The sequence below is a fragment of the Bhargavaea sp. CC-171006 genome (assembly GCF_009761675.1).
Lineage (GTDB): Bacteria > Bacillota > Bacilli > Bacillales_A > Planococcaceae > Bhargavaea > Bhargavaea changchunensis.
On sequence record NZ_QUZH01000026.1, the window covers coordinates 1 to 57,671 of the forward strand.

Below are 57,671 nucleotides of genomic sequence, written 5' to 3' on the forward strand. Positions count from 1 at the left end.
ATTTTCAGGAATAGAAAAAACTGCAGACCAAGGAGTAGTTCACTCACTTTGTCTACAGTCTGACCCGACAGGCTACTGCCTGTCGGGTCTTTGCATGGGGGCGAGTTGTTAGGCTTGAATGATCACGTGGCATTAATAGAGAGTCGGAATCGGACTGCAGGAAACCGTCTCAACTAGTCGCTCATCGAAACCATAAAACGTCCAGGTCCGTCCAGTCCACCGATAACCTGCAACTTCCCCGTATTGAAGGTAGGTGGGGTAAAACCAGAAGTTCTCCCCGGTCACCAGCCAAACATACGTGTAATTGTATAAACAGTCGACGAGATAGTGTGAAGGAAACGGTCTAGGTGGAGCGTATGGTGGTGGGGGAGAGGAGGGTTGCTGGTTCATGTAAAATGTCACTGGATGATCACTCCCTTATTGATGGGTCCTGACATCATATGCTAAGGCGTACTGAAGGGGGATTGCAGTCGCGCCGAACGGTCCATTGGCTGTGGTGTTTCATTTGTGGGTTCTTGATAAAATGACTTTACCGGTAGCATTTAAAGAGGCTGGTTTAAACGGGGATTAAAAGCGAGGGGGCTTAGTGTTTGATTAACACAAGGTACTATGATGGTTTCGAAGGCGAACCAGAACTTATAGTTAGAGATGAAAGTAGAGAAATGATTATATGGAATGGCTATTTCGTCACCATCCTTAATTCCATTCTAAAAACAGAAGTTGAAAAGGGAGGAATGCCCGAAGTGTATTCCAGACAGGAAGGCTGGTACGACGAACGTTGCCTATTGAGGATATCCCGTTAACCATTAATCAACTTAGGGCATTTGATTTGGATAAAGCTGAAGGGACGGAAACTTTAATAGAAGTCTTACCTCAACTCATTGAGGACATGATCAAATTCCTTGAGAATGCAGAAGGACAGGTATTCATCGAGTATGATTGACTTGTTTTGGGCTAAAGGGGGACTTACATGATCAACACAAAGTATTACGATGGCTTCGAAGGCGAGCATGAAGTCGTCTTAAGTGACGGAGAAAATAGGATGAGTATCTGGGATGGCTACTTTGATACGATCATGGATGCTCTCCTAAAAGGAAATCCTGAAAAGAAGGGGATTATACGAGAGTATTTTTATCGTGAGGGCTGGTATGACGATCCTTGGAGAATCGAAGATATTCCGCTAACCATCAAACAGTTGAAGGCATTCGATATCAACCATGCTGAAGGAACCGAAAACATGAAAAAAGTAGCTCCTGAACTGCTTCAGGGCATCATCCTGTTTCTCAAGAGTGCAGAAGGACAAGTATACATCGAGTACGATTGACTTGTTGCAGGTTGAGGGGGACTGACGTGATCAACACAATATATTACGATGGCTTCGAAGGCGAACAAGAGATCAATTTAATTAACGGAGAAGACTGTATGATCATTTGGGACGGTTATTTTGATACCATCATGGATGTCCTCTTTGACAGCGGAATCGAAAAGGAAGGCATCGTTAAGGATTACTTTTATCTGGAGGGCTGGTACGATGAACCCCAACCGATTGAGGACATCCCATTAACCATTCAGCAGTTAAAGGCATTCGACGTAGAGAAATCTGATCGGATGGAAAGTTTAAAACAAGTGGCGTTTGAATTGGTTGAGGAAATGATCAAGTTTCTGGAGCAGGCTGATGGTGAGGTAATTATTGAGCGGGTTTAACTCGAATATTAAAAAGAAAAGCAGCCATTCCGGCTGCTTTTCCTCATTCCTCAATCATTCAACTGTTGCTCCCCGAAGGTGTCAGCTTCAGTTCAGGTTCTTCAAGATCCCCAAGTTCCGCATGCTCCTCATACTGGGTGAATGTGCGTGTATCCGGCGAGAAGATGGAAAGCACCAGGGAGATTAGGAGTCCGCCAATCATGAAGCCGCCGAACAGGTACGGAGCGGCGCCGTAATGGTCGCCCATCGTGGCCCAGAGCATCGGGCCGAAGCCGACGATGGCTGCGGCCACCTGGTAGCCGAGTGACAGACCGGTGTAGCGGACATTTGCCGGGAACAGTTCGGAGAAGAACGTTCCCTGTGTGGCGAAAATCGATGCCCAGATGACGCCGAGCATCAGGATCTGCATCGTAAAGAACCAGCCGGTGCCTGCAGGGACTGCCAGGAAGTACGGGATGGCCAGGGCGATCATGGCGACAAGTCCTGCGATGTAGATCGTCTTGCGGCCGATAAAGTCGGAGATGTAGCCGACAATCGGGATCGTGATGATCATCGTAGCACAGCTGAGTGTCAGTGCCATGAGTGCCTGGTCACGGGTATACCCAACGTAGGTAGTCGCGTAGACGAGGATGAATGACATGAGGAAGACGTTGAAGAATCCGTCGCCCAGCTTCAGCCCCATGATGCGGAACAGGTCTTTTTTGTTATTGCGGAACAAGTCGGCAACCGGTATTTTTGCAATCTGGCCGGATTCTTTTTTCTTCTGGAATTCCGGTGTTTCTTCAATTGTGCTCCGGATCCAGATGGCGAGAACAATCAGCACTGCACTAAAGAGGAACGGAATGCGCCAGCCCCAGGCCATGAATTGTGCTTCAGTCGTGAAGGCGCTGATGGCGGTGAAGCTGAACGTTCCGAGGACGAGTCCGATCGGCACGCCCAATTGCGGGATGGAACCGAATAGGCCGCGGAGCCCTTTGCGTGCGGATTCTGTTGCCAGAAGGACCGCTCCGCCCCATTCTCCGCCGAGTGCTATGCCCTGGATAAGGCGCAGGAGGACGAGGAGGGCAGGGGCGAGCACACCGACCTGTGCATAGGTGGGAAGCAACCCAATCAGGAAGGAGCTGCCGCCCATCCCGATCAGGGTCAGCATGAGCGAAGCTTTTCGCCCGATTCTGTCCCCGATATGTCCGAAGATGATGCTACCGATCGGCCGTGCCGCATACCCGGCACCGAATGTCGCAAAGGCGATTAGAATGGAGATGGCTGGGTCATGGTTGGGGAAGAACAGGGTCGAGAACACCAGGGCGGTCGCCGTCCCGTACAGATAGAAGTCGTACCATTCAATGACAGAACCCGAGAGGCTTGCCAGCAGGACTTTTCCTTTTTTCATATGGATGCCTTCTTCCTATTTATAGTGTGTATCCTCACGCAAGGACGGATTGGCGGATCAGGTGCTTCTGAATCTTTCCGACGGCGGTTCTCGGGAAGTCTTCTACAACATCAATGGTGTCCGGCACCTTGAAGTTGGCGAGACGTTCACGGCAGTAGGCCAGCAGTTCTTCCGAAGAAGCCTGAGCTCCGTCGTGCATGATGACAAATGCCTTGATCGCCTCGTCTTTGATCGGATCCGGTACGCCGATGACTGCGGCTTCATATACCGCTTCATGATCGGTCAGCACGCTTTCCACTTCGCCGGCTGCGACGTTCTCGCCGGAGCGCTTGATCATGTCTTTCAGGCGGTCCACAAAGAAGAATCGGCCGTCTTCGCCGAGCCTTGCGTTGTCGCCCGTCATCAGCCAGCCGTCCTGGACGGTGGCAGCAGTGGCCTCGGGATTCTTGAAATAGCCTTTCATGATCGTCCTGCCCGGAACGCCCTTTACGACGATTTGCCCGGTCTGTCCTGCCGGAACCGCGTTGCCTTCCTCGTCAATCAGCTTCACTTTATACCCGAGGGTCGGCCGTCCGATGCTCAGGTTATTGGGCGTTCCGTACGGCTGGTTCATGAGCGGAATCCCGACGGTTTCAGTCATGCCGTATAGCTGATAGAGGCGGGTATCGAACTGATCTTCGAACTGGTCGAGTTCCTGCTGCCCGACCGATTGGGCGAACAGGATGAGCCGGAGCGGGTTGTCCCGGTCTGCCGGGTCGTACTCCTTTGAAAGAATCATGCGTATCGGAGCAGCGAACAGCGAACCGACCGTCCCGCCGAGCGCCTTGGCCTGCTTGAAGTAGCGGGTAGCACTGAACCGTTCGGTAAGAGCGATGCTTCCGCCCGCTATCAGTGCCGGCATGCAGGTGTAGTACTGCCCGTTGCCGTGGAAGAGGGGAAGTACCGTGAATGTCCGGTCTTCTGGCGTAAGTCCGATTGTCTTGGACATCAGCTCACCGGTAAAAATATAATTTGCATTCGTCACCTGAACGCCTTTCGGCTTGGAGGTCGTGCCGGAAGTGTAGAGCATTCCGACGACATCTTCCGGGTGGACTTCAGGAAGTTCGATATCGAGTTGTTTTCCTTCTTCGACAAGCTGGTCGAAAGAATGGGCTCCCTCATGAGCTTCGGAGCGTGTCAGTATGGTATGCCGGATGTTTGGAATCTCGTCTTTGATGCTGGCGAACTTATCCAGGTAGTCTTCCTCGGTGATCAGCAAAACCGAATCCGAGTGGTTGATCAGATAGTTCATCTCATCTGCGGTTGACAGGACGTTGGTCGGCACCATGACCGCACCGATCTCCGCTGCCGCAAACCAAATGGTCAGGAACTCCGTGTTGTTCGGCAGATGGACGGTGAAGTGGTCGCCTTTTTTGATGCCAAGGTGGAGAAGCGAACGGCTGAATGCCAGCACTTCCTCGTGAAACTCTCTGTACGTCTTTCGAGTCTGGTTGCCATTCGCGTCTTCGAATGCAATCAATTCCTTGTCCCCGTACTGTTCCGCCTTTTCTTTTAGTACCGTGCGCAGTGTCCGGTTTCCGATGATGTCCATGATGTACCCTCCCTTTTTAAAGCGCTTACAACTTTCATAGACCGCAGTCTTAGACTATAGTCTATAATATAAGCAATAGAGGATTGTTATGTCAATAATATTTAGAATAATTAATATGAACATTGAAAGGGGAGAAACATGACGACAACAAACCGGCAAACCCAGGCAGAACAGACCAAGCAAAGGCTGTTCGACACCGCATTGGAACTATTTAAAAAGAAAGGCTTCGATAATGTCAGCGTCGATGAAATCGTCCAAAAGAGCAACAGCTCCAAAGGCGCCTTCTACGGCCACTTCAAATCCAAATACGGCATCTTCATCGAGAAATTTAAAGAAATTGACTCCTTCTATGAAGAATTCGTCCTTACCATTCCTGAAGAGGCTGCTTTTAAAGAAAAGATCCTCCTCCTGTTTGAAGGGCAGATGGACCACCTCGAAAACGTCCTCGGCAAAGACCTCATGCGGACCGTCTACATGAGCGGCCTCAACGACACCGACGAAAACTTCTTCGCCAACTCCGACCGAAGCTTGTACCGGATCATCAGGGGATTGATCGGAGAAGCGATTGAGCGGGGGGAACTGCAGGGAGACATCGACATCCAGAAGCTCACCTGGCAAATTACCCGATGCATGCGCGGGACTTTGTACGACTGGCATGCGTTCGGGGAGACGTTTGATCTGCAGAAAGAGAGCAGGGAATATATTGAGGTGTTTATGGATGGGGTGATGGGTAGGTATGGGCTGTATAAGAAAGTTGAATGATTACCCAACTTGCATGAATCATTACCTGTTACGCTTGAACGACTACCAATTAAGCCTGAGTCATTACGGATACTAGCTGAATTAAACAAAACCAAAAAGCCGACCCCTCCCCCCGCGAAGGTTTGCCGATAGTCCTGGAATACAGCAAGGATGCCTGCACTAGAGCGGTTGACGGACATCGGCAGGATCAACTCCGCGGATGAAGACAAGACCATTGAAGAAACCGCAGAACGCACCTTCCAATCGGTAAAAGTACTCTGCGATTCGCTAAAAATCCCGAACCTAAAAGAATGGGACATCGATGAGCAGGCATTATGAACGCCAGTGTAAAAATGGCGAAAGAGCCTTGGACAGCGGCAACCCGACAAACAATGCGAAGGTGCCGACAAACAATGCGAAGGTGCCGACAAGTGAGGAGAGTATTGGCTTTATCAAACAGTCTACGCTTATCAAGCGGTTAAGCGTATAAATTATTTAGAAAAGAGATGAAGAAACCCGACAGGCAGTTGCCTGTCGGGTCTTTATATGAAAGGGCGAGTTGTTACATAGGAAGGGAATTACAGGAAACGTGCTCACTTATTCGTTAATGGAAACCGTCAAACGTTCAGTTCCATCCATCCAACGATAACCTAACGCTAAATTAAACAGAATTTATAAAAAAATTGAAATTATCGGTTGACTTTCTGATATAAGTACCTTATTGTTACATGTGAAAAGAGTTTTCTTATTTGAAAAGAAGGCTCTTGTAGTGAAAGGGGGAAATCAGCCAACGTGGATGTTACAACACCAGAAAAGAAGACCTATTTATCACCGGCTGTTAAAAGCGCAACAGAAATTATTACTTTTTTAAGTAAGTATAAGAACAAAAAATCCACTTTGACCGAAATCAGTAAAGGAGTCGGAATTAATAGTTCTACCTGTTATAGAATCTTAAAGACTCTCGTAGATCAAAAAGTATTAAATTACAAGGAAGAAACTAAACAATTTTCGCTTGGGTCCTACCTGATTGTTTTGGGTAAAAGGGCATCGGAGTTTATAGACTACTTAGAAATAGCAAGAGAGTACCTTGCTGAAGTTTCTAAGCTAACGAACTCTACTACTGGAATTGTTCAGAGAATTGGGGATGAGTGGCTCTATATCGATAAAGCAATTCCTGACTCACCCTATAGTATTGCTATTAAAGAGGGACAACGGTTTAAGATGAATGCAGGAGCTACTGCAAAACTTTTTATGGCCTATTTATCAAGTGAGGAAAGAGAAGAAATCTTAGATCGAATTGGCATCGAAAGATACACAAATTCAACAAAATTTAATCGAGAAGAGTTTTTGAGTGAAATGCCTGCAATAAAAGAACAGGGATTTTCAATAAGTATTGAAGAGCATATAGAAGGAATTTCGGGTATCTCTCTACCTGTATTCAGCAAATCCGGGGAAATTGAATTCGCTATAACAGTTGTAATGCTAAGTAACGGAAAAACCAGTGAAGAATTGAAAGCGATTGCAAATGAATTGAAATCAGTAACAGATGAGTTATCAAAACTCATTTAAAAAATAATTTGGGGGTGTTCCGTTTGAAACGAGCTAAAAGTCGTCTAATTGCATTGGGAATTTTGGTGCTATCACTAATTTTCGTGGCGGCGTGTAACAACACGGAGGGAGCAGATTCAGAACCGAGTTCCGGGAAAAGGTTAATGGGAGCCTTTTCGACAGGAAGCTCGGGAGGCTTATATGATTTGCTAGGTGGGGGAATGGCGAATATCATCAATCAGAACACTGAAAATATCAATTTAAATACTACTGTTCCGCCATCTATTAGTGAGGTTCCAAGAATGCTCGATTCTAAGCAAGCAGTTGTCGGTATTGGAATGGCTGATATGATGGAACGTGCCGAAGAGGGAACTGGAGAATTTGATCAAGCATACGAGAACATACAACCAATTCTCGCGATGTACGACAACGTTATGGCTATGGTAACAACTGCAGACTCTAGTATTGAAAGTATTACCGATGTAAAAGGAAAGAAAGTAGGCGTTTCTTCACAAACGACAAAAGATATTATTACAGAATATCTCGATTTTGCAGGTATAGCTGAAAATGAAGTTGAATGGATGTTCCTATCATATGCAGAGCAGGCTGAGGCGCTAAAAGAAGGAAGTATAGATGTAGGTAACTTTACTTCTTATCCTAAAGCTGGATTACTAGAGGATTTGTCCACCTCTAGAAAGGGCTTAAAATTTATCAAAATAGACGAGGAAATCCGTGAAGCATGGGATAAAGAATATCCACTTTGGGCTAACGGCACCACTCCAAGTGGTACTTATAAAGGATTGGATGAAGATGCGCATTACTATACTCAATTTACTGTGCTATATGCAAATTCTGACCTTACAGAGGAACAAGTTTATGAAATAACTAAAGCAATTCTTGATAACCACGAAGAGATTTCTGCAATCCATCCAGCCGGAGAGTCTATAACTCCAGAAATGACAAAAAACTATATCGATAGAAGTATTATCAACCCCGATGATCTACATCCAGGAGCTATTAGATACTTTAAAGAAGTTGGAGTTTTGGAATAGGAATAAAATAGAGCCTTCTGACCGCATACGTTAGAAGGCTCCATTATTTAGAATAAAAATAAGGTAGGTGATTATATGGAAACAAAAAATGAGAAAGGACTATTCCCTTTTTCTATAATGTTTATTGGTATAGCCTGGTGTTTATTTCAGTTGTACACGGCTGCTTTTGGTGTCTTGCCAGCATTACAACAAAGATCTATTCACTTGCTCTTTGCGCTTGTGATGATATTTCTACTGTTCCCTTTCTCAGTTAGTAACCCAATTAATAAAGATAGATTTACTGTAGAAAAGACTTTGATGGTTGTTCTATCGTTATTTGCAACAGGATACATTGCTATAAACCATGTTGAAATCTGGTCGTTGACTGGTAATCTCTCTATAATGCAAGAAATTATCAGTTTCCTGATTATTCTTCTTGTTCTCGAAGCAACGAGGAGAGTTGTGGGGTGGTCACTTCCAATTATTGCAATGATATTTATTGCATATTCTTATTTTGGAAGTTACCTTCCAGCCCTCTTCCAGCATCAAGGTTATACACTGTCGGAACTGTTTAGACATGAGGTAATGGGATTAGAGGGTATATTCGGTGTCGCGTTGGGTGTAGCTGCCACATTCGTATTTCTCTTTATTTTGTACGCGGCAATTCTGCAGGTTTCCGGCGGTGGACAAATCTTCATAGATCTGTCGACTGCTGTAGTCGGAAAAATTCGTGGGGGTCCTGCCAAAATATCGGTGATTGCAAGTTGTTTATTCGGCTCTATTTCCGGCAGTGCAGTAGCAAATACTGCAGGAACAGGTGCTTTCACCATTCCATTGATGAAAAAGACAGGTTATTCTAAGCGTTTTGCTGCTTCCGTGGAAGCCGTATCTTCTACAGGGGGGCAATTTATGCCGCCGGTTATGGGATCTGCAGCGTTCTTAATTGCGGAGGTACTCTCAATCCCATTTTGGCAAGTAGCCCTTGGAGCATTGATTCCTGGCGTTCTCTACTATGTAGCAGTATTCATTATGGTGGATATTGAAGCTGTGAAGAATGGAATAAAAGGAATGGAGCCGAAGGATATCCCAAGTCTCCGGGAAACTTTTAGAAAAGGATGGCATTTAATGCTGTCTCCTTTGACGCTAGTTTTCTTGCTCCTATATCTGCAATGGTCACCAATGAAAGCAGCCTTCTGGGCGATTGTTATTACGATTATATCTACATTTGTAAATAAAAATAATCGGATGACAATCTCTCAATTATTCTCAAGTATGAAGAAAGGCGCAGTTGGTTCGCTTGAAACTACAATTGCATGCGCATGTGTTGGAATTGTTATTGGGGTGATTAACCAGACTGGACTCGGTTTCTCTATTTCTTCCATTCTGATTACTCTTGCAGGGGAAAATCTTTTCCTTCTTCTATTGCTGACTATGGTAGTCTCACTAATTCTTGGCATGGGTCTCCCGACAGTTGCAGCCTATTTAGTTCTAAGTGTAATGGTCGCACCGGCTTTAGTTAATTTGGGTGTAAACCCGCTCGCTGCACATTTGTTTATCTTCTATTTTGGTATTATCTCCGCAATCACACCTCCAGTTGCCCTTGCATCAATAGTTGCAGCCGGGATTGCGGAAGAGAAGCCTTTGGTAACGAGCCTAACTTCTTTAAAACTTGGTATTCCTGGATTCTTGTTGCCGTTTATGTTCGTTTTAGGTCCAGAGCTGATTCTCGAAGGGACTGCTATTAATATCATCATCAGTGTGATCACTGCCCTATTTGGAATATACTCACTGGCAGTTGCAATTCAAAAGTATCACATTCGTCCGATGAGACTATGGGAGAGCTTAATTTTCGGTATTTCTGCAGTCGGTCTCCTTTACCCAGGATGGCTTACAGACTTGGTAGGGATATCTGTAATCGTATTCATGTCATTGTATCTTTGGAAAACTAAGAACAAAGTTGTTAGTAGCATAAACAAATCATTGGCAGTTTAGATGAAAATTGAAGGGTGAGGGGAATAAATTATGACTATGAAAGTTACGAGTCCAGTCGAAAAAGAGAATGATTTTAGTAGCTTTTTGAAACCCGAGAGTATTGCAATAATCGGAGCTTCAAATGACCCAGGCAAAATTAGTGGAAGACCGATTGAATATCTGTTGCGGTATGGGTATGAAGGTAAGATTTATCCTGTAAATCCTAAGTATGATTCCATCCAAGGACTGAAGTCATACCGGTCTATACAAGAGCTTCCGATGGGAGTTGATCTTGCAATTATAGCGATTGGTGCAAAGTACGTAGTACAAAATTTAAAGGCGTGCATTGAAAAACAAGTCAAGTCATGTATGATCTTCAGTTCCGGCTTTGCAGAGATGGGAGAAGAAGGACGGAAACTACAAGAAGAAATTTCGGTAATTGCAGCACAATCAGGTCTATTCATTATTGGCCCTAATTGCCAAGGATTGGCGAATTTAAAACAGCGAAGCATTACTTCTTTTTCAACTGCCTTTGTAGAGGGAGATTTGGTGAATGGTTCTTCAGCAATATTGAGTCAAAGTGGTGCGGTAGCAGCAATGGTTTATAACATGCAAAAAGAAGAAGGCACAGGCATTAAATACTGGGCATCAACAGGAAATGAATCTGACATCAATATTCCACGAATTGCAACTTATATACTAGAAGATGATGATATTAATATGATTCAAATTTACATGGAATCGATTAAAGATGGTGAAGAATTGATTGATTTAGGAAAAAAATCAGTTGAACTTGATAAGCCAGTTCTTGTCTTAAAGCCCGGTAAAAGCGAGGAAGCTCAAAAAGCCGCAAGTTCTCATACGGGAGCGCTAGCGGCAGAAGACGCGGTAATAAATAAAGCATTCGATCAATTCGGCCTTGTTCGTGTTGATGACGTAAATGAATTAAGTTCGTTCTCGAAGGTCTTTCGACTTGATAAAAGAGTTAAGGGAAAGAACGTAGCTATCCTCAGTAATTCTGGCGGACTCGGTGTTATGATGGTAGATAAATGTAAAGAGTTCGGCCTTAATCTTGCGGAATTTGAAGAAGAAACCATTAAACGTTTAGAAGGAATTTTGCCAATCTTCGCATCTTTTGAGAACCCTATTGATGTTACTGCACAATTACTAAACGACAAAGAGCTTCTTTCAAATGCATTACCAATTCTAATGGATGATCCAAACGTAGATATTATTTTATTTGGGCTCGGCATCATCGGTAAAGGATATGATATCGATACCATTATGGGGGATATCATAGAAGCCCAATCAGTTGGGGAGAAATTGATTGGTGTCGCTTGGGTAGGAAGTCAAAAAGGTAAAGTAGAAATCTTTAATAAGAATGATGTACCAGCTTTCGAGGATCCTTCGCTTTGTGTGAAGGCTTTCGCCAAGTATGCCCAGTATTGCATTGAAGCAAAAGGAAATTCTACTATAAATGATTCCATAACTTTATTTGATATGACCGAATTGCTAGTAAGTGCAGAAACACATAACGGGTTTATGTCTGAATATGACAGTAAACGAGTACTTAAAGATAACTTCCCAATTGGAAAAGGGTTCGTGTGTGGAAGTTCAAGTGAACTATTAGAACTAAGTGAACAACTGAATTTTCCTGTAGTACTCAAGGTGAATTCCCCGAAAATCCAGCATAAATCTGATATTGGTGGAGTGAAACTCAATATTAAAAATAAGCAAGAGTTGTTGAGTGTTTATTCTAATATGAAGTCCAATGAATTGTTAGTTGATGGAAACGGAAATTTAGAAACTATTGTAGAAGAGATGGCAGATAGCGGTTTTGAAATTAGCCTCGGTATGAAAAAAGATCCAGTCTTTGGTCCAGTCATAATGGTAGCTTCAGGAGGGGTATTCATTGAAGTTTTGAAAGACTTCCAATTACTAATTCCTCCAATTTCGAATGAGCAAGCAAAGGCTGCGATTGAAAATTTGATGATGTTTCCTGTAATGAAGGGAGCTCGCGGGAGTACACCTAAAGATATTGATTCATTAGTAGATGTGGTAGTAAAGTTCTCGCAATTTGTAGTGCAAAACGAAGCGTTTTTGGAAGAGATTGATCTTAATCCAGTTATTGTCCACGAAGAAGGAAAAGGTGTCACAATTGTCGACGCTTTAATTAAAAATGTAAGGAGTAGTGAGCATATTGACTAATAACTTTATCGATTTGGAAGATCAAAAGGGCGTAAGATTTATCACGATAAATCGTCCGGATTCTTTAAATGCTTTAAACTATGACGTAATTCAACAACTCGAGGATGTTTTGAGAGAAAGTCAATATAACGAGTCGGTTCGTACCATTGTTATAAAAGGAAATGGAAAAGCTTTTTGTGCAGGTGATGACCTGAGGGGAATGGGCACTGAACAGCAACCTGTTCCTAAGGGAAATAGAAAACGAGCAGAATTGGGTTATGGGCGTGTTATTACCGCTATAAGAAGTATTGATAAGCCTGTAATTGCCCAAGTCCACGGATATGCACTTGGGGCAGGGTGCGACATCGCCCTTGCTTGTGATTTGGTCTATGCAGCAGAGGATACGCGGTTTGGGCTAGTTTTTGCTAAACGTGGACTTGTTGCCGGAACAGTTTTACTCCCTAAATTGGTTGGATACCAAAAGGCGTGTGAGTATTTATTCCTAGGTGAGCAATTTAGTGTTACAGAGGCAAAACGTATTGGCCTTGTTAATGAGATTTGCAGCAACGATGAATTGACTGGTGCAGTGAAAGACCTTGCTGAACGTCTGGCGACTGCTCCAACCGCTGCAATTGGATTAATTAAGAGGGCAATTAACGAGAGCATTGGTGCATCTATTGAGGAATCAGTTCGACACCAAAACAATGCAATAGCTTCTTCCTATACAACTCATGATTACGAGGAAGGGAAAAAGGCATTTCAAGAGAAACGTGAACCAGTTTACCTTGGACGATAACACATGCTTAGGAGGATACTATGGCATCGTTTAATTACAGAACAACTGTCATTGGAAAGGAATATAAAACTGAGTATGAAATTACCGATCGCTTAGCTAAGAAGTTTTTGCAGTCTCTATATATCGAAGACGAAGAGTCTTGGCAATCGGAACTACCCTATTCAATCTTTTTAACTTATCACGTTTGGAACAATACAATTGGAAATCCAGTACCAGGTACAATTCATTTAAAGCAAAAAAATGAAAACTTTAAAAGAGCTAAAATAGGTGATCGATTTGAAGTCACGGTTAAAGTCAAAGACAAGTATCAGAGTAAAGGAAGAGACTACTTGATTCTTGAAACCTCATTTAATAAAGAAGGAACACTATATTGCATTGAAAACACAACTTATCTGTGGGGCTTTGCTAATGGCTAATAAAAGTTTATCCGAAAAAGAGCGAACCAGTAGAGTGATCAGAGTATCTCAAGAGCAAGTTAACGCATTTGCAGAAGCCACTGGCGGTACAGGAGCAATTCATACTGATCCTGTTTATGCGGCTAACACTCCTTTTGGTAAACCTCTTGTACATGGGCTATTATTGTTGGTTTTGATTGAGCAAGAAGTTGAAGCTTTATTTGAAAGAGAAGCAGTGGTATATCAAGTGACGTTTATAAAACCTATTGTTATAAACCAAGAATTCACTATCCATATAACCAATCTAATGAATAAGGAATTAAAAGTTAGTATTGAAGCTGACGGGGAAACAATGGTAATCGGAAAAGTACAAAGAAATGTTATCTAAGTAGGTGAGAGCGATGCAACGGTTTAGCAACAAGGTAGTTGTAGTGACAGGAGGGGCCCAAGGCATTGGAGAAGCAACAGTAAAGCGTTTTGTAAAAGAGGGGGCCCAAGTTGCTATTATTGACTACCAAGATGAAATGGCCCAAAACCTTGCCAATAAGCTTCGTAAAGAGGGCAAAGTTACAGAAAGTTATCAGTGTGACGTTACAAACAGTGAAGAAGTAGTTCAGTGTTTTAAGGAAATTCACTATAAATTCGGCAGAATTGATGTATTGGTGAATAATGCAGGAGTAACTCGAGATAACTTGTTATTTAAGATGAATGAAAATGAATGGGAAATTGTTATAGATACACATTTAAAAGGAAGTTTCTTATGTTCTCGGGAAGCACAAAAATATATGGTGAAACAGAAATCAGGAAAAATAGTAATGCTCTCCTCAAGGTCTGCCCTTGGCAAGAGAGGCCAAACTAATTACGCAGCTGCCAAGGCTGGAATCCAGGGGATGACCAAGACTATGGCTATTGAATTGGGGCCCTATGGCATCAATGTAAATGCCGTTGCACCTGGCTTTATTGAAACTGAAATGACGAAATCGATTGCAGAAAGAACTGGAGTTTCTTATGAAGACATAAAAGAAAACGTAATAAAGAGCAATGCAATCAAACGCGTCGGTGAACCGCAAGACGTTGCAAGCATTATTGCATTTCTTGCATCAGAGGAGGCTTCGTATGTTACGGGGCAAGTAATTTATGTAGCAGGTAATGTTACCAATTAAAAATTGATAGGAGCGGATGTAGATGGTAAACACAGGTGGTAGTGTAACTATGGATTACAAAAATATTAAAGTCGATAGGGAAGGTAACTTAGCGTTCCTAATTATCAATCGGGAAGAGTCTAGAAATGCTCTCAACCAAGAAACGTTAGATGAAATGAAAGACTATATGAATTCGGTAAAAAACGATCCAAGCATTGGAGCTATTGCTATTACAGGTGCCGGGGAAAAATCTTTTGCTGCCGGAGCGGATATTAAGCAACTTCATGATCGCTCAATGTTAGAGATTCTGCAATCTGGCGGAATGAAAGAGTTCTATAACTATATCGAGAGCTATGAAAAACCAACTATTGCAATGATTAATGGGTTTGCATTAGGTGGGGGATTTGAACTGGCACTTGCATGTGATATCCGTATCGCTTCCGAGAATGCAAAGGTAGGTCTTCCTGAGCTAAACCTCGGTATCATTCCGGGGGCGGGTGGCACACAGCGTCTCGCTAGACTTATCGGAAAGGGGAAAGCTATTGAACTTATTTTGACAGGAAAAATCCTAACCGCAAACCAGGCTAAAGACAAGGATATTATTTCGGAAGTTGTTCCTATTGAAGATTTACGTCAAACTGCTACTGATTTAGCAGAGACGATTCTTAATAAAGGTCCATTGGCAGTCAGGTTAGCCAAGTTAGCGATTCAGTACGGAACAGAAACAGATCAAAATACCGGGTTGATGATTGAAAAGCTTGCACAGGCAGTACTGTTCGCTACCGATGACAAAAATGAAGGCACTGCTGCATTTGTAGAGAAACGAAAACCGCAGTTCAGTGGAAACTAAAGAGAGGGGGGATTGAAGTGAACGATCGATATGTAATCGTTAGTGGGGTAAGGACGCCAATTGGTAGATTTGGCGGTTCACTCCGAAATATTGATTCTGGAAAACTGGCAAGTATCGCAATTAAGGAAGCGGTTAATAGAGCAGGCATAGAACCTTACCAAGTTGATGAAGTAGTAATGGGCGAAGTCAGACAAACATCTGAATCATCAAATGTTGCAAGAGTCGCAGCTTTGCGGTCTGGCATTCCGATAGATAAGCCGGCATTTACCGTAAACCGCCTGTGTGCTTCAGGCATGCAGGCAATAGTGTCTGCTATTCAGCAAATCGCCTTTAATCAAGCAGATATTGTTGTGGCTGGAGGGACTGAAAACTTAAGCAGGGCTCCGTTTTACATATTTAACGCCCGCTTTGGAGAGGGACCCCCAAAAATGATTGATTCAAATCTTTTGAATGGTCAACAGCCTATGGAGATGTATGGAGAAAACCTAGGGATGGGTATTACTGCTGAGAATTTGGCTGAGAAGTATGGGGTTAGTAGGGAGGAACAAGATGAATTCGCAGTACTCAGCCAGCAGAAAGCAGCCAGAGCGATTGAGAAGGGAGTTTTTAATGATGAAATTATTCCCGTTGAAGTAAAGAGTAAAAAAGAAACAGTGATTTTTGATACAGATGAACACCCTAGGCCCAGCACAACGATTGAGAAACTGGCCAAATTACGACCTGCATTTAAGGAAGCAGGCTCAGTTACAGCCGGGAATGCTTGCGGTAGAAATGACGGGGCGGCAGCTTTAGTCATTATGAAGGAAGAAAAAGCGAACGAACTCGGACTAAGGCCTTTAGTTCGGATAGTAGACTGGGCAACCTCAGGAGTAGGCCCAGAAATTATGGGTATTGGTCCAGTCCCGGCAGTTCAAGCCTTATTTGAGCGGACAGGACTCACTAAAGAAGATATTGATTTGTTTGAACTTAATGAAGCTTTCGCTGCTCAAGCACTATCTGTTATTAAGGAACTTGAACTTGATATCAATAAAGTGAATGTTAATGGTGGTGCAATTTCTTTAGGCCATCCGCTAGGAGCAACAGGGGCGAGAATAACAATTACGTTAATGCATGAGCTCATAAGACGTCAAGAGAGATATGGAGTTGCTACACTTTGTATCGGTGGTGGACAAGGCATGGCATTGCTAATTGAAAGAATTGCATAATTCACAAGAGGGGGATTTAATATGACGGTAAACACAATAATGGTTGTAGGATCAGGAACAATGGGCAGTGGCATCGCATATGTTGCTGCTGTTGGTGGGTATAATGTCATAGTTAACGATATTAATAAGGAAGCTCTGGACAGGGCTGAAGATAAAATAAACTCATCCTTCGAAACTGGAATTAAAAGGGGGAAAATTTCGACAGAGGATGCGGAGAAAGCTAAGTCATCTATTCAATACATTACGGATCTAAAATCGGGAGCAGCAAGGGCAGATTTCGTTATAGAGGCAGTTCCCGAAATTATTAGTATAAAGAAAGAGACGTTTGAAAAGCTCGATCAATACACTAACCCTGAGGCGATTTTAGCAACAAACACTTCTACAATGAGTCCGACGGAAATTGGATCATTTACAAAACGACCTGATAAAGTAATAGCCATGCACTTCTTTAATCCCGTTCCTAAAATGAAGTTAATAGAAGTAATAAAGGGACTCGAAACATCTAAGGAGACAACGACAATTGTCAAAGAAGTGGCTGAGAAGATGGGGAAAGAAACTGTATTTGTAAATGAATACCCAGGCTTTGTAACAAGCAGAATTAGTGCACTAGTTGGAAACGAAGCATTTAATATGCTTATGGAAGGAGTCGGTACTGCGGAAGAAATAGATAAGGCGATTGAATTGGGGTTGAATTATCCTATGGGGCCGTTTAAACTAGGTGATTTGGTCGGTCTTGATGTAAGGCTTAGAAATCTACAATATTTGCATGAAACTTTGGGAGAGACATATCGGCCAAGCCCCTTGCTCGTAAAGTATGTTAAAGCGGGGAGATTAGGGGTTAAAACTGGAAAAGGTGTTTATGATTATGAGGATACAGAAATTGAGAAAAAAGTGGACAGGACTCATCAATTAACTACTTGAACAAGGGTGTTCTTAAATGCCAATTAAACATATACCAAAAATAAAGCCGGCAACCCTCCGCAAAGGGTTGCCGGCTTCTTTCATACATTCGCCAGATCGACTTCGAATTCGGTTCCCCAGGCGCTGAGTCCGTCCCATACTCGTGGCTTAAGCGGGAGGAATTCGTGCCATGGGCGGGGTTCGTAGATTCCGAGTTCCGGGACGTAGACATCCATATCCGTAAACAGTTCGACGACGTTGCCGTCCGGGTCATAGTGATAGGTGGCGATGTTATGGCCGGAGGTGTGACGGGACGGTCCCCAGATGACCGGGTGGCCGTGCTTGGCCAGTAGGTCGCTGCTGATGGTGTGATGGCTGGCGTCTTTCAGCTGGAAGGCGATGTGATGCAGTGTCTGGCTTTTGGTTTCGGATGCGACGATGTTGATGACGTGGTGGTCGGTGTTGCAGGTGAGGAAGTTGGCGAAGTCTTCGCCAATCTGGTCGCTGAACATGAATCCGAGTGCTTCCTCGTAGAACTTGATGACGTTCTTGAAATCTTTGGCGTAGAAGGCGAGGTGGCCGAGTTTCTGCGGGACGATGCCGGATTGGCCGAAGCCTGGCGCAGGATGCTCGATCTCATTGAAGATGTGGACGGTGTTGCCGTCCGGGTCATGGAGTTCGACCAGTTCGGAAACCCCGGGAATGGCATCCGTCTTCAGGACGGAGGAGATTCCGATGTCTTTGAGTTGTGCCTGGACTTCTTGATGCGACAGCTTTCCGTCCAGCTGGTAGCCGTAGCTCAGCACTTTTTTCTCCAGGGCGGGGGTGATGACGATGTTGTGATGGTCGAAGCCGTTGCTCAGATAAATGACGCCGCTTTCTTCCTTTGTCAGGACGTATCCCATCGTGCGGATATAGTAATCCTTCAGCTTTTCAGCGTTGGGGGAAGCAAAATTCACGTACACCAACCGGAATGCTTTTACGTTTGTCATTGTCATCTACCTCCTGATTTATCGGGCATTCGCCAAGTTTGTCTGTTGGGTAAGCTGTTCGGAAAGGCCTTGGATCAATGTTGGCAGTTCTTCTTTCTGTCCTCGGACACCGTAAATGTAGAAATCCGGACGGAATAGGGCGACTTCGATGCCGTTTGTGCGGAAGAACGCTTCATACGTACCATCTGTATCGATGACGGCAGCCGGTTCAGGCTGAGCTTTTGGGACAACTTTGGCAAAAACGGCTCCGATGTCCTCAAGCATCTGAATCTGCTGTTCAGTCAGTCCCTCTTTCGGGTCATGGTTCCATCCCATGAGCACCCATCCCTGGCCGACGACGTTATCGAACAATCCGCTTTGGCCGTTATGTTCGACTATTCCTTGAGGGGAAAGATGCCCGGTCAATCCGGCTTCTTTTTCGCTTCCGCTCCTGTCGAACACGCCTTCAGTAAGGGTTGGGAAAGCGGGGAAAGGAGGGAAGTTTCCGCTCAGGAACTGTTCATCCCGCTGTTTTGCGCGTTCCACGTCCGTGGTGCAAATGATTTTTCCGAGGTAAATGGCAGCTTCGATCAGCTTTTCCATATGGGGCTTACGCTCTTCCGTGTAGGTATCCAGGATTGAGTCATCAGTGACGCCTTTCAGCAGAAGATCCATCTTCCAGGCCAGATTGGCGGCGTCCCGGATGCCGGATGACATGCCCTGTCCCATGAAAGGCGGGGTGAGGTGAGCGGCGTCCCCGGCCAAAAACAACCGGTTTTTTCGCCATTGGTCGACCCACTTGGCCTTGAATGTATAGACCGCATGGCGTTCCATCTTTGCATTTCCGGGATGGATGCCCCATGACTTCAGGAGATCCCATGCGACCTCCTCGCTTTTAAACTCTTCCTTGGTTTCGCCGGGAAGAAGCATGAACTCCCAGCGCCTCCTGCCGGGCCCGCCGGACACACAGGTGGTCGGCCGCTTCGGATCGCAGACCTGCAGGTTCATCGGCTTGAATTCCATATCTTCAGTCGGGATGATGTCCACAATGAGGAAATCATTGTAGAAGCCGAGGTCAGTTATGGTGTGCTCCATGTTGTCCCGGACAAAGCTGTTCGCGCCATCACAGCCGATGACATATTTGGCTGCCGTGTTGATCACTTCACCGTTGATGGACTTGAACAAGACGTTGACCTGATCTTCGTGCTCATTGAGATGGATCGCGTTGTAGCCGAGATTGATGTCAACTGAAGGGAGGCTTTCACAGGCTTCATTCATGATCGTTTCCAGTTCGGCTTGGTTAAACAGCATGTCAGCCGGCCAGCCGGATATGCCGTCCTGCGACCAATCGATTTCAAGGAGGGGGACCCGGTCAGCATTGCACCAGACGTAGTTGTCGGGCACCTTTACTGAGATTCTTTGAATGTCCTCGACAGGGCAGATTTTCTGAAGCAATCGAGTAATTTCGTGGTCATATTTCACCGCGCGGGGTAGCCCATACGGACGGTCATACCGTTCGAAGACGCCCACGTTCCAACCTTTCTGTCCGAGCAGGGCGGAAACCATTTTGCCGACTGGACCATAGCCGATCACGATCACGTCATAAGCGTGTGTATTCGTCATGTCTGACCTCCAGTTTTTATGAGTGTAAGCGCATACAATTTAGCCTTGGGTGCAGGGCACCCGATTGGTTTATGCCTTGGAAGAGACGAGAGCAGGTGCCTGTACCTTGTTTTTCTGTTCGCCGAGATCGATTTTCCCGTCGGGGCTCTTGATGCTTGCGCGGATAACGTCGCCGTCTTTCAGGTAGCGGCCGCTTTTGCTTTGGGCTTCAACGAGCACTTCCAATCGGTGGTTGGCATCGATGGTCGGATTGGAGACGGTTGCCAGCAGCTCAGGAGTCAGGTTAAGCGCCACGCCGCCTGTTGTACCGGAAAGGATCATGTCGCCTGTATCAAAATCCATGACGCCGGACAGTTCAGCGATCGTTTCGGCCGGTTTGAACAGAAGCTGTTCCGTGTTGGCTTCCTGGCGGATCTCGTCATTCACCCAAAGTTTGAGCTCCAGGTTGTGGATGTTCGGAATGTCTTCTTTGTCCAACAGGTACAGGTACGGGCCGGTAGGGCAGAAGGTGCGGTAGCTTTTGCCTTTTAGCCACTGGCCCTGGACTAGTTGGACGTCCCGCGCGGAAACATCATTGGCAATCACGATTCCTGCCAGATATTCATGCAGGTTGTCGTCGGTGACAGCTGTTTCTTCAGTGATATCCTTGCCGATCACGAGACCGAGCTCGATTTCATAATCGAGGAGTTTGACGTGCTCAGGGCTCACGACTGTGTCATAGGCACCGGCGAGGGAGCTGTTCGCCTTGTCGAAGATCATATTGAACGGTGGCCGTTTCGCTTCCATGCCCGCTTCCTCACGGTGCGTGGAATAGTTGGCGCCCTGGCAGATGATTTTCGCCGGCTTCGTTACCGGGCTTAGAAGGGTGATTTCCGAAAATGCCACTGTTTGGAGGGTATCGTTACCGACGGCCTCTCTAGCTTCTGCTTGTCCATTCTCAAGGAATTCGGCCAGCGTTTTTGAGCTGTTGTTCAGGACCTTTACGTTCTCCCCGTCAACGACGCCCCATTTGTTTGTCCCCTGATCTTCAAAACGTACCAGTTTGATCCCCATCTTCAAAACTCCCTTCAGAATTGTTGTTGTTGTGATGCTTCAATCAGCTGCCGCACCCTCAGAATCATGTCGGTCATGACGGCTTTTGCCCGGTCGGCATCGCCTGAGATCACCGCTTCATAAAGGTTTCGGTGCCTGTTCAGGATCTCGGTTGTCGGATTTTCCTGCTGCAGTTCGGTGTGCTCGTTCAAGGAGGTGACCGTTTTTTCACGGCTCAGGATCAGGCCTTTGTGCAACAGTTTCAGCAAGCCCGCCATCAGCTGATTGTGGGTCGCCTCGATGATGCTCAAGTGAAAGTCGAAGTCCGCCGCTGCCCATGCCTTAGGATCGTCCAGTGTCTGTTCAAGACGTTCAAAGCAGGCCGTGATGCGGGCCTTTTCTTCTTCTGTCGCATGTTTGGCTGCCAGTGCTGCGGCATCGGGTTCCAGCCCGAGTCGAACTTCCGTCAGGTCGAGGAGAAACTTGTCTTTCCGCTGTTCGGACTCGCTGATCCACGACATGACACTCAGATCCCATAGCTGCCACTCGTCGCGCGGAAGCACGACCGTGCCGGAGCGCTGATTGGCGCGGATGATCTTCCGGGCCGCCAAACCTTGCAGCGCCTCCCGCATCACCGTCCGGCTCACGCCGTAATCCTCACTGAGTTCCTCTACCTTGGGAAGGCGCTCCCCCGGGGAGATGACGCCGTTCACGATATCTTTTCCGATCGCATTGACGACTTCCTCGCTGCGACTCTTAACCCGCATATCCATCACCTACAGTCTGAATTAATCGGTACCAGTATATCGCCTCCAAGAAGCAATCATGAATAAAATAATATTTACTATGTTTTCAGATAAATATTATTTAATCGAATAATAAACGAACGGGAGTGGGGGGATCAAGAGGGGAAATGAATTTTTCGGTTCTGGTCACTAATGAATCCATTTTACTAGTAACAGAAAGTGATTTGTTTGATTTATTATTATTTTCTGTATAATAAAAGATAAAGCAAACATGGAATTAGGAGAGATTCTATGGAACATGCATTAAATGATTGGTCACTTGAAGTTAGTCAGATGGAACTAGAGGATAATGGAACACTCACAGTCACTTTTGAGGATAATTCACTCGATAGTCAGCAAAAATATACTAATCCACTGTCCCTTCACTTTGACTCCGATAGACTACAAGAGTTTATTACTACAACCAATGTCTATCGGTCACTGGAGAGTGAATTCAAATCGGTGATGGAGTTGAGCGGCGAACTTGTAACCATTGTGAATAAAGAAGGCACTGTTGAACGGGTAAGCTCAAATTGCAAAAAAATAATGGGGTTGGCTGTAGACGAGTTCGTTGGTCGTTCTATCTATGATATGGAGCGGCTCGGAGTGATTACATTATCCTCCTCAAAAAAAGTACTTGAGACCTTAAAAGAAGTTCAGATGACTCAGCGCACTAGGGGGGACAGGCGGCTTTTCGTCCGTGGCATTCCACTTTTTAATGAATCTGGGTCGCTGGAGAAGGTAATCAACTTTTCACGTGATATTACGGAGGAATCAAATCTCCAGGAACGCTTAAGAGAACGTGAATTTGAAATCAACGTGTTGCTGCAGGAAGTCCAACGAAGTCATTCAGGGAAGAACTTGCTGGTGTCAAAGGCGGCGGAGATTGAAAAGGTGACTCATCTATTAAACAAGGTGGCACAGACAGATGCGACGGTCCTTTTCCTTGGGGAGACAGGTGTAGGGAAAAGCGCATTTGCAAAACACCTCCATGAGTTGAGTCCCAGGAGAGCGGCACCATTCATTCAATTGAATTGCGCTGTTTTACCCGATCAACTTGTTGAATCTGAATTGTTCGGATATGCGAAAGGCTCCTTTACCGGTGCAAACCAACAGGGCAAGAAAGGGCTAATCGAGGCAGCTGCTGGTGGAACTTTGTTTCTGGACGAAATTGGAGAGTTGAATTTACAGACACAGACAAAGCTGCTCCAGGTCTTGCAGGAGAAGACCTTCACCCCGATTGGGAAAACAGAACCCGTCAAAGTTGATGTTCGGTTTGTTGCGGCGACGAACCGTGACTTGGAGGAAATGGTCGAGACCGGTGCGTTCAGACGAGATCTTTATTATCGAATCAATGTTGTCCCTGTTCTTATTCCGTCGCTAAGGGAGAGAACTGAAGATATTCCGATGTTGATTCATCATTTTACAGACAAGTTTAACGGGGAGTACAAGCGGACATGCAGCTTCTCAAGGGATGCTATCGATCGGCTGATCAACTATAGGTGGCCTGGTAATGTGCGGGAGTTAGAAAACATGATTGAGCAACTTGTTATCACAGCCCCTGCTGAGGTGATTAAGGTAAGCGACTTGCCACAAAAGGTACAGCGATGCAAGGAACAAATCAATTTGTTCAAAGGCTCATTCAAGGAACAAATGCAGACACATGAACGGGAAATTCTCCAAGATGCGTTGAAAGAAGCGAAAAATTTAAATGAAATCGCAGAAAAGTTGAAAATCGATGTTTCCACAATCAGCAGAAAGCTTAAGAAACATGGTTTGAAATTGCAATAATGCAATTTCATTGCGATTATGCAAAACTACTGAAACCATGCAATTATTGTATTCAGAAGATTTTATATATAAAGTTAACTTTCTGTTGTGCAAATAAACTCTCCAAAAATTCCTGATAACCGTGCCGTTATCAGTTTTTTTATTTGGCATGAATCTTGCTACTAGTTAAGGCAGAAACATAAAAAGGAGGAAATTATTAATGAAGCTGTTTGGCGTTGATGTTGGAGGAACATTTACAGACGTCTTCTTCAATGACACAGAAAAAAAGCATACCCATATTCATAAGTTGCCCACCACACTGGAGGATCCATCCATCGGGGTAATCAATGGCATTTTGGAGTTGGCTGACCAGTTCAATATTGATGTCAGTGAAGTTGACCATGTTTTTCATGGCACAACAATAGGAACAAATGCAATTTTAGAATTTGATGGTGCAAAGACTGGCATGCTGACAACCAAAAATTATAAAGATATCCTGCACATTGGTCGTCACCAACGCCCAGAGAACTATTCGATCATGCAGGATATTCCGTGGCAGGACAGGGCACTAGTGAAGCGTCGCCACCGAAAAACAGTCACCGAACGGATGGGTCCGGAGAAAGGTCAGGTTATTGAAGAACTGAATGAAACTGAAGTCCGGACAGCAGTCAAGGAATTGAAGGATGAGGGTGTAGATTCCATTATCATTGGTTTTCTGTTCTCTTACATTAATCCTGAGCATGAACAGCGTGTAGTTGAGATTGTAAAGGAAGAATATCCGGAAGCCTTCATTACAAGTTCATCAGATGTCTCGCCTCAATTCAGGGAGTTTGAACGATTTACAACTGCTTCGTTAAATGGTTTCATCGGCCCTAAAGTGAAAAACTATATCAATAATCTTTCCAATGGATTGGAAAATGCCAATATAACTGCTGATCTTCATATCATGTGCTCAAACGGTGGGGTTGCGACTCCAGAGACAATCTCTCAAAAGCCGGTCAATACTCTCTTGTCGGGACCTGCTGCGGGTGTACTTGGCGGTGCTTATGCGGGAGGACTGTCCAATCTGAACAAATTGATTACATTCGATATCGGTGGGACGAGTGCAGATATCGGCATCATCACCGAGCAGGGTTTTGCCGAGGCGTCGGCGAGGGATACGTGGATTGCAGGTTTCCCTGTAACGGTACCGATGATTGACATCCAGACAATTGGCGCCGGCGGCGGAAGTATCGCATATGTGGATGAAGGCGGCCTCTTTAAGGTCGGCCCGAAAAGTGCAGGTTCGGTCCCGGGACCTGCGTGCTATGGGCATGGAGGGAACTTGCCTACTGTAAGTGATGCCAATGTCGTTTTGGGCCGACTGGATGAAGAGAACTTCCTTGCAGGCGAGATGGTACTCCATGTATCCGAAGCCCACCGAGTCATCGGCGAACTTGCGGAGCAACTTGGGATGTCGAAAGAAGAGGCGGCAGAAGGTATTCTTCGAATCCTCAACAACAATATGGCGAATGCAATCCGTGAAAAGACAATTCAAAGAGGGGCAGACCCGCGCGAGTTCTCCCTTGTCGCTTTCGGCGGTGCCGGTCCGCTCCATGCCGTTGATGTTGCCCGGGAGCTGAAGATTCCGGAGATTATTATTCCGCTATATCCGGGCATCAACTCGGCAAGCGGTCTGCTGACGACGGACTTGAAATATGACGTAATCAAAACCGAATTCATGCTGAGTACGTTCCTGAATATTCCGGAGCTGAACCAAGATCTGCGGGCCCTTGAAGAAGACCTCACCCGTCAACTCAAGGAAGATCAGATTTCTGAAGAAAAAATCTCCATGCAACGATTTGCGGAATGCCGCTACATCGGCCAAGGTTATGAACTCAGGGTTCCAATGCCGTCTGAAGATCTTGATGCGAAGAGCATCGCGAAAACATTCGACCTGTTCCACGAAATGCACGAAAGTGAGTATGGTCATTCCTTTAAAGAGACGCCGATTGAGATTGTCAACATCCGCGTAACAGGCTCTGGAGAAATGCCAAAGCTGGAGAAGGAAATGATTGATCAGGATTCAACCGTTGAAAAGGCGATTGTGAAAACTGAGAATGTTATCTTCCGTCACGAAGGTGAGCTTAAGCCAATACCGACTCATCACTATCAGCGGGAACTGCTGCCGATAGATGTGAAGATCGAAGGTCCGGCAATTATATTCCAGAAGGACACGACTACTGTCATCCCGCCTGGAAATACATTCTACCTCGAGGAATACGGAAATCTGATTGTAAAGGTTGGTGAACAGGAATGACCATGCAAATTAAAAGTGTCATTGATCCAGTTACCATGCAGGTTGTACTGGGCGCATTGGAGAATGCAGCAATTGAAATGGGTCATAAACTTGCCCGGATGTCGTACTCCAGCATCATCAGGGAATCCGAAGACTTCGGTTGTGCTCTTGTCGATCTGGAGGGTCAGCAGCTTTGTGAGTCTTCGCATAGCACGCCACTTCAGTCAGGGCCGATTCCGGGCTATGTCGAAGGGATCCGTCAGATCATGGAGGAACGGGGAGATCGTTTTGAGCCAGGGGATGTCATTCTCCACAATTCAACCTACCACGGCGCTTCCCACGGACCGGACTTCGGAATCTGTGTGCCGGTATTCCTTGACAAGAAACTGATTGGTTTTTCCGTTACGACTGCTCACCATCTCGATGTCGGCGCATCTACACCGGGCAGCTGCGGCATTGTCGACGCGGTGGATGCCTATGCGGAGGGTCTTCAGTTCAAAGCGATCAAAGTCTATGAGAAGGGGAAGAAAAACGAGTTTATCTGGAATGTTCTGCGGGACAATATTAGAAGCTCTGACATCGTCGTAGGGGATATTGAAGCTCAAATTGCCGCAGCACGGATTGGTGCAGAACGCTACCTTGAAATTGTTAATAAATACGGACTGGAAACTGTACAGGCAACAGCCGAAGGTCTCACGAATTACTCGGAAAATATGATGAGAAGCTCTATCAGCAAATTGCCGGACGGGGAGTATTATGCTGAAGGATTTATGGACGGCTATCTGGATAGTGAGTTGGCTAGCGAAAAAGACTTGAAAGTAGCGGTTACACTCAAAGTAAAAGGTGATGAGCTGACTGTCGACTTGACGGGCACAGCTCCTCAAGCGGATAACAAACCTATCAACATGCCGCTTAAGGGAACCGTTGATATCGCCATATATCTGACATTGCGTTCCATCTTGCTGGATTCTACAGAGTTCGGTAACTTCCCGCAGAATACCGGACTGACTCGACCAGTCCAGATTATCGCACCGGAAGGGACGATCTGTAATCCAGTGTTCCCGGCGCCTACCATTGCGCGCTTCTGTTCGGGCAATATGATTGCAGATACCTTGATGAGAGCTTTGGCGCAAGTCGTGCCAAAGCAAGTAAGTGCCGGAGTCGGCAACCTGCATGTACTGGCCATGAGCGGAAAACGGGGCAAGGACTACTGGGTGTATATGGATATCTTTGAAGGCAGTTATGGCGGACGCTATGGGAAAGATGCGATGGATGCAGTTGACACGTTATATGCCAATACACGGAACAATCCGATCGAGGATATTGAATCCCACTATCCACTTCGCGTTTCCAAGTATGAACTAAGAAACCATGCATGTGCGCCCGGAAAATGGCGGGGCGGCATTGGCTCTATCCGTGAAATCACTTTCCTTGAAGAAGGTAGCTTCTCCGTTGAAGGAGATGGCCATAAATACGAGCCTTGGGGATTTGCAGGTGGTAGGGATGGTAAAGTTGGTGAACTAACCATTCGTTATCCGGACGGATCAGAGAGAGAACTCCCATCAAAAATTCCGAATACGAGGGTCACGAAGGACAGTGCGCTCAGAATGACCGGACCATGCGGAGGAGGCTATGGTAACCCGATTGAACGCTCCCCAGAACAAGTGCTGAACGATGTGCTCGATGACTATATCACGAGGGAACAGGCGAAAACCGAGTACGGAGTAATTATCAATGAACAATTCTGCATAGACGAAGAAGCGACCTTGCAACTTAGAAAATCGCTTGTTGTAAATCGGGGGACGGGGCATGAAACTATCACAGGGAATTAATGTAGAGCGTCTGCAAAAGCGCATCATGGACTTAGGGGAAATCGGAAAAACCCCGTCCGGCGGGGTCACCCGCCGGGCACTGAGTCCAGAAGATAAGCAAGGACATCAGCTCGTCATTGGGTGGATGAAGGAACTCGGTATGAACGTCCGATACGATCATTTCGGTAACCTGATAGGACGGCTTGAAGGGAACCATCCTGAAATCCCCCCAGTCGTCATCGGTTCGCATATTGATACCGTTAAAAACGGAGGGAAATTCGATGGAGTAATTGGGGTGCTGGGCGGCATAGAAGTCGCCCAAACCCTTCGGGAGGAAGGGTTTTCACATGCACGCCCATTGGAAATTATCGCATTTTGTGAAGAAGAGGGTTCCAGATTTAATGACGGGCTATTTGGAAGTCGTGGAGTGGCCGGTAAGCTAAATGAATCGGACTTGATAAAACTAGATGAAAAAGGCATCACCCGTCTTGAGGCTCTCAAAAACTTCTCTGATCAGATCCAGCCGGAAAACATGGCTCACTCAGTACTGAAGCAGGGTGAAGTTCATGCTTATCTGGAAATGCATATCGAGCAGGGCCCTTATCTTGAAGCGGAGGAACTTCCGATTGCAGTCGTCACCGATATCGCAGGACCTCATTGGATGACTATCACTTTGGAAGGAGAAGCAGGTCATGCAGGTACCGTTCCCATGCATCTGAGGAGAGACCCGGTCCCTGCGGCTTCTGAAATCATTCTGTATATAGAAAAACTGTGCAACATGCCGGAGGCAAAAGAAACTGTGGGAACAGTGGGGATACTGGAATCCATTCCGGGAGGGAGTAATATTATTCCCGCCAAGGTGAGATTTACGCTGGACTTGCGTGACATTGACCTGGATCGGAGAGAAGGCCTGTTTAAAAGTATCGTCAACAAAATACAGGAAGTGTGCAAAGAAAGAGCAATCGACTGGAACATCGAAGAAGGAATGCGTGTTCCCCCGGTTTCATGCAGTCCAAGACTCACTTCTTATTTATTGGAAGCTATGAAAGATATGGGGCTCCCTCCTAAAAAGATGGTAAGCGGTGCAGGACATGATGCCATGCTGATGACCGAACTGACTGATGTTGGAATGATTTTTGTCCGTTGCAAAAAAGGCGTCAGCCATCAACCGGAGGAATGGGCGGATGCTGAGGATATAGCCAAAGGTACAGAAACCCTTCTGGCCGTTGCCAAAGTTTTGTTGAATGAAAGAGAAGACGCTGGTATAGCTTGAATATGGTGGATGGGAGCTGATTTAAAATCTAAAACCTTGATATTGATATGTTTGGCTGGATGTAGAGGGTTACCGTGAACCTTACTAAGTCATGGTTTCAGGAGCAGGAGTATGATTTGCTTTCATTGTCGTCTCAAGACAGAAAGATCGGGGGGTCTGTATTGGATAAGAAAGGAAAAGGAATCAGTTTAACAGGTAAGGATATAATGCCTTCAAAACCCAGCGAAAGAAATATCACTTCTCTTGGTTTCTTAATGTTATGGATTGGTATCGCTGTTCAACTAGTTACATTCGTTTCAGCAGCCCAACTCTACCCAGCACTGTCACCAACTAGTATTATACTTGCTTGTCTTTTGGGTAACTTGATTGTTGCTGGTCTGCTAACCCTAATGGGAGACATTGGAACAAAGTATGGAATCTCATATGCAGTTTATATAAGAGCGTGCTTTGGATACTTGGGAACCCATATCCCTGCGGTTATCAGAGCACTTCCAGCTATCTTCTGGTTTGGTTTTCAAACTTGGATGGGAGCATACGCTCTAAACGTAATCATGGAGATGCTAACGGGATATTCTAATTTGATGCTATTAATAATACTGTTTGGGGCCCTTCAAATAATAAATACTGCAATGGGGATCGAGGCAATTACAAAATTTGAATGGTTGGCATCTCCGAGTATTTTAATAATAGGAATTGTTATGCAGGTAACCATAATGAAACAGCATGATATGACTCTCACAAGTCTGTTTTCACTAACGGGAGAAGGCGGAGTATCGTTTGGATTTGCGACTGTCGTCATGATGGGAATGTACATCACTATGACATTGAATGCTCCTGATTTTACGAGGTTTTTGAAAACCAATACTTCTCCAAATGAAACAAACTGGTGGAAGTTAAACAAATCAAGCTTTTTCGGGCATACATTCGGGTTGGTTGGTTCCATGCTTTTGTTCACGCTTATCGGCATGACAAGCGGAGTTGCAACTGGTAACTGGAACCCGATTGACGTCATGGTTGAGACCGTAGGGAAAGAAAGTCCGTTCTTACTCATTGTTTGTCTGGCTTTCATTGTTTTGGCCCAATGGTCTACTAATATAAGCGCAAATCTATTGCCACCAGGGTATATTATTGTAAATTTCTTTCCAAAGAAAATTTCTTTTGCTGGAGGAGCCATTACAACTGGTGTGATTGGGTTGCTAATTCAACCATGGAACTATGGGGATTATGTACCGCAAATTCTTATGGTTATCACTGCAACTCTTTCCCCTATTGTTGGAATCATGGTTGCCGACTATTATCTTTTAAGGAAAAGGAAACTAAATTTAGAAGAATTATATACAGTGAACGGACAATACAAGTATTGGAAAAACATAAACCCTGCAGCCGTTATAGCATATATACCGGCCGGCCTATCAGTCATGTTTTTTCCGGATTATGGGTTTGTCTCAGCTTTAGTAATATCCATAGCTCTATATTACCCGCTCATGAAGTATTGGATCTGTAGGATTTACATTCAGCCAGAGATAACTGGAAAAGAACTAGTTCCAAAACCAGCGGTTCAAGATGTTAATTAAAAATATCAAGGAGGGTGTGAGTTTTATGAAAATTAAAGTGATAAACCCAAACACCACATTAGCTATGACGAAAGGTATTGAACACGCTGCTAAGTCAAAAGCGCGGCCTGATACTGAAATACTAGCGGTAAGTCCTAAAATGGGGCCTATCTCTATTGAGTCGTACTACGATGAATATTTAAGCATTGTAGGTGTTTTGGATGAAGTCAAAAATGATGACGGTGCTGACGCGTTCGTAATAGCGTGCTATGGTGATCCAGGTTTACAAGCAGCAAGAGAAGTAACGGATAAACCTGTAATAGGAATTGCAGAAGCGTCACTTTATTTGGCAGCTACTTTGTCAGCCAGATTCTCAGTCGTGACTGTTTTGCCACGCATCAAGACTATGATCGAGGAACTGGTCGATTCATATGGAATGGCTAAGCGGGTTGTTAACGTAAGAACAACTCCCATGTGTGTAATTGACTTTGAACGAGATCCCGAGCAAGGAATGAAACTCCTACGAGAAGAAGGAAAAAGAGCAGTGGAAGAGGACGATGCAGAAGCTATCCTGTTGGGGTGCGCCGGAATGGCTGAATTTGCAGATAGCCTTGAAAAGGAACTAGGGGTTCCAGTAATTGATGGTGTAGTTGCAGCTGTAAAGATGGCAGAATCTATTGTAGATATGGGCAAAAAAACAAGTAAGACCAAGACTTACAAGTATCCTGAGAAGAAAGAGTATGTGGGCGAATTGAAAAAGTTTGGGAGCACTACTGTTCCAAACTAAAAGCACTGTAGTTTAGTTGTATAAACTTTTTCATTTCAATAAACCAGCCTAAACACCAACCGTCTTTCCTGTATGGGAAGGCGGTTGTTTTTTGTGATAAAGGATGGTTACTCTGCACTCAACCCATCCAATAAAGCCCCGAACATCATCCGCTGCTCATCCGCCAGCGAAATCCTCCCGCGGTTCAGGCTCCAGTTGTACAGCACTCCGCGCATTCCATGAATCAGTACGGTCACGATATCATGCGCACTATAACCCTCCTTGAATTCTCCTTTATCAATGCCTTCCTGGCACAAAGTGAACAAAATATCGTAGAGCGGCCGGTCCGGGTCGAGGAAGTATGAGGATCGCTCTGTACTGAGCTCCTGCTCGTAAATCGTGCGTGTGACGTCCCACCCAAGTTCATCCTGAAGATAATTCATCTGCAGCTCGAGGAAGCGGGTGAGCCGTTCGATGACCGATTGGTCGGCATCGAGCTGGGGGACCAGGTGCTCGACGTAGAACTGGTCGATCTGCTTGAACTGTTCGGCGAAGACTTCATGTTTGCTGGTGAAATGATTGTAGAAGGCGCCTTTTGAGGTGTTGGTGACGGCGACGATCTCATCGACCGTGACATTATTGAAGCCACGCTCATGGAAGAGGGCGATGGCTGCTTCTATGATTTTCTTTTTTGTTTTTTGCCCCTGTCTTTGTCTGACATTCATTTAATCAAACCTTTCGGAATATTTATTAAAATGTTATTGACATGCAGACCGTAGTCTGTCAATTTAATAGATACAGACCGTAGTCTCTTCATTATTTCGGAACGGAGGATGATTGTAAAGGTTTGTGAAAGCGCATTCAAAGTGAGACGGCATGCAAGCTGTCGTTAGCCATTCAGATTTTATCCAAGGAGGGGAACCTGCATGAACCAGGCGGAAATCAAGGAAATTGAGAAAAGCACCATTGCCAAAACGATGAAACGAATCTTGCCATTTATTCTGATCCTCTATGTCATCGCTTATCTGGACCGGGTCAACCTGGGCTATGCGGCGCTGGAGATGAACGCCGACCTTGCCCTGACGGCTGAAGTGTTCGGGCTTCTGTCGGGTATCTTCTTTATCGGTTATTTCTTCTTTGAAGTCCCAAGCAACATGATCATGAGCAAGGTAGGCGCGAAGCTGTGGATTGCGCGGATCATGCTCACATGGGGGATTGTGGTCGTCCTGACCGGTTTCGCCCAGTCCGCAACACACCTGTACATTCTCCGCTTCCTGCTCGGGGTGGCGGAAGCCGGATTCTTCCCGGGGGTCATCCTTTACCTGACATACTGGTTCCGCGCATCGGAGCGGGGAAGGGCGACGGCTGTGCTGCTCTTGGCGCTGCCGATCGGCGGCATCATCGGTGCGCCGGTGTCCACGTGGATCATTGACAATATCTCTTGGGCCGGAATGCAGGGCTGGCGCTGGATGTTCATCCTTGAAGGGATTCCGGCTCTGATTTTGGGTGTGGCCGTCCTCTTCTGGATGACCAACCGGCCGAAGGATGCCAAGTGGCTCACTGACGCTGAAAAAACGTGGCTGGAAAGCGAGTTGGAAGAAGAGCGGAACATCTCGTCCTCCATCAATAAAGTATCGAAGCTCGACATGATCAAGGACTCGCGGGTCTGGAAACTGTCCCTGCTTTACTTCACGGGATACAGCGCGATCTACGGCCTGTCGTTCTGGCTGCCGACAATCATCAAATCGCTTTCTGTGAGCACGACGACGAATATGGAGATTGGCTGGCTCGCGATGATTCCGTCTTTGGTCGGTATCCCGGCAATCTTGCTGATGGGATGGAGCGCGGACCGCACCGGAGCGCATAAGACCCACCTATTGGTCTGCTTCCTCGTAGCCATTGTCGGATTCATCGGCTGCGGACTTTCCACTTCGGTCATCCCGGTCGTCCTGATGCTGACGATCACATCGTTCGGCCTTTACGGATTCACCGGCTGCTTCTTTGCCTACATGACGTTCTTCTTCACGGAAAACACAGCGCCTGTCGGCATTGCGCTCGTCAACTCGTTTGCAGCACTGGGCGGCTTTGTCGGACCGATGATTCTCGGCCTGGTCACGCTGCAGCAGGGCATGTTCATCCTTTCCGGCATGCTCACGGTCGGAATCATCACGCTGATGAGGCTCAAGCTCCAGAAGAACATCGCGAAAAAAGATGCACTCGAAGAAGTTGAGACAGAACTTGCAATTGAGGGGGAAATGAAATGACAGCTGCCACACAGGGAGAGGTGATTTGGACACCTTCCACACAGAGGGTTGAACAGTCGGTCATGTGGGATTACATGGCCTGGCTCAAGAAAGAAAAGGGTGTGGAAGTCAGGGATTATCCGGAACTTTGGAAGTGGTCGGTGGAACAGGTGGAGGCGTTCTGGGAGAGCGTCTGGGAATACTCCGGCGTGGTCGGGGACCCATCGTATACGACCGTACTGGAAGGCGACTCCATGATGGAGGCCAAATGGTTCCAGGGAGCATCGCTGAATTTCACGGAGAATGTATTCTCGAACCGGGAAGCAAATCGTCCCGCGCTGTATGCACGATCCGAGTTTCTTCCGACCCGGTCGATCAGCTGGGTGGAGCTGGAGAAGCAGGTGGCATCCGTCGCCAAAAACCTCCGGGATCTGGGCGTGAAGCCGGGGGACCGGGTGGCCGCGTACCTCCCGAACATCCCGGAAGCGGCCATCGCCTTTTTGGCGACGGCAAGCATCGGTGCCGTCTGGTCGATCTGCGCGCCTGACTTCGGCTCCGACAGCGTCGTCACCCGTTTCGGCCAGATTGAACCGGTCGTTCTGATCGCGGTGGACGGCTACTCCTACAATGGAAAGAAATTCGACAAGCGCGGTGACGTGGAGGACATCAGGAAGCAGCTGCCGACAGTGCAGCACACAATCTTCGTTCCGTATATCCAGGAAGACGTGCCGGAGGACTGCACGCCCTGGGACAGTCTGCTGGGGGAAGACGTCCCGCTTGCCGCAGAGCGGCTCCCGTTCAGCCATCCGCTCTGGATTGTCTACTCGTCCGGGACAACGGGCCTGCCGAAGCCGATCGTCCACAGCCACGGCGGAATCGTCTTGGAAACCAAGAAAATGATGACCATCCAGCACGACTTGGGACCGGATGATGTCGTCTTCTGGTTTTCCTCGACCGGCTGGATCATGTGGAACCTGCTCGTCGGAAGCTGGCAGGCCGGCTCGACCATCGTCCTTTATGACGGCAGCCCTTCGTATCCGGACATGAATATCCTCTGGGATTTGGCGGAAGAAACCGGCATCACGTTCTTCGGCACGAGTGCGCCGTTTATCGCCAGCTCCCTGAAGATGGGAGTCAGCCCGAAAGAAAAGCATGATCTCAGCAAGCTGAAATCTGTATTTTCTACGGGTGCGCCCCTCACGGCGGAAAGCTACCGTTGGGTATACGACCATGTGAAATCCGATGTCTGGCTCGTATCGGTCAGCGGCGGCACCGATATCGCCGGAGGCTTTGTCGGCGGCGTCCCGATCGACCCGGTGCGCATCGGGGAAATCCAGGGACGGTGCCTGGCCGTAGCGGCCGAGGCCTTCGACGAACAAGGCAACGCCCTGACCGACGAAGTGGGCGAACTCGTCATCACCAAATCGATGCCCAGCATGCCGATCTACTTCTGGGGGGACCAGAACAACGAGCGCTACCATGAAAGCTACTTTGACACATACCCGGGCATCTGGAAGCACGGGGACTGGATCAAGATCGACTGTGAAGGCCGGTGCATCATCTACGGCCGCTCCGACTCCACGATCAACCGCTCCGGCGTCCGGATGGGCACGAGCGACCTGTACCGGGTCATCGCGGGCGTAGATGACGTATTCGACAGCCTCGTGATCGACCTCGAGATGATCGGGAAAACGGCGTCATTGCTGCTGTTTGTCGTGCTGAAAGAAGGCGCCGATCTTGACGAGAACCTGGCAGGCCAGATCAAGAAACAGATCCGCGACCAACTGTCTCCGCGCTTCGTACCGGACCGGATCTATGAAGTATCCGACATCCCGAAAACCCTGAACGGCAAGAAGCTCGAAGTTCCGATCCGGAAGCTCCTACTCGGGTTTGAAGCTGAGCGTGTCATCAACCCTGACTCCATGAGCAACCCGGAATCGCTGCCGTTCTTTATGGAGCTGGCGGGGGAGTTGAAGGAGAAGAGCACGGAGAAGCTGTTTGGGTAACCCAAAAAAGATAGCTGAAGACCGCCTGGAGAAGCATACACTCCGGGCGGTCTTTGTGTTTGAAGTATAAGTGGTTACCTGAATTGGATGATTACAATCTTTGGGAATGATATAGTTAAATGACTACTATACTTGTTTGCTCGGGAGGTATCTGCATGTACAAAATCACCAATGGCACAGCAGTTAAATTCCATTCAACGACTTTCTCGGATATTGCTTATAAAGAAAGTGATGTCGAAGAGTTGCTGCGCAAGAATATCGACATGATATGCGATGAAGAGGAGTCCATGCTGATTGTCGGCAAGCAAGTCCGGAACGCTCAGCGCGGCATCAGTGACCTCACGGCTATTGATAACAAAGGAAACATTGTACTCGTTGAGATTAAGCGAGACCGCAAGGATATTGAAGGAAGAAGAGAAGCCTTCGAGTTTCAGGCGATCCGTTATGCGGCAAGCTACGCCACCATTGGGGATCCCGAAGATCTGGTGAACAAGATCTATGCGCCATATATTGAAAAACATCGGCATGAATTTAAAGACAGCACTTTAACGAGTGCAGAGCTTGGTGCACGAAAACTAACGGAGTTCTTGATGGAGAACGGTGCGGAAAGTGATTTCAACGAGAAGCAGAGAATCGTATTGGTGGCCTCCGATTTCGACGAACAGACTTTATCTGCCGTCGCGTGGCTGAACAGTAATAATGTAGACATCAGTTGTTATAAAATGATTCCTTATATATTAAATGGTGAGATGTATATCGACATCGATAAAATTCTGCCGGTCAACTCCAATAAGGATTACTATGTGAACTTCCTGGAGAGTACGGTCAAAAGCAGCACACAGAAAAAAAGTATTACCAGAAGAAACCTGCCTAAAATCGACGAGATGCTTGGATGGGGCGTTGTAAAAGAAGGCGATATCATTGTTGCAAAAGGCCGTGAGGAAGAGGCTATCTTGCTGGAAAGCGGAAATGTTGAAGTGAATGGAGAAGAAACCTCGCTTCAAAAGTGGCTGAAAGAGATTTTCGGTTGGTCCAGCGTTAATACCTATGACTTTTCTATTCATAAAGAAACGGGTAAAACCCTCTCTCAAATGCGTGAAGAGTATATGGAGAGAGAGCAACAATTATAAATGCGGTGAGACTAATAACACGTAGGTGGTACTGTAATGCCAAACACAGATTGGTCAAGGCTAAATCGTCTTCAATTGGGAAGATACGCTGAGTACTTCGCGAAGATGGAGTTTGCTTCGTATGGTCTGGAAGTATTCACGACTGAAGTGGATGACCGGGGCATTGATTTCGTCATCAAAGATCAGAATGGGCGATTTTGTGAGGTTCAGGTCAAGTCGCTCAGGAGTCTGGGCTATACTTTTATGCGGAAGGTATATTTTGATATCAGGAACGAAAATCTTTATCTAGCCTTACTACTATTCGAAAGTGGGCGATTGCCTGACATCTATTTGATACCTGCACGGGTCTGGAAAGAGCCCAATCCAATTTTTGTGGACAGGAATTATGATGGACCAGGACAGAAAAGCGCCCCGGAATATGGCATCAATTTATCGCAAAAAAATTATCCTTTGCTTGAACCATTTAAGTTTGAACATGTTATTGGTGCGTTTTTGAAATCAATCAGTCACGAAAGATAAATCTTCCTCTTAGTTTCGTATCGAAGCATTGATAAAAAAAACAAAGGGTACTGAGCGAACAACTGAATACCTTCTGAAAGGTAGCATATCACCGGCATTCGTGCCGGTTTTTTGTTTATTCGAGACAGGACTTCTTCGGGCCCTGACCTCTGTTGATAAATAAGGAATAGAGAGGTAATCACAGAAAATTGGAGAAGCAACTATGTCTTCCGGGGCAATTTTTCTGGGTAGGTGATTTGGTAGGAGTTCAAGTTTCGAGTAGCGAAATATAGTAGAAGCGTTGGAAAATATTTCGTTTGAAAAGGGGCAATATCAAATGATCACGGTAGACCAAATTGCTCATGAGCTTGAAAAAGCAGACGTTTCTCTTATAGCAGGCCATGAAGGACATGACCGAGAGATTCGATATGTAACCGCGATCGAGCTTAAGGAGAGGACTTCACGGATTCAGGAGAATGGATTGCTGCTCTCCACCTTCCATGCGTTTGAAAACGCTGAAGAAATTACAGATCATCTCCATTGGTTGGTTGAGGTCGGAGTGTCTGCAATTGGCTTTCATACATCAGTTTATCCGGACATTCCAGAACAGGTAAAGCGATTTGCCGATGATTACGGTCTGCCTGTTTTCCTGATACCAGCCGAAGTACCGTATAACCTGATATTTGAACTGTATAACCGAATGCGACAGGAAATCAGGGACGAGGCCAGGGAACGGGTCGGCCGGTTAAATAACCTGCTGATCGAATCAATTCTGTCCAGACGAAGCCTGAGAGTAATTATTGAAATGATTGGAGAGTATTCGGGAGGGGATGTAGTCTTCTGGATGGATTCGGACCTTGAAATGTTGGAACAGTGGTCGGGCCGGCAGGTTAAGCGAGAAGCAGTTCACTCACTTGCAGGGACCATCCAATCCGCAAACATACAGCTTCGGGAATCGCGGATCAGAAATGAGACTTACCGTCTGCCTGGTGATTCCGGTTCAGGCTGCCTGGTCATTTACCCGATTTCCTCTGATACCGGATTTGGCGGTTATATGGCTTTCCATTTCAACCAGGAACAGGACGCACCCGAACAAGGACTCATGGATGAAATGATTCGGACAGCATCCAAGATTCTCATGTCAGATGTGTATAATCCGGACAAACAGGAACGCAGGGAAATCATCAGCATCCTGGATAAGCTATTGTCAGGCGAGACGGCATCCCATTTGGTTCAGGAGCTTCCGCTTGTGGGAGAACAGATGTATCAAGTGGTCCTCATCGAATCTGCCAAGCAGGATGATACCGGATTGTTGGAGAGGAACAGCCGGTGGGCGGATATGCAGGCTGAACAGTCAGCGGATCGATTCATCCTATTTCCGCCTTTGATTCGTGATGATCGTCTGGTGCTGCTGATCAGGGCGGATACTCCACTTCATTTATGGAAAGTGAACCTGCCTGAAAACGAGCATCTGCTGGTGGGGATCAGTGACAGAGCGAAACTGTCGGACGCCTCATCCTATCGCCGCTTATATGGGCAGTCGGAAATTATTCTCAGGCTGTGTAGGAAAAACGGGCTTGGATACGCGGAATGGGGACAAATGGGTATTGAGAAGGTGGCTGTGTTTCTGGAAGGGGAGAGTCTGTTCCAAGGTTTTGCAGACCAGCTTTTACAGCCGCTGATCGAGTACGACCGCGAGAGGAATACAGATCTTGTTGGGACGCTCCGAGTCTACCTGGACAATTTCTTTAATTTGAAGAAAACCGGTGAAGAACTATTCATCCATCCGAACACAGTGAAGTACAGACTCGAAACCATTCGTGGATTGCTTCCTGTTAATCTTGAAGATTCATCCATCTACGCATTATTGGTATTGGCCTACCGGTCTTATGGGGATCACCCGTAAGGCTGGTTTTGTTGATGACAGACAAATTCATTAGATATGTTTGTGGATGGCTCACATGGTGATTTGGTTGTTTACATTATAAGATTTAATTATTCAATATTATCAGTAATTTGCGAGGGGGATGGAAAGCGCTTTCTAACTGGGGTAATGAAGGGACCATAATTAAGATAAGGGGTGAACGAGAATGAGCATCTATCTGGTTGCAGTCGTTATTTATCTGATTCTGATGGCACTGATCGGCGTCTACTTCGCCAAAAGTTCAATCAAGAACAGTGATGACTTCATGGTGGCGGGAAGAAGCCTGCCGCTGTGGATTGTCATCGGGACGCTTCTCGCGACTTTCGTCGGTTCCGGCACCGTTGTCGGCGGGGCCAGTTTTATCTATCAATACGGTCCATTTGCGGCCATCTTTAACTTATCCGGCGGGTTTGTCGGTGCGTTCATCTTATACCTGATTGCCAGCAAGGTCCGGCAAAGTGAGATGTATACGGTTCCGCAACTGCTTGAAAAAAGATTTGGCACAGCTACGCGAGTTATTGCTTCAGTTTTTATTCTGCTGGCTTACGTCGGAATCACTGCTTACCAGTTTACCGGAGGCGCGTATGTCCTGCAGCTGACTACAGGGATGCCGCTTGAAGTAGGAGCGATTGTCATGTGTGCGCTGGTCATTTTCCTGACGATGAGCGGCGGGCTTTTCTCGGTTGCTTATTCGGATGCGCTGGGTGCGGTGCTGATTCTGATCGGGTTTATCATCGGGATTCCGTTTGCCCTGAATGCAGCGGGAGGGTTCAGCGGACTTGCGGAGGCTCTGCCGGCAGTGACGAAGACATGGAACGGCGGCCTGTCCATTCCGCAGCTGCTAGGCTTCTTCCTTCCTCTGTTCCTGCTGGTGCTGGGGGACCAAAATATGTACCAGCGGTTTGCTGCAGCAAAAGATGAGCTCACGGCCAAGCGTTCAGTGCTTGGGTTTATTGCAGGTAACGCGCTTGTCGTCAGCCTCGTCATCATGATGGCGACAACAGCCATTGTGCTGTTTCCGACCATTTCACCGGATGCCGCAATCCTGACTGTCGCAATCGAAGGAGTTCCGGTTGCAATCGGCGTACTGATCCTTTGCGCTTCGGTCGCTTTTCTGATCACGACGGCCACTTCTTATCTGCTTTCCGCATCCGGCAATATAGTGTACGACCTCGTGCAACGTTTCAGCAAAAAAGAGCTTCCGGAACAAAAGCTGCTCTGGCTGAACCGGGGTACCGTGCTCGGACTTGGTGTATTTGCATACGTGCTTGGCCAATTCTTCCCAAGTGTCCTGGCGATCCAGATGTACTCGTATACGATGTATGGCGCGGCCATTACACCGGCGATCATCGCGACGCTGTTGTGGAAGAAGGCGACCACGGCGGGCATCATGAGCTCCATTATTGTCGGAGGATCGGCCACGATGTTCTGGGAGCTGGTGCTCAACCGGCCGTTTGACTGGAACAGTGTGCTGTTCGCGCTTCCGCTTTCTGTGATCACACTGGTTGTCGTAAGCCTGGCAACACAAAAGAAAGGGGCAAGCCTGACGCTCGGCAACAAGAATCTGAATATGGAGTAAGGAGAAGGGGTTTTGACGGTGGAATATATCATTTCTAACGTACGTCTGCTGTTTGGGGAAGAGCTGGAGCTGGTTGAAAACCGGGCAGTATGGGTGAAGGATGGAATCATCCAGGATGTGATCGAGGATTCGGAAATACCTGAAGGGCTTCTTGTCTATGACGGACGCGGCCATCTGCTCATGCCGGGACTGATCGACCTCCATATCCACATGATGTGGGACGGCACCGCCGATCCCGTGGCAACCCTTGAATCGGAAGGGTACGAGCAGATGCTGATTCGGGCGGTGTCTAACTGCAGGCATTACCTGGAACATGGAATCACCACTGTGCGTGACATCGGTTCCGTTGATGATATCGCGCTGCATGTGGCCAAAAGCATCCGGCGAGGGCTGGTTCCGGGACCGGATGTGATTGCGAGCGGGAAGACGCTGACGATGACCGGCGGGCATGACCCGTTCTGGGCACGGTTTGTGGACGGGAAAGATGAAGCGCTGAAAGGTGTCCGTGAGCAGATTTACAAGGGTGCCCAGGTCATCAAGGTAAGTGCGACCGGTGGGGCATACGGACGTGATGAAGGGGAACAGGTCGGCCATTCCGAGCTGAACCTCGAGGAACTGCAGATCATCGCTAATGAGGCGCACCGCTTCGGGCTTAAGGTGGCTTCCCATGCGATAGGAAGAGATGGCATTCGGAACTCACTGCTGGCCGGCATCGATACGATCGAGCATGGGCACTACCTTGATGACGAGCTGGTGGAACTGATGAAAGAACGCGGAGCGGCATGGATCCCAACCCTGCATGTATACCAACAGCTTGCATCCATGAAAGAAATACCCGCATATGCTAAGGAAAAGGCGAGGGAAATCACAGAAGTCCATGCAGCGGCATTCAGAAAATACTTTGAGAGCGGCGTCCTGGTCGGGGCGGGCTCCGACGCGGGTTCGCCGGGCACTTCCCATCACGCATTAAAAGACGAACTGTATGCGATGCATGAGCTGGTGCCTGATACGAAAGCTGTGCTGAAAACCGCCACGGTAAATGCCGGCGAGATTTTGGGGTTAAATGTCGGAAAGATTGAAAAGGGATGCAAGGCCGATCTTCTGATGGTGGCGGGCAATCCGCTGGAAAGCCTCTCCCATCTTGAAAAGGTCAAGCAGGTCATTGTGGACGGAGAGATTGTGGTCAATCACGGCCTTTCTGGAACACCGGAACTGGAAACGGTATAAAACATTAAAAAAGGCGGGATCTGAATGAATACAGAAAAACGGGTACAAAAATTGCGCGAAGTGATGGACGCTAAGGGAATCGATGTATCGGTCATCTTCAATTTTGAAAATCAGTATTATTTCAGCGGATTAAAGGCAATTACCTATTCCAGGCCGATTGTGCTGCTGGTGGACAAGAAGAAAACGACAATGATCATTCCATCTCTTGAGGAGGAGCATGCCAAGGCGAAAACGAATGTCGATGAACTGTATGTCTATCATGAAGTAAAGTCGAAAACTGGGCAGGGAGAGTCCTACACGGAGCATTTCAACACGATCCTATCGAGCTACCCGAAAGGTACGGTAATCGGGGCAGAGTTCGCTTCCTTCTCTGTGAAGTTGGAGCAGATCGCACATAAGCACGGAGCGGAACTGGTCAGCATCGACCAGGAAATCGTAGACATGCGGGCGGTCAAGGATGAGGAGGAAATGGCCATGATCGCGGAATCCGGCCGCCTCGTCAGCCTCGCGCTCAAGCATTCTCTTGAGAATGCAGCTGCCGGAATGTCCGAAATTGAAATGGATCAGTTCGGGACACATGCCTTGTTCAATGAAGTGGCGGAATGTCATCCAAACGCGACGCTCGACTACTTCGTCATGTCTCCGTCCGGTGTTGAACGCACCAACATGCCGCATGTTTTCTCCAACACCCGCCAGCTGGAAGAGCAGGACATCATCATCCACAGCCGTCAGGTCGGTCTTAATGGCTACCGTGCAGAGTGCGAGCGGACCTTCTTTATCGGCCGCCCGACGGACAAGCAGAAAGACGCCTTCAAAGTTGCGGTGGAGGCCCAGGCAGCTGCTCTCGATTTCATTAAGGTCGGCGTCACGGCAAAAGAGGTCAATGAAGTCGCACGCAAAGTGATAGAAAAAGCGGGTCTCGAACCGTATGTCAACCACCGTACTGGCCACGGCATCGGTATTGGTCTCCACGAAGAACCGTCACTCCGATACGACAATGATCTGGTCCTGAAGCCTGGCATGGCTTTCTGCGTGGAACCGGGCATCTATATCCCTGAAGTCGGCGGCTTCCGCCATTCGGACACGGTCATTCTGAAGGAAAACGGAACAGAACTGATTACGGAATATCCAAGTGATTTGGAGTCGTTGGTGTTTGATGGGGTGAAGACAGGCGTTTAAGAACGATTGTTAAAGAGTTTTTCAGAAAGAGCGCGCAACAAAGCTGTTTTGGATGCTATGAAAAAGTATAAATAATGGAAGACCGCCTGGAGAGTAAGACTTTCTGGGCGGTCTTTGTATTTGAAGTATGAGTAGTTACCCTGGAGGGATGAGTTGTTACCTAGATTGAATGATTACATTCTTTGGGAATGATATAGTTAAATGACTATTTCTCTTTCTGCTCGGGAGGTATCCATATGTACAAAACAGCAACGGCACAGCAATTAAGTTCCATTCAACGACTTTTTCGGATATTGCTTATAAAGAAAGTGATATCGAAGAATTGTTGCGCAAAAATATCGATATGATATCAGATGAAGAGGAGTCCATGCTGATTAATTGAAAAATAAAAACAGCGAATTCATGTTAGTCCGACAGGAGGTTCAACTATGGGGATCAATAAAAGGTTTCTGGCCGGACTGGTTGGTGCCTCCTTGGTTATTGGCGGGTGCAGCCACTTTGCATCTGGAAAAGACGAAGTTGTTGAAGATGCAGATTCAAGATCCGGCCTAGAAGCAGGCGGAGGAGAACAAGACGTGACATCTTCAAATACAAACAGCGATAAGCAGAATGCCTATGAAAAAGAAAACTTCGTTAGAGTACAAGATTATACCGGCGAGGGCTACGAATTACGGGATGCCAATCAAGAGATTGAAAAGGCGGCAAGGGCTGCATCCGAACAAATTGAAAACGCAGTTTCCGCTTTCTTTATGAAAAAATACAAAACGGAAATAACCGTTACGAACATTGTCGGTGCACGGGATGCTGCAACTGTTTATGTAGAGTCGGTGGCGGACCCGCATTTCTATACATATGCCATCGTTCCTTATGACTTTTCAACCGGGACAATGAGAACGGATGATGTATGGACCCAGGAAGGTCAAGTGGAAATTGCACTATATGGTTGGCTTTATGCAAAAGCATACCCGGAACAATTCACCAAGCTGAATCAATTTCTTGAAGGGTTTGTTAACTCTAATCCTGTGACCGGTTTGACTGCTGAAGCCGTTTCAAAGGTAAAGGGGAGCGGTTTCTCGAATGTTTATTATCTCGTCAGCCCCTTCGGGCTGGCTTTTGAAGATGCTTTGAAACTCTATTTGAAAAATCCGCAAGTGTCTGTAGAGCAAATCCGGCAAGTATTAGAAGAAACAGGTTATGATGCGAAGCACGTATCATTTGGGATTACCTTGTATATGGAAGAAGAAGCGGCACCGGATCCAGATATAATCGATTCGCTTTCATCAGGGATCAATGAATTAACCGGAATTCCTATTGGTGCATACTCGCTGAATCTTAACGATAATTATATCGACAAGCGGAGAGCCAGCGGAAACAAAGAAAATAGTATAGATCTCACTTGGCCTAATGAAATTATTAAAGAATGAAGGGAACAATGCGATAAGAAAAAGGGGGCAAAGGAGATTGAGGAACGAGTACGGAGAGGAAATAATTGAATATATTTTTGAGGCCATTCTTCAGCAAAGAGACCTTGCGGACATTGCAGTCCGCAAGGTCTCTTTTTGAAGGTGATGATCTGAAAGGGTGTATCAACCCCCAATCTCATTCCTCCCACTCGAACTCGGGATATTCAGCTCTTCCCTATACTTCGCAATGGTCCGCCTTGAGACGGTAATGCTGTGTTCATCCTTTATCAGATTGACCAGCTTTTGGTCCGACAGGGGCTTCGGTTTGTTCTCTTATAGCACATAATCCTTGAGCAACGACTTATTAATTAAAGGTGATGGCTATCCGTTAACTAATTATCTGAAAATTTGGTATGATAGATAAGGATAAATGTCTGGGCTTGGCTTGTGACAGGGGGAGAAACTATGAGTCACCAAACCACAATATTGGATATCGATCAGGTTTTTCTGGAGGCCATCGATCAGAGTTTCGATGGCTTCGTGCTGTCGGATTTGAAGGGGAGGATCTTCTACGCAAACAAAGCGGTTGAGGAAATTTCCGGTGTACCCACAACTGAAATCGTTGGGAAGACTACAAAAGACATGGAGGAAGACGGAATCATCATCAGCCAATCGATGAAAATCCTAAAGAAGGACCCGCTGACAATTTCCCAGAAGCTCCGAACGGGAATTGAGGTCTTTATTACGAGTAAGCCGGTTTATGATGAGGACGGTCAGTTTATCTGCTATGTGGCCAATTATCACCGTTTCTCAAGAATTGATGACTTGTACCGTGAGCACCACAACCAGGTAGACATTAATTATACCGAGCTGCAGCAGCTCAGGCTCCAGATGCTGAAAACCGATGAGTGGATTGGTGCATCATTTGAGACAAAGAAATTAAAAGAGAAAGTGGCCAAAGTCGCGAAGACCGAAGCCAATATCCTGATCATTGGTGAGTCCGGGGTCGGAAAGGAAGTCGTCTCCAAAACCATTCACAAAGTCAGTGACCGGCGCGAGTTCCCGTATATTCAGATCAACTGTGGGGCGATTCCCGAGACGCTGATGGAAGCCGAATTATTCGGGCATGAAAAAGGAGCATTCACCGGCGCTCTGAGTGCGAAGCCGGGTTTGCTGGAAGCAGCCGATAAAGGAACGGTGCTTCTGGATGAAATCGGGGAGATTCCATTGCACCTCCAGGTCAAGCTGCTGAGGGTGATCCAGACCCGGGAAGTCACCAGAGTTGGCGGAACGAAACCGCGAAAGCTGGATATCCGATTTCTTGCCGCCACCAACAGGGATCTGAAACAAATGGTTCAGGAGGGGAAGTTTAGGGAGGACCTGTATTACCGTCTGAATGTCATCCCGATTAAAATCCCGCCGCTCCGTGACCGTAAGAAAGATATTTCGGTTCTCTGCAGGCACTTCCTGGAGAAGTACAATAAAAAGTATGCTGTGAATAAAGAACTTACTAAAGCTGCTTACCGCCTTCTCACTGCATATGCCTGGCCGGGCAACGTCAGGCAACTGGAGAATACGATGGAACAGCTGGTGATTCTGACGGAAGGACCTGAAATAGATGATCGGGATCTGCCCCGAGAACTTCTCAAGAATCAGGTCGAGGAGTATTTCCCTGATGAAATCATTCCGCTTCCTGAGCTGCGGGAACAGACTGAAATACGGATGATCCGTTTGGCGCTGGACCGATACAAGACGATCAGGGAAGCAGCCAGGCATCTCGAAGTGGACCATTCAACTCTAGTGAAGAAAATCAAAAAGTATGGAATGTAGGCCGGTGAAGAAATTCACCGGCCTTAATTTGTTTTGGTGCATTGGTGAAAAGATTCACCGGCCAATGTGAAATATTTCACCGTTATCACTTTAAATAATTTCAGAATGCAGTGATGGCGCGCTTTAAAAAGTTGGCACGGAACCTGCAAGAGTAATAGGCAGCAGGAAAATCTGCGGTGAGCGGGATGAGGAGGTGGGGACTATGGAGGCATTTGAAAAACTGGTCATTGAGCGTGACCGGCATGTAGGGACCGTGTCGATCAGAAAGTCGGCAGATACAAATGTGCTGGATTCAAGCCTGACTGAAGAGCTATCATCCGCTTTTCTCATACTCAATCAGGATCCTGCAGTAAGGGCTGTGATTTTGACGGCGGAAGGGGATTCATTTCTGGCCGGAGCGGATCTGAAAGAAATTACCGGTCTATCCGTTTCTCAGGCTTACGGATTTGCCGAAAAGGCAAAGGCCCTGCAGGACCTGATTATCCATTCAGGCAAGCCCTATATAGCGGTTGTAAACGGACACTGTCTTGGAAGCGGCCTGGAACTGATCCTGACATGCGACTTTCGGATTTCAGGGCCGGACGCTCTTTATGGAATGCCTGAAATCAATCTTGGCCTGATTCCTGGAGGAGGGGCCATCACCCGGCTTCAGACCATGGTCGGGAGAACCCATGCGGCCGATCTGATTTTCACGGGCAAACTCGTTCGGCCGGAGGAGGCCCGCTTCATCGGTCTTATCGGAAAAGTGAGTGATCGCCCACTTGAGGATGCTCGGTTCCTCGCTGAAACATTGGCCGGCAAAAGCACCTTGGCGCTTGCGGTGGCCAAACAGCTGTTCAATCGGAAAGACACGGAGGACAGCTCTTTAATCAACCAAGAAATGAGAGCGCTTTCAATGATGTTTGATTATCCGGATTCTATGGAGGGAATGGGCGCATTCCTGGAACAGCGTCCGCCGGTATTCAAAGCGAGACGAGAGATAAGCACATAAAAGGAGGAAATTAAAATGCTGATGACCGAACAATCCCAGATGATCAAGGACCTGGCCCGGAAAATCGCCCGGGAGAAGATCGCCCCAAAAGCACAGGAAGTCGATGAAAAGGGTGAAACGCCTTGGGAGAATATCAGGCTGCTCGCCGAGAACGGATTTTTCGGCATCGATGTGCCGGAGGAGTATGGAGGCGTAGGTTCTGATACGGCTGCCCATGTGTCTGTAGTGGAAGAGATTGCAGCCGCATGTGCCTCCACATCAGTCGCGCTTTCCACACAGGCACTGACCATCACACCGTTTCTTCTGGCAGGAACGGAAGAACAAAAGAAGAAATACGTCGTTCCGCTGGCGACCGGCACCGTATTGGGATCGTTCGGGATTACAGAACCGGGAGCGGGGTCGGACGTGTCGAGTATCCAGACCAGAGCAGTGAAAGATGGTGCCGGCTACCGGTTGAACGGACACAAGATTTTCATTACGAATGCCGGTGATTCCGAGGTCTATGTCATCGTTGCCAGGACTTCCGAGGAGCGGACTAAGGGAATTTCACTGTTCATTGTAGAGAAGGGCACACCTGGATTTTCCTTTGGAAAGAAAGAGAACAAGATGGGCATCCGGGGTTCGGTCACCCGGGAGCTGTTCCTGGAGGATGTCTATGTCCCTGAAGAGAATCTGCTTGGCGGTGAAGGCGAAGGATTCAAGATCCTGATGAATGTCTTTAATATTACCCGTCCGGTCGTCGGGGCACAGGCGACCGGCATTGCAAAAGGGGCTTATGAGTATTGCCTTGAGTACGTCAAGGAACGTAAACAGTTCGGAAAGCCGATCCAGCATTTCCAGATGGTTCAGTCCACTTTGGCAGACATGGCGATGAAGATCGAAGCCTCCCGCCTGCTTGTCCAGAAGGCGGCTATGATGCTCGACCAAAATGATGAGGACGTCATTGCCTATGCGTCCATGGCCAAGTGCTTCGCATCGGATACCGCGATGCAAGTCACGACGGATGCCGTCCAGCTTCTGGGAGGCAACGGCTTCATCAAGGATTATCCGGTGGAACGGATGATGCGGGATGCGAAAATCACACAAATCTATGAAGGCACCAACCAGATTCAACGCATCATTATCGCAAAACAGATTCTGGCTGATTAAACGACATTCAGGATAGATGGGGGAGAAACAAATGAAAATCACGGTAATCGGCGGAGGCATCATGGGGTCGGGAATCGGGCAGGTGGCGGCACAGGCGGGGTTTGACGTCACCATCGTGGATGTTTCGGAAGAAGGACTCGACAGAGCGAAAACGAGTATTGCTGCTTCATTGGAAAAATTTGAATCGAAGAAGAAAATACAGAGTGCCGCAGAAGTTTTAAGCCGAATCCAGTTTTCCTCGGAATGGGATTCAGTGGAACAGGCGGATGCGGTAATAGAGGCCGTACCGGAAAAGCTCGAGCTGAAAAAACAGGTGTTTGAAAAGCTTGACCGGCTTGCGGGAGAAGATTGCCTCCTTGCCTCCAATACATCAACCCTTTCCATCACGGCCATTGCCGGCGCCACTTCGCGGCCGGAGAAAGTGATCGGGATGCACTTTTTCAGCCCCGTACCGATGATGGCCCTGCTGGAGCTGGTCAAGGGCTATCAGACGTCGGAAGAGACGTATGAAAAAGCAAAGCAGTTGGGTGAACAGCTCGGCAAACGGCTGATCACTGCCGAAAAGGATTATCCGGGCTTTTTGATGAACCGGATCTGGCTTCCGATGGTCAATGAAGCCTGCTTTGCCCTGATGGAAGGTGTCGGGACGGCGGAAGAGATCGACCAGGGCTTTATCGACGGATACGGCCATAAGATGGGGCCGCTACGGACGATCGACATGGCAGGGATCGATACGACCTTGTGGGCGATGGAATCCCTCTATGAAGGATTCGGTGATCCGAAATACCGCCCGTGCCCGATTCTGAAGAAGATGGTCGAAGCCGGTGATCTCGGTAAGAAAACCGGAAAAGGCTTCTATACGTACGAAGGGGGAGTGAAAGAGGATGCAAAACGTGTTGTTGTTTGAAGTGCATCAGAATATCGCCGTGATGGAGATCAACCGGCCGCCGTACAACCCTCTGAATCCGGAAGTGATCGAGGCCATGTCCGGCTGCCTGGTCGAAATCTACGGTAATGACGACATCCGTGCGCTGGTGATCAAGGGATCAGGAGAGAAGGCATTTTCTGCAGGAGCGGACATCCAGCAGTTCGTGCCGAAACTCGGTTCGAGGGACTTGTCGATGACTGCCGCGTTCCATCAGGCATTCGAGAAGCTGAGCCAGCTTCCGATTCCTGTGATTGCCGCGCTGAAAGGACATGTGTTGGGAGGGGGCCTGGAGCTGGCGCTTTCCTGTGACTTTAGAATCTGTGATGAGAACACCAAGCTCGGGCTGCCGGAAGTCAACCTTGGCATCTTCCCGGGGGCGGGCGGCACACAGCGCCTGCCAAGACTGGTCGGGAGTTCGAAGGCGATGGAAATGATGATGTTCGGAGATTCCATTGGTGCGGACGAAGCCCTGCAGGCCGGATTGGTCAATCGGGTGGTGCCAGCCGGCGAGTCGGACGAAGAAGCGATCCGCTGGGCCGAGACTCTGGCCGGAAAGCCGAAGGCGGCAATCGCAAAGATTAAAAAGGCCGTCGTGCATGGTCAGAACCTGCCATTGGCGGAAGGACTCCGATATGAGATTGAGCTGTTCTCGGATGTATTCAGGAACGATGATGCAAAAGAAGGCGTCCGGGCCTTTATCGAGAAACGAAAACCGAGCTTTGCCGGCCGGTAAGAGGGGGCAGCGGATAAGGAGTGAAGAGAATGAATCTGGATCTGAAACTGCAGGAACTTGCTGAAAGCCATCCGGAAAACCCTGCAATCGGATGGGATTCCGGAGAGCTCACCTATCGGCAATTAAATGAACAAGTACAGAAGCTGGCCAACCGGTTTACTGAGCGGGGAATCCGTTCCGGAGACAAGATTGCGATTATCCTGGAGAACAGCCCTGAGCTGGTAATCAGTTATTTTGCGAGCATGCGGGCCGGCGCCATTAATGTAACGGTCAATCCGGCGCTCACATCAAGGGAATTTGGCATCATCTTAAACGACTGCAGGCCGGAGATCATCATTACGGAAAGCAAAATTACCGAACGTGTAAAAAACAGCGGCCTGGATTGGCCGGTGGAACTGATTGTGACCGGGCCTGATTTCGACAGCTATATCGATCAGGGGGCAGCTGAAGCTGATGGGGACAGCCGTTATCAGGAAGCGTGCACCATCCTTTATACATCGGGAACGACGGGCGTTCCCAAGGGGGCCGTGCTGACGCATGACAATCTGTACGTCAATGCGGAAGTGTTCGGCCGCAACCTAGGACTCACTGCCCGGGACCGGTCGCTCATCGTCGCACCGCTTACACATATCGCTGCCCAGACCAATCAGCTGAACTCGACCCTCATCAGCGGCGGCTTTTGTTACCTGTTGAAACGCTGGAAGTCGACTGCCGAAACCCTCGGAAAAATGGAAGAACAGCGCATCACTTACTTTTTTGGACCTCCCACGATGATCACATATATTTTGAACGAACCCAACCTGACAGATTATAACTTGCAGTTGAGGCTGACCTATACCGGGGCGGCACCATTGCCCGAAGAAATCTTTCATCGGTGGGCGAAGCTGTTCGGGTTTGAAATCATTGAAGGCTACGGACTCACGGAAACTTCGCCAGTCGTCTGCATGAACCCGGCGGAGGGAGAAAAGAAGCTGAGGAGTGTCGGACTTCCGATTGAGGACGTGGAAGTCAAAATCATGAGCGATGCGTTCGAAGAAGTTCCTCCGGGAACACCAGGTGAACTGGTCGTCAAAGGGCCGAACGTGATGAAGGGCTACTATGAGCGTGAAGAAGAAAACCGGAAAGCGTTCCGGGACGGCTGGTTTAAGACAGGCGATATCGCCATGAAGGATGACCAGGGTTATATCTATATCGTCGACCGGAAAAAAGACATGATCATCCGCTCGGGTTTCAACGTTTATCCACGCGAAGTGGAAGAAGTGCTGTATATGCATCCGGCGATTCTGGAAGCTGCGGTGATCGGCTCCCCGCATCCTGAAAAGGGAGAAATGGTGGTCGCCATGCTGACCCTTCGTGATGGCCATGATGAATCGGTGATTGAGGAATTGGAGCCGTTTTGCAAGGAACGCCTGGCTACCTACAAGGTGCCTTCGGAGTTCCGGGTCATAGAAGAATTTCCGAAAACGAACTCCGGAAAAATCATGAAAACCAAATTAAAAGAAGGAACGGTCCGACAATAATATAAGCGCTTAACTATGAAAAGGGGAGTGGAAGATTTGAAAAAGTGGTCTCTCGGGAGCGTTCTCCTCATGTTTTCTTTGATTGCTGCAGGTTGTGTGGAACAGTCAGGCGGAGCGGACTCGGAGGATTCTGTTTCAGCAGAAAGCGATGAAAAAATCGTCCTGACCTTGTCGTCTGGACTCAGCACGGCCAATGGCTGGTGGGAAGGATACTTCAAGCCATGGATGGAGGAAGTTGAGGAACGGACGGATGGCCGTGTGGAATTCGAATATTATGCAAACCAGGAACTGATTCCGATCAACGAAGAACTGCAGGCACTGGAGAACGGGGCCATCGATATCGCGGCGCCTCTTTGGACGCAATATGACCCTCAGCGTTTCCCGCTCAGCGAGGTGACCATGCTGCCGTTGCTGGAATCTGACACGATGATCGCGACCAAGGCATACGGCGAACTCGTCAAGAGTGACCATGAACTGGCCGACGGCAAAACCTTCGTGGAAATGGAGTTCGGCGATCGTGGGCTGAAGGTGTTCGCGACACCGACAACTGCTGAATATGTCATCTCCACTAAAGATGTCACGCTGGATACCGCAGATGACTTAAAGAAACTTTCCCTGCGCTCTCCGACACGCGTACATGAAATCTTTGCAAACAATGTCGGCATCAGCTCCATCTCGATGCCGTCCACTGAAATGTTCGATGCGATCAACCGGGGAGCGTTCCACGGCAGCTTCTTCAGTGTTGCGGACTGGACAGGATACGGGATGCAGGAAGTCTTCAATTACACGTTCGAAGGCGTGAACCTGGGGCATTTTGCAGGAATGTGGGCGATGACGGAAGAGACTTGGAACAGCATTCCTGAAGATATTCAGGAAATCATGGAAGAAGCTTCTTACGAGCAGATCCCGAAGGGCGCCCAGGTCTGGATGGACCGCGCTGAGGTTATCCGCAAGGAAGCGGAAGCCAACGGAGCTGTGTTTGAAAAAATGGATGATGTCGATGAAGAGACACAGCAATTGCTCGTTCAGGGAATTGAAGATACCTGGACTGAGTGGATTGAAGAACTGGAGGGGAATGGACAGCCGGGCAAGGAAATGGCGATGCTCTGGAGGGACCTGGTGGTTGAGCAGGGCGGTACCGTTCCGGAAGCCATCATGGACCTGGAATAAGCAATGGTCCGGGGGAAGTTTGGGGGAGCCGGGGCTCCCTTTTTTCTGAATAAGAATGGAAAAGAGGTGTTCAGATGAGTCTTGGAGTTTTTTATATCATCATGCTGGTTCTCTTCCTGGTGTTTCTGTTCGCAGGTATGCATATCCATGCCGTGCTGCTGAGTATGGGAGTCTTGGGAATCATCATGCTGGAAGGTCCGGGTTATATCACTTCGTTTATGCAGAGCAACCCGTACAAAGTGGTTGCAAGCTACACCCTGACAACGATTCCCTTGTTTGTACTGATGGCTCAGTTCATTGTGCAATCGGGGATTGTCCGGGATATGTATGCACTGGTCTATAAGTTCTCAAAAGGGAAATCCGGCTTTCTCGGGACGTTGACCGTCATCATCGGCGCGTTTCTCGGGGCCGTGTCCGGTTCGACGACCGGTTCATCGGCAGCGCTCGGCCAAGTTGCGGTACCGGAGCTTCGGCGGCACGGTTTCAGGGATGTGACTGCCGGATCAACGATTGCAGCTGCCGGATCGCTTTCGGGAATCATCCCGCCAAGCATTATTCTGATCTTGTATGGCGTCGTGACGGAGACTCCGATCGGATCCCTCTTTATCGCAGCAATCGTTCCGGGAATCATGATGACGATCGTGATTATCGGGGTGATGCTCTATATGCATAAAGCGGATCAGAGAAAGGCGTTGCCTGACATCGAGGAAGAGGTCGAGGCCGGGGAAATAGCCCCGTTAACACCACTTCGTGCGTTGTTTGTGGTCTTGGTCGGTACGGTTATTGTAACGGTCATCTTCGGAGGGATTTACTCGGGAGTCTTTACGCCAACAGAGGCAGGGGCAGTCGGTGCGTTCCTTGGTTTCCTTACCGCACTTTTGCTGGGCAAGGTCAACAAGAAGTTCTACGTCGAGTCCATTACGGAAACTGTCAAGATTACAACGATGGTCTTGCTGATCATGGTGACTGCACAGATTTTCGGCAGATTTATTACAGTCTCCAAGCTGCCGAGAGAACTGATCAATGCGCTGGGGCCGCTGATTGAATACCCGGTTCTTATCCTGGCACTGCTGTCCCTGATTTACTTCATCCTCTTTATGTTCATCGAGGGCGGAGCGGTCATTATTATGGCGACACCTGTGCTGCTGCCGATTGTCCAGGAGATCAATGTGGATATTCTCTGGTTCGGCATTCTGGTGTCGGTCATTTGTACAATCGGACTGCTCACACCTCCAGTCGGGCTGAGTGTATTCGCAGTCTCGGGAGTAACGGGGATTTCGATTGAACGCCTTTTTGCCAGGTCGATGGTATTCGCAGTTGTTCTGGCATTGGTGGTGTGCAGTCTGATGATTGCTTTCCCGGCCTTGGTGACCTGGCTGCCCAATCTGATGTGACGATGAATAGGGGGGAGAAAATGATGCGCACTGTCGATCAGGCATATCGTGCCTTTCATTATGTGAAATATGCAGGGCTATTGCTGAGCGGAACGACGATATTCGTCATGATGGCCTTTATCGTCATTGATGTGGCGACCAGAAACCTGATGGGCTCCAGTGTATTCGGAAGCTATGAAATCACCCAGTATTTTCTGATGCCGCTGGCGTTCTTTCCGGCACTTGCCTATGCGTACGGTTCAGGAATCATGCCGAAGCTCGAGATGCTTACGAACCGCCTCAAACCGGTATTGCGGCGGAATATCGCCATTCTCATGATGGGCATTGAGCTTGTTCTTTTCAGCTTGCTGACTTTTTACGGTTGGCAATATGCTCTTTCCGGTACACGGGAGCAACTGGGCTTCAGCATGAAGGGCGGGATTGTGCCCTATTATCCGATCCTGTACTTCATCCCGCTCGGATTCCTGCTGCTGTCCGTTGAGATTTTGTTTTTGATCATCAAGAGCTTCGGCCAAAAAGAGCCGGCCTTGGAGACGAAATTGGAGACAGCAGAGGTTGATGCCTGAGACCGGGAATACAATTGAATTGCAATCAGGAAGCGAGGAGTCTTTAATGAAGAACGTTTATATCCTGGATGGTGCACGAACACCCTTCGGCTCATTCGGAGGCAGTCTGAAAGACATGGAAGTATCAGACCTGGGAGCGGTTGCGGCAACTGCCGCGATAGAACGAACGGGAATCCCGGCGGCTGAACTCGAACAGGCTTTCTTCGGGAACGTCATCCACTCGAGTGAGAATGCCCCGTATCTGGCGCGACATGTGGCTTTGAAATCAGGCGTTCCTGAAGAGTCACCGGCACTGACGGTGAACCGGCTTTGCGGTTCGGGGCTTCAGGCGGCCATCAGTGCCTCCCAGGCCATCCTGCTGGATGAAGCGAGCGGCGTGATTGCCGGTGGCGCGGAGAACATGTCGATGACGCCCCATGTTGTTAGGGACCTCCGGTTTAAAATGATCAAGATGGGTGTTCCGCACTTTGAGGACGTGTTGAGTAGTACGCTGTCTGACCCATACATCGGTCTTGGCATGGGCATTACAGCCGAAAACCTGGCGGATAAATACGAGATCAGCCGCGGGGAACAGGAAGAGTTTGCGCTGATGAGCCAGCAGCGGGCAGCTGAAGCCCGGAGTAAAGGACGCTTCAAAAAAGAAATCATTGCGGTTTCGGGCAAGAATGGCGAAGTATCGCTGTCTGAAGATGAATATATCAAACAAGACGCCAATCTGGAGAAGATGAAAAAACTCCGGCCTGCATTTAAAAAGGATGGCAGTGTAACAGCAGCCACATCCAGCGGCATCAATGATGGAGCGGCAGCGCTCGTCATGGGCGATGATGTCCTTGTAGAACGGCATGGAAAGAAACCACTTGCAAAAGTCGTCTCTTGGGGAATCAGCGGAGTGGATCCCAAGATCATGGGGATCGGACCCGTTCCCGCAACCAGGCAGGCACTGAAGCGCGCGGGGCTGGAGATGTCGGATATCGATCTCATTGAAGTGAATGAAGCCTTCGCCGTTCAGGTGCTGGCCGTTCAAAGGGAACTCGGATTCCAAATGGATCGGCTGAATGTCAATGGCGGGGCCATTGCGCTCGGGCATCCGGTAGGTGCAAGTGGTGCCAGGCTGTTGCTCACTCTTGCATACGAACTGAGAGAACAAGGAAAGCGCTACGGGGTGGCCAGCCTTTGCTGTGGCGGCGGTCAAGGGGTCTCCATGATCATTGAGAACCTTGAGGTTTGATAGGGAGTCCGGTGATTTAGGGGGGCTCCTATACTTAGAGTAGACATGTAGTAAACCAAGAGACTCGGCAAATTTTGCGCCCGAGTCTCTTTTATTATGAGAACAAATAGCGGAAAATTAATACAACATCGATTTAGTTGAAAAGGGGGAGCGACGTGAGACTCCAAAAGAAAATCGAGAAACTGCTTAACGAAACCGACGCCACCTTCGGCATCTCCATCAAGCACCTCCAGTCCGGGGAAGAAGTCCGCATCCATGCGGATGAACCGTTTCAGATGGCGAGTGTATTCAAGGTGCCGATCCTGCTTGCGCTGTTCGAGCAGGTGCATGAAGGCCGGATTGACCTGACTACTAGGATTGCACTCACAGAGGAGGAACGTGTACCGGGCTCGGGCATTTTGCAAGAGCTCGACCCGGGGCTGCCGCTGACGATCAAGGACCTGGCCACCCTCATGACGATCGTCAGCGACAATATGGCGACCGACGTCCTTCTTGGAATGCTTGGGAAGAATGCAGTTCAGGATACGGTGAGGAAGCTTGGTGCGGAGAACATGATGATTGTTCATTCCTGCTGGGAGCTCTTGAGCCTGGCGGTGGGAATGGAGCCGGTTCCGTACAGCGAGGAATCTTGGAAGCAGCTGACGGAGCGGCTGGAGATGGATGTGGACGAAGAGCCGGGCGATGAGAATCCGGTAATGAGGACAGACAGGGCGAACAATCTGTGCACTCCAGATGACATGACGGCGATCCTGTCGAAGTTGGCGGAGGGGGCGTTTATCAGCCCGGCGGTTTCCGATACTGTCCTCGACATTCTCTACCGTCAGCAGCTGAACGACCGCCTTCCTGCCAGGCTCCCTGCCGGAACGAAGGTCGCCCACAAAACCGGTACGATCGCTTCCGCCGTGAATGATTCTGGCATCATCGACCTGCCTGGGGGTAAAGCCAGGCTCATCATTAGCATCTTCTCCTCCGGCAACCCGACGACCGAAAGCGGGGAAACGGTGATCGCCCGTATTGCCGAAACTGCCTATCAATATTTCACAGAGTAAAAGGAGATTCGTTTTCATTAGATTTGAGTTTCTATCATAACTTAGAGAAGCAGCTGTTTAGCTGGTTCTTTTTTTAATGGTAGAAGAAAGTAATAGAGCGAAGGGGGCAGGGGGATGGTCGTCTGGAAAGAAGAGAATGTCCGGATCGAGTCTGGGCTTTGGTCGAATGATAAGCACGTGTTGGTGATGTTTGACCATACGGACACACACCGCTACCGGTTAAGCGTAACTTGGGAGACAGGTAAGCCCGAGTGCCTGTTCGTGATGCTGAATCCGAGTACGGCGGATGCGGGAAAGCCTGATGCGACGCTGAATCAGTGCATGAACATCGCCAGGCATCAGGGGAATGGGTCACTTGAGGTTGTGAACCTTTATTCGCTCAGGACGAAAAGCCCTAAAGTTCTCTTTGAATCAGATGAACGCCATCATTCCCCGAATGACAGCCACCTGGCGGATGCGATCAGAAACGCCCGGCAAGTCATCGTGGCATGGGGGCAGCATGGCGGAAATGAAGGCCGTGATCGGGTGGTCTTGGACATAATCCTTGAAGCCGGAAAAATACCATACTGCCTGGGGAAAACGATAGGCGGAATGCCTCTGCATCCGCTCTT

At 47.8% G+C, this 57,671-nt stretch carries 49 protein-coding genes and 1 pseudogene (1 of these 50 running past the window's edge); 42 read left to right on the forward strand and 8 right to left on the reverse strand.

Annotation, left to right across the window (positions count from 1 at the left end; all coding sequences use genetic code 11):
• Nucleotides 1–970 precede the first annotated feature (970 nt).
• Together DZC51_RS11850 and DZC51_RS11855 are read left to right on the forward strand one after the other, a co-directional pair.
• Nucleotides 971–1,324, forward strand: coding sequence for a hypothetical protein (locus tag DZC51_RS11850; RefSeq protein WP_157296199.1), 354 nt, complete (start codon nucleotides 971–973; stop codon nucleotides 1,322–1,324).
• A 26-nt stretch (nucleotides 1,325–1,350) separates the two neighbouring features.
• A complete protein-coding gene (locus tag DZC51_RS11855) occupies nucleotides 1,351–1,704 on the forward strand; it encodes a hypothetical protein (RefSeq protein ID WP_157296201.1) in 354 nt (117 codons plus the stop codon).
• A 58-nt stretch (nucleotides 1,705–1,762) separates the two neighbouring features.
• On the opposite strand, the gene DZC51_RS11860 is transcribed toward DZC51_RS11855, so the two are convergent.
• Together DZC51_RS11860 and DZC51_RS11865 are read right to left on the reverse strand one after the other, a co-directional pair.
• A complete protein-coding gene (locus DZC51_RS11860) occupies nucleotides 1,763–3,094 on the reverse strand; it encodes an MFS transporter (protein WP_157296203.1) in 1,332 nt (443 codons plus the stop codon).
• A 34-nt stretch (nucleotides 3,095–3,128) separates the two neighbouring features.
• Nucleotides 3,129–4,685 carry an AMP-binding protein gene (locus tag DZC51_RS11865; protein WP_157296204.1) on the reverse strand — a complete coding sequence of 519 codons (1,557 nt, stop codon included), beginning with the start codon at nucleotides 4,683–4,685 and terminating at the stop codon, nucleotides 3,129–3,131.
• 138 nt (nucleotides 4,686–4,823) lie between these two features.
• Between DZC51_RS11865 and DZC51_RS11870 the strand changes: the two genes are divergently transcribed.
• From DZC51_RS11870 to DZC51_RS11930, 13 genes are all read left to right on the forward strand, one after another.
• Nucleotides 4,824–5,447 (forward strand): TetR/AcrR family transcriptional regulator, encoded by a 624-nt coding sequence (locus DZC51_RS11870; RefSeq protein WP_157296205.1) that lies wholly within the window; start codon nucleotides 4,824–4,826, stop codon nucleotides 5,445–5,447.
• A gap of 150 nt (nucleotides 5,448–5,597) precedes the next feature.
• Entirely contained in the window at nucleotides 5,598–5,765 is a 168-nt protein-coding gene (locus tag DZC51_RS11875) for a hypothetical protein (protein WP_157296206.1), read from the forward strand.
• 453 nt (nucleotides 5,766–6,218) lie between these two features.
• Complete coding sequence (locus DZC51_RS11880) at nucleotides 6,219–6,995, forward strand: IclR family transcriptional regulator (RefSeq protein ID WP_157296207.1); 777 nt, start codon at nucleotides 6,219–6,221, stop codon at nucleotides 6,993–6,995.
• Nucleotides 6,996–7,018: 23 nt separating this feature from the next.
• Complete coding sequence (locus tag DZC51_RS11885; protein ID WP_157296208.1) at nucleotides 7,019–8,026, forward strand: TAXI family TRAP transporter solute-binding subunit; 1,008 nt, start codon at nucleotides 7,019–7,021, stop codon at nucleotides 8,024–8,026.
• Between the two features lie 75 nt (nucleotides 8,027–8,101).
• On the forward strand, nucleotides 8,102–9,997 hold the full coding sequence (locus DZC51_RS11890) for a TRAP transporter permease (protein ID WP_157296209.1): 1,896 nt from the start codon (nucleotides 8,102–8,104) through the stop codon (nucleotides 9,995–9,997).
• A gap of 30 nt (nucleotides 9,998–10,027) precedes the next feature.
• The gene (locus DZC51_RS11895) at nucleotides 10,028–12,184 is read left to right on the forward strand and encodes an acetate--CoA ligase family protein (RefSeq protein ID WP_157296210.1); all 2,157 of its coding nucleotides are present in this window, start codon (nucleotides 10,028–10,030) and stop codon (nucleotides 12,182–12,184) included.
• Nucleotides 12,177–12,959: an enoyl-CoA hydratase/isomerase family protein gene (locus DZC51_RS11900; protein ID WP_157296211.1), complete on the forward strand. Its 783-nt coding sequence runs from the start codon at nucleotides 12,177–12,179 to the stop codon at nucleotides 12,957–12,959. Before DZC51_RS11895 ends, DZC51_RS11900 begins: the two co-directional genes overlap by 8 nt.
• 20 nt (nucleotides 12,960–12,979) lie before the next feature.
• Complete coding sequence (locus tag DZC51_RS11905) at nucleotides 12,980–13,375, forward strand: hotdog family protein (protein ID WP_157296212.1); 396 nt, start codon at nucleotides 12,980–12,982, stop codon at nucleotides 13,373–13,375.
• Nucleotides 13,368–13,742, forward strand: a complete 375-nt coding sequence (locus tag DZC51_RS11910) for a MaoC/PaaZ C-terminal domain-containing protein (protein WP_157296213.1) — start codon at nucleotides 13,368–13,370, stop codon at nucleotides 13,740–13,742. The genes DZC51_RS11905 and DZC51_RS11910 overlap by 8 nt, the downstream gene beginning before the upstream one ends.
• 13 nt (nucleotides 13,743–13,755) lie before the next feature.
• Nucleotides 13,756–14,517, forward strand: a complete 762-nt coding sequence (locus tag DZC51_RS11915; protein WP_157296214.1) for an SDR family NAD(P)-dependent oxidoreductase — start codon at nucleotides 13,756–13,758, stop codon at nucleotides 14,515–14,517.
• A 22-nt stretch (nucleotides 14,518–14,539) separates the two neighbouring features.
• Nucleotides 14,540–15,346 (forward strand): enoyl-CoA hydratase/isomerase family protein, encoded by an 807-nt coding sequence (locus tag DZC51_RS11920; RefSeq protein ID WP_370513693.1) that lies wholly within the window; start codon nucleotides 14,540–14,542, stop codon nucleotides 15,344–15,346.
• Nucleotides 15,347–15,363: 17 nt separating this feature from the next.
• A complete protein-coding gene (locus DZC51_RS11925) occupies nucleotides 15,364–16,551 on the forward strand; it encodes a thiolase family protein (protein WP_157296215.1) in 1,188 nt (395 codons plus the stop codon).
• A gap of 21 nt (nucleotides 16,552–16,572) precedes the next feature.
• On the forward strand, nucleotides 16,573–17,472 hold the full coding sequence (locus DZC51_RS11930) for a 3-hydroxyacyl-CoA dehydrogenase (RefSeq protein WP_157296216.1): 900 nt from the start codon (nucleotides 16,573–16,575) through the stop codon (nucleotides 17,470–17,472).
• Nucleotides 17,473–17,552: 80 nt separating this feature from the next.
• On the opposite strand, the gene DZC51_RS11935 is transcribed toward DZC51_RS11930, so the two are convergent.
• The 4 genes from DZC51_RS11935 to DZC51_RS11950 all read right to left on the reverse strand — a co-directional run bounded on the left by DZC51_RS11935 (nucleotide 17,553) and on the right by DZC51_RS11950 (nucleotide 21,844).
• Complete coding sequence (locus tag DZC51_RS11935) at nucleotides 17,553–18,443, reverse strand: VOC family protein (RefSeq protein ID WP_157296217.1); 891 nt, start codon at nucleotides 18,441–18,443, stop codon at nucleotides 17,553–17,555.
• 18 nt (nucleotides 18,444–18,461) lie between these two features.
• Nucleotides 18,462–20,045: a bifunctional 3-(3-hydroxy-phenyl)propionate/3-hydroxycinnamic acid hydroxylase MhpA gene (mhpA, locus tag DZC51_RS11940; RefSeq protein WP_157296218.1), complete on the reverse strand. Its 1,584-nt coding sequence runs from the start codon at nucleotides 20,043–20,045 to the stop codon at nucleotides 18,462–18,464.
• A 69-nt stretch (nucleotides 20,046–20,114) separates the two neighbouring features.
• Nucleotides 20,115–21,098: a fumarylacetoacetate hydrolase family protein gene (locus DZC51_RS11945; RefSeq protein WP_157296219.1), complete on the reverse strand. Its 984-nt coding sequence runs from the start codon at nucleotides 21,096–21,098 to the stop codon at nucleotides 20,115–20,117.
• 14 nt (nucleotides 21,099–21,112) lie between these two features.
• Nucleotides 21,113–21,844: a FadR/GntR family transcriptional regulator gene (locus tag DZC51_RS11950; RefSeq protein ID WP_198304117.1), complete on the reverse strand. Its 732-nt coding sequence runs from the start codon at nucleotides 21,842–21,844 to the stop codon at nucleotides 21,113–21,115.
• A gap of 270 nt (nucleotides 21,845–22,114) precedes the next feature.
• Here DZC51_RS11950 and DZC51_RS11955 point away from each other — a divergent pair, with 270 nt between their 5' ends.
• The 6 genes from DZC51_RS11955 (at nucleotide 22,115) to DZC51_RS11980 (ending at nucleotide 31,334) form a co-directional block, all read left to right on the forward strand.
• On the forward strand, nucleotides 22,115–23,653 hold the full coding sequence (locus DZC51_RS11955; RefSeq protein WP_157296221.1) for a sigma-54 interaction domain-containing protein: 1,539 nt from the start codon (nucleotides 22,115–22,117) through the stop codon (nucleotides 23,651–23,653).
• Nucleotides 23,654–23,852: 199 nt separating this feature from the next.
• Nucleotides 23,853–25,931 (forward strand): hydantoinase/oxoprolinase family protein, encoded by a 2,079-nt coding sequence (locus DZC51_RS11960; RefSeq protein ID WP_157296222.1) that lies wholly within the window; start codon nucleotides 23,853–23,855, stop codon nucleotides 25,929–25,931.
• Nucleotides 25,928–27,742: a hydantoinase B/oxoprolinase family protein gene (locus DZC51_RS11965; protein WP_198304118.1), complete on the forward strand. Its 1,815-nt coding sequence runs from the start codon at nucleotides 25,928–25,930 to the stop codon at nucleotides 27,740–27,742. Before DZC51_RS11960 ends, DZC51_RS11965 begins: the two co-directional genes overlap by 4 nt.
• Nucleotides 27,720–28,994 carry a M20 family metallo-hydrolase gene (locus tag DZC51_RS11970; RefSeq protein WP_157296223.1) on the forward strand — a complete coding sequence of 425 codons (1,275 nt, stop codon included), beginning with the start codon at nucleotides 27,720–27,722 and terminating at the stop codon, nucleotides 28,992–28,994. The genes DZC51_RS11965 and DZC51_RS11970 overlap by 23 nt, the downstream gene beginning before the upstream one ends.
• A gap of 161 nt (nucleotides 28,995–29,155) precedes the next feature.
• Complete coding sequence (gene ncs1 / locus DZC51_RS11975; RefSeq protein ID WP_157296224.1) at nucleotides 29,156–30,568, forward strand: NCS1 family nucleobase:cation symporter; 1,413 nt, start codon at nucleotides 29,156–29,158, stop codon at nucleotides 30,566–30,568.
• Between the two features lie 25 nt (nucleotides 30,569–30,593).
• The gene (locus tag DZC51_RS11980; RefSeq protein WP_157296225.1) at nucleotides 30,594–31,334 is read left to right on the forward strand and encodes an aspartate/glutamate racemase family protein; all 741 of its coding nucleotides are present in this window, start codon (nucleotides 30,594–30,596) and stop codon (nucleotides 31,332–31,334) included.
• Between the two features lie 107 nt (nucleotides 31,335–31,441).
• Here DZC51_RS11980 and DZC51_RS11985 read toward each other — a convergent pair whose 3' ends face one another.
• Nucleotides 31,442–32,038, reverse strand: coding sequence for a TetR/AcrR family transcriptional regulator (locus tag DZC51_RS11985; RefSeq protein WP_157296226.1), 597 nt, complete (start codon nucleotides 32,036–32,038; stop codon nucleotides 31,442–31,444).
• A 201-nt stretch (nucleotides 32,039–32,239) separates the two neighbouring features.
• On the opposite strand from DZC51_RS11985, the gene DZC51_RS11990 reads away from it, so the two are divergent.
• From DZC51_RS11990 to DZC51_RS12030, 9 genes are all read left to right on the forward strand, one after another.
• The gene (locus tag DZC51_RS11990; protein ID WP_157296227.1) at nucleotides 32,240–33,577 is read left to right on the forward strand and encodes an MFS transporter; all 1,338 of its coding nucleotides are present in this window, start codon (nucleotides 32,240–32,242) and stop codon (nucleotides 33,575–33,577) included.
• Nucleotides 33,574–35,562: an acetoacetate--CoA ligase gene (locus DZC51_RS11995; RefSeq protein ID WP_157296228.1), complete on the forward strand. Its 1,989-nt coding sequence runs from the start codon at nucleotides 33,574–33,576 to the stop codon at nucleotides 35,560–35,562. The genes DZC51_RS11990 and DZC51_RS11995 overlap by 4 nt, the downstream gene beginning before the upstream one ends.
• A gap of 155 nt (nucleotides 35,563–35,717) precedes the next feature.
• On the forward strand, nucleotides 35,718–36,692 hold the full coding sequence (locus DZC51_RS12000) for a PDDEXK family nuclease (RefSeq protein ID WP_157296229.1): 975 nt from the start codon (nucleotides 35,718–35,720) through the stop codon (nucleotides 36,690–36,692).
• 36 nt (nucleotides 36,693–36,728) lie between these two features.
• Entirely contained in the window at nucleotides 36,729–37,211 is a 483-nt protein-coding gene (locus tag DZC51_RS12005) for a DUF4365 domain-containing protein (RefSeq protein WP_157296230.1), read from the forward strand.
• 316 nt (nucleotides 37,212–37,527) lie between these two features.
• Complete coding sequence (locus DZC51_RS12010; RefSeq protein WP_157296231.1) at nucleotides 37,528–39,096, forward strand: PucR family transcriptional regulator; 1,569 nt, start codon at nucleotides 37,528–37,530, stop codon at nucleotides 39,094–39,096.
• Between the two features lie 184 nt (nucleotides 39,097–39,280).
• Nucleotides 39,281–40,693 (forward strand): sodium:solute symporter family protein, encoded by a 1,413-nt coding sequence (locus tag DZC51_RS12015; protein ID WP_157296232.1) that lies wholly within the window; start codon nucleotides 39,281–39,283, stop codon nucleotides 40,691–40,693.
• An 18-nt stretch (nucleotides 40,694–40,711) separates the two neighbouring features.
• Nucleotides 40,712–41,920, forward strand: a complete 1,209-nt coding sequence (locus DZC51_RS12020; RefSeq protein ID WP_232524133.1) for a metal-dependent hydrolase family protein — start codon at nucleotides 40,712–40,714, stop codon at nucleotides 41,918–41,920.
• Between the two features lie 24 nt (nucleotides 41,921–41,944).
• A complete protein-coding gene (locus tag DZC51_RS12025) occupies nucleotides 41,945–43,099 on the forward strand; it encodes a M24 family metallopeptidase (RefSeq protein WP_157296234.1) in 1,155 nt (384 codons plus the stop codon).
• A gap of 428 nt (nucleotides 43,100–43,527) precedes the next feature.
• Complete coding sequence (locus DZC51_RS12030) at nucleotides 43,528–44,523, forward strand: DUF1672 family protein (protein WP_157296235.1); 996 nt, start codon at nucleotides 43,528–43,530, stop codon at nucleotides 44,521–44,523.
• Between the two features lie 162 nt (nucleotides 44,524–44,685).
• Here the strand turns inward: DZC51_RS12030 and DZC51_RS12035 are convergent.
• Nucleotides 44,686–44,835, reverse strand: a pseudogene (locus DZC51_RS12035) (RNA polymerase factor sigma-54); the annotation flags it as partial.
• Nucleotides 44,836–44,967: 132 nt separating this feature from the next.
• On the opposite strand from DZC51_RS12035, the gene DZC51_RS12040 reads away from it, so the two are divergent.
• The 12 genes from DZC51_RS12040 to DZC51_RS12095 all read left to right on the forward strand — a co-directional run.
• Nucleotides 44,968–46,332: a sigma-54 interaction domain-containing protein gene (locus tag DZC51_RS12040; RefSeq protein ID WP_157296236.1), complete on the forward strand. Its 1,365-nt coding sequence runs from the start codon at nucleotides 44,968–44,970 to the stop codon at nucleotides 46,330–46,332.
• 202 nt (nucleotides 46,333–46,534) lie between these two features.
• Nucleotides 46,535–47,323, forward strand: coding sequence for an enoyl-CoA hydratase/isomerase family protein (locus DZC51_RS12045; protein WP_157296237.1), 789 nt, complete (start codon nucleotides 46,535–46,537; stop codon nucleotides 47,321–47,323).
• A 9-nt stretch (nucleotides 47,324–47,332) separates the two neighbouring features.
• A complete protein-coding gene (locus tag DZC51_RS12050) occupies nucleotides 47,333–48,472 on the forward strand; it encodes an acyl-CoA dehydrogenase family protein (RefSeq protein WP_157296283.1) in 1,140 nt (379 codons plus the stop codon).
• Between the two features lie 31 nt (nucleotides 48,473–48,503).
• Nucleotides 48,504–49,379 carry a 3-hydroxyacyl-CoA dehydrogenase family protein gene (locus tag DZC51_RS12055; protein ID WP_157296238.1) on the forward strand — a complete coding sequence of 292 codons (876 nt, stop codon included), beginning with the start codon at nucleotides 48,504–48,506 and terminating at the stop codon, nucleotides 49,377–49,379.
• Nucleotides 49,357–50,133, forward strand: coding sequence for an enoyl-CoA hydratase/isomerase family protein (locus tag DZC51_RS12060; protein ID WP_157296239.1), 777 nt, complete (start codon nucleotides 49,357–49,359; stop codon nucleotides 50,131–50,133). The genes DZC51_RS12055 and DZC51_RS12060 overlap by 23 nt, the downstream gene beginning before the upstream one ends.
• Nucleotides 50,134–50,162: 29 nt before the next feature.
• The gene (locus DZC51_RS12065; RefSeq protein WP_157296240.1) at nucleotides 50,163–51,653 is read left to right on the forward strand and encodes a class I adenylate-forming enzyme family protein; all 1,491 of its coding nucleotides are present in this window, start codon (nucleotides 50,163–50,165) and stop codon (nucleotides 51,651–51,653) included.
• 36 nt (nucleotides 51,654–51,689) lie between these two features.
• A complete protein-coding gene (gene dctP / locus DZC51_RS12070) occupies nucleotides 51,690–52,823 on the forward strand; it encodes a TRAP transporter substrate-binding protein DctP (protein WP_157296241.1) in 1,134 nt (377 codons plus the stop codon).
• Between the two features lie 74 nt (nucleotides 52,824–52,897).
• Nucleotides 52,898–54,217 (forward strand): TRAP transporter large permease, encoded by a 1,320-nt coding sequence (locus tag DZC51_RS12075; protein ID WP_157296242.1) that lies wholly within the window; start codon nucleotides 52,898–52,900, stop codon nucleotides 54,215–54,217.
• Nucleotides 54,218–54,240: 23 nt separating this feature from the next.
• Nucleotides 54,241–54,783, forward strand: coding sequence for a TRAP transporter small permease (locus DZC51_RS12080; protein ID WP_157296244.1), 543 nt, complete (start codon nucleotides 54,241–54,243; stop codon nucleotides 54,781–54,783).
• Nucleotides 54,784–54,829: 46 nt separating this feature from the next.
• Nucleotides 54,830–56,011, forward strand: a complete 1,182-nt coding sequence (locus tag DZC51_RS12085) for a thiolase family protein (protein ID WP_157296246.1) — start codon at nucleotides 54,830–54,832, stop codon at nucleotides 56,009–56,011.
• Between the two features lie 155 nt (nucleotides 56,012–56,166).
• A complete protein-coding gene (locus DZC51_RS12090) occupies nucleotides 56,167–57,060 on the forward strand; it encodes a serine hydrolase (RefSeq protein ID WP_157296248.1) in 894 nt (297 codons plus the stop codon).
• Nucleotides 57,061–57,174: 114 nt separating this feature from the next.
• Nucleotides 57,175–57,671 carry the 5' portion of a DUF1643 domain-containing protein gene (locus DZC51_RS12095; protein ID WP_157296250.1) on the forward strand. Its footprint extends 40 nt past the window's final position, so the window shows 497 of its 537 coding nt (coding positions 1–497); the start codon lies at nucleotides 57,175–57,177; the stop codon falls past the right edge of the window.

Bases quoted from the DNA above. Each gene is read 5' to 3' on its own strand.
- DZC51_RS11945 (WP_157296219.1), bottom strand. From the start codon at position 21,098: ATGGGGATCAAACTGGTACGTTTTGAAGATCAGGGGACAAACAAATGG.
- DZC51_RS11895 (WP_157296210.1), top strand. From the start codon at position 10,028: ATGACTATGAAAGTTACGAGTCCAGTCGAAAAAGAGAATGATTTTAGT.
- DZC51_RS11865 (WP_157296204.1), bottom strand. From the start codon at position 4,685: ATGGACATCATCGGAAACCGGACACTGCGCACGGTACTAAAAGAAAAG.
- DZC51_RS11985 (WP_157296226.1), bottom strand. From the start codon at position 32,038: ATGAATGTCAGACAAAGACAGGGGCAAAAAACAAAAAAGAAAATCATA.
- DZC51_RS12065 (WP_157296240.1), top strand. From the start codon at position 50,163: ATGAATCTGGATCTGAAACTGCAGGAACTTGCTGAAAGCCATCCGGAA.
- DZC51_RS11905 (WP_157296212.1), top strand. From the start codon at position 12,980: ATGGCATCGTTTAATTACAGAACAACTGTCATTGGAAAGGAATATAAA.
- DZC51_RS11950 (WP_198304117.1), bottom strand. From the start codon at position 21,844: ATGCGGGTTAAGAGTCGCAGCGAGGAAGTCGTCAATGCGATCGGAAAA.
- DZC51_RS11870 (WP_157296205.1), top strand. From the start codon at position 4,824: ATGACGACAACAAACCGGCAAACCCAGGCAGAACAGACCAAGCAAAGG.
- DZC51_RS11890 (WP_157296209.1), top strand. From the start codon at position 8,102: ATGGAAACAAAAAATGAGAAAGGACTATTCCCTTTTTCTATAATGTTT.
- DZC51_RS12005 (WP_157296230.1), top strand. From the start codon at position 36,729: ATGCCAAACACAGATTGGTCAAGGCTAAATCGTCTTCAATTGGGAAGA.
- DZC51_RS11930 (WP_157296216.1), top strand. From the start codon at position 16,573: ATGACGGTAAACACAATAATGGTTGTAGGATCAGGAACAATGGGCAGT.
- DZC51_RS11850 (WP_157296199.1), top strand. From the start codon at position 971: ATGATCAACACAAAGTATTACGATGGCTTCGAAGGCGAGCATGAAGTC.
- DZC51_RS12040 (WP_157296236.1), top strand. From the start codon at position 44,968: ATGAGTCACCAAACCACAATATTGGATATCGATCAGGTTTTTCTGGAG.
- DZC51_RS12060 (WP_157296239.1), top strand. From the start codon at position 49,357: ATGCAAAACGTGTTGTTGTTTGAAGTGCATCAGAATATCGCCGTGATG.
- DZC51_RS11860 (WP_157296203.1), bottom strand. From the start codon at position 3,094: ATGAAAAAAGGAAAAGTCCTGCTGGCAAGCCTCTCGGGTTCTGTCATT.
- DZC51_RS12045 (WP_157296237.1), top strand. From the start codon at position 46,535: ATGGAGGCATTTGAAAAACTGGTCATTGAGCGTGACCGGCATGTAGGG.
- DZC51_RS11920 (WP_370513693.1), top strand. From the start codon at position 14,540: ATGGTAAACACAGGTGGTAGTGTAACTATGGATTACAAAAATATTAAA.
- DZC51_RS12085 (WP_157296246.1), top strand. From the start codon at position 54,830: ATGAAGAACGTTTATATCCTGGATGGTGCACGAACACCCTTCGGCTCA.
- DZC51_RS11970 (WP_157296223.1), top strand. From the start codon at position 27,720: ATGAAACTATCACAGGGAATTAATGTAGAGCGTCTGCAAAAGCGCATC.
- DZC51_RS11980 (WP_157296225.1), top strand. From the start codon at position 30,594: ATGAAAATTAAAGTGATAAACCCAAACACCACATTAGCTATGACGAAA.
- DZC51_RS11935 (WP_157296217.1), bottom strand. From the start codon at position 18,443: ATGACAAACGTAAAAGCATTCCGGTTGGTGTACGTGAATTTTGCTTCC.
- DZC51_RS11960 (WP_157296222.1), top strand. From the start codon at position 23,853: ATGAAGCTGTTTGGCGTTGATGTTGGAGGAACATTTACAGACGTCTTC.
- DZC51_RS11965 (WP_198304118.1), top strand. From the start codon at position 25,928: ATGACCATGCAAATTAAAAGTGTCATTGATCCAGTTACCATGCAGGTT.
- DZC51_RS11990 (WP_157296227.1), top strand. From the start codon at position 32,240: ATGAACCAGGCGGAAATCAAGGAAATTGAGAAAAGCACCATTGCCAAA.
- DZC51_RS12015 (WP_157296232.1), top strand. From the start codon at position 39,281: ATGAGCATCTATCTGGTTGCAGTCGTTATTTATCTGATTCTGATGGCA.
- DZC51_RS12080 (WP_157296244.1), top strand. From the start codon at position 54,241: ATGCGCACTGTCGATCAGGCATATCGTGCCTTTCATTATGTGAAATAT.
- DZC51_RS11915 (WP_157296214.1), top strand. From the start codon at position 13,756: ATGCAACGGTTTAGCAACAAGGTAGTTGTAGTGACAGGAGGGGCCCAA.
- DZC51_RS12030 (WP_157296235.1), top strand. From the start codon at position 43,528: ATGGGGATCAATAAAAGGTTTCTGGCCGGACTGGTTGGTGCCTCCTTG.
- DZC51_RS11910 (WP_157296213.1), top strand. From the start codon at position 13,368: ATGGCTAATAAAAGTTTATCCGAAAAAGAGCGAACCAGTAGAGTGATC.
- DZC51_RS11955 (WP_157296221.1), top strand. From the start codon at position 22,115: ATGGAACATGCATTAAATGATTGGTCACTTGAAGTTAGTCAGATGGAA.
- DZC51_RS12000 (WP_157296229.1), top strand. From the start codon at position 35,718: ATGTACAAAATCACCAATGGCACAGCAGTTAAATTCCATTCAACGACT.
- DZC51_RS12055 (WP_157296238.1), top strand. From the start codon at position 48,504: ATGAAAATCACGGTAATCGGCGGAGGCATCATGGGGTCGGGAATCGGG.
- DZC51_RS12010 (WP_157296231.1), top strand. From the start codon at position 37,528: ATGATCACGGTAGACCAAATTGCTCATGAGCTTGAAAAAGCAGACGTT.
- mhpA (WP_157296218.1), bottom strand. From the start codon at position 20,045: ATGACGAATACACACGCTTATGACGTGATCGTGATCGGCTATGGTCCA.
- DZC51_RS12075 (WP_157296242.1), top strand. From the start codon at position 52,898: ATGAGTCTTGGAGTTTTTTATATCATCATGCTGGTTCTCTTCCTGGTG.
- DZC51_RS11875 (WP_157296206.1), top strand. From the start codon at position 5,598: ATGCCTGCACTAGAGCGGTTGACGGACATCGGCAGGATCAACTCCGCG.
- DZC51_RS11995 (WP_157296228.1), top strand. From the start codon at position 33,574: ATGACAGCTGCCACACAGGGAGAGGTGATTTGGACACCTTCCACACAG.
- DZC51_RS12025 (WP_157296234.1), top strand. From the start codon at position 41,945: ATGAATACAGAAAAACGGGTACAAAAATTGCGCGAAGTGATGGACGCT.